48 protein-coding genes (2 of these 48 cut by a window edge) are annotated in these 57,671 nt (G+C 70.1%); 28 read left to right on the top strand and 20 right to left on the bottom strand.

Translation table 11 applies throughout. The annotated features are described in order from the left end of the window. From E1288_RS19425 to E1288_RS19390, 8 genes are all read left to right on the top strand, one after another. Positions 1-5,427, top strand: partial view of an amino acid adenylation domain-containing protein gene (locus E1288_RS19425; RefSeq protein ID WP_132487061.1) — the 3' portion only. Its footprint begins 1,908 nt before the window's first position; the window shows 5,427 of its 7,335 coding nt (coding positions 1,909-7,335); its start codon lies beyond the left edge, outside the window; it ends in the stop codon at positions 5,425-5,427. Positions 5,428-5,562: 135 nt separating this feature from the next. Then, positions 5,563-5,751, top strand: a complete 189-nt coding sequence (locus E1288_RS19420) for an MbtH family protein (RefSeq protein WP_132487059.1) — start codon at positions 5,563-5,565, stop codon at positions 5,749-5,751. Beyond that, positions 5,751-7,142: a DHA2 family efflux MFS transporter permease subunit gene (locus tag E1288_RS19415; protein ID WP_132487057.1), complete on the top strand. Its 1,392-nt coding sequence runs from the start codon at positions 5,751-5,753 to the stop codon at positions 7,140-7,142. Before E1288_RS19420 ends, E1288_RS19415 begins: the two co-directional genes overlap by 1 nt. 97 nt (positions 7,143-7,239) lie before the next feature. Then, positions 7,240-8,067: a siderophore-interacting protein gene (locus E1288_RS19410; RefSeq protein ID WP_132487055.1), complete on the top strand. Its 828-nt coding sequence runs from the start codon at positions 7,240-7,242 to the stop codon at positions 8,065-8,067. Between the two features lie 91 nt (positions 8,068-8,158). Further along, positions 8,159-9,466, top strand: coding sequence for a lysine N(6)-hydroxylase/L-ornithine N(5)-oxygenase family protein (locus E1288_RS19405; RefSeq protein ID WP_132487053.1), 1,308 nt, complete (start codon positions 8,159-8,161; stop codon positions 9,464-9,466). A 279-nt stretch (positions 9,467-9,745) separates the two neighbouring features. Further along, complete coding sequence (locus E1288_RS19400; protein WP_132487051.1) at positions 9,746-10,837, top strand: LLM class flavin-dependent oxidoreductase; 1,092 nt, start codon at positions 9,746-9,748, stop codon at positions 10,835-10,837. 201 nt (positions 10,838-11,038) lie between these two features. After that, positions 11,039-11,428, top strand: a complete 390-nt coding sequence (locus E1288_RS19395) for a DUF3817 domain-containing protein (protein ID WP_132487049.1) — start codon at positions 11,039-11,041, stop codon at positions 11,426-11,428. After that, on the top strand, positions 11,425-12,360 hold the full coding sequence (locus tag E1288_RS19390; protein WP_132487047.1) for a heme o synthase: 936 nt from the start codon (positions 11,425-11,427) through the stop codon (positions 12,358-12,360). Before E1288_RS19395 ends, E1288_RS19390 begins: the two co-directional genes overlap by 4 nt. Before the next feature lie 137 nt (positions 12,361-12,497). Here E1288_RS19390 and E1288_RS19385 read toward each other — a convergent pair whose 3' ends face one another. From E1288_RS19385 to E1288_RS19375, 3 genes are all read right to left on the bottom strand, one after another. Next, on the bottom strand, positions 12,498-12,845 hold the full coding sequence (locus E1288_RS19385) for a type II toxin-antitoxin system PemK/MazF family toxin (protein WP_132487045.1): 348 nt from the start codon (positions 12,843-12,845) through the stop codon (positions 12,498-12,500). Continuing rightward, positions 12,832-13,062, bottom strand: coding sequence for a ribbon-helix-helix domain-containing protein (locus E1288_RS19380; RefSeq protein WP_132487043.1), 231 nt, complete (start codon positions 13,060-13,062; stop codon positions 12,832-12,834). The genes E1288_RS19385 and E1288_RS19380 overlap by 14 nt, the downstream gene beginning before the upstream one ends. A gap of 160 nt (positions 13,063-13,222) precedes the next feature. After that, positions 13,223-13,957, bottom strand: a complete 735-nt coding sequence (locus tag E1288_RS19375; RefSeq protein ID WP_132487041.1) for a PIG-L deacetylase family protein — start codon at positions 13,955-13,957, stop codon at positions 13,223-13,225. 218 nt (positions 13,958-14,175) lie between these two features. On the opposite strand from E1288_RS19375, the gene E1288_RS19370 reads away from it, so the two are divergent. The 12 genes from E1288_RS19370 (at position 14,176) to E1288_RS19320 (ending at position 29,745) form a co-directional block, all read left to right on the top strand. Further along, positions 14,176-14,727, top strand: coding sequence for a snapalysin family zinc-dependent metalloprotease (locus tag E1288_RS19370; RefSeq protein WP_132487039.1), 552 nt, complete (start codon positions 14,176-14,178; stop codon positions 14,725-14,727). A 248-nt stretch (positions 14,728-14,975) separates the two neighbouring features. After that, entirely contained in the window at positions 14,976-15,701 is a 726-nt protein-coding gene (gene grpE, locus E1288_RS19365) for a nucleotide exchange factor GrpE (protein ID WP_235883664.1), read from the top strand. Further along, a complete protein-coding gene (locus E1288_RS19360; protein ID WP_132487037.1) occupies positions 15,694-17,349 on the top strand; it encodes an Hsp70 family protein in 1,656 nt (551 codons plus the stop codon). Before grpE ends, E1288_RS19360 begins: the two co-directional genes overlap by 8 nt. A gap of 156 nt (positions 17,350-17,505) precedes the next feature. Next, positions 17,506-19,866, top strand: a complete 2,361-nt coding sequence (locus E1288_RS19355) for a hypothetical protein (protein ID WP_132487035.1) — start codon at positions 17,506-17,508, stop codon at positions 19,864-19,866. A 202-nt stretch (positions 19,867-20,068) separates the two neighbouring features. Further along, positions 20,069-21,259 (top strand): zinc ribbon domain-containing protein, encoded by a 1,191-nt coding sequence (locus tag E1288_RS19350; RefSeq protein WP_132487033.1) that lies wholly within the window; start codon positions 20,069-20,071, stop codon positions 21,257-21,259. Continuing rightward, positions 21,256-23,658: a GTPase-associated protein 1-related protein gene (locus tag E1288_RS19345; RefSeq protein WP_132487031.1), complete on the top strand. Its 2,403-nt coding sequence runs from the start codon at positions 21,256-21,258 to the stop codon at positions 23,656-23,658. Before E1288_RS19350 ends, E1288_RS19345 begins: the two co-directional genes overlap by 4 nt. Beyond that, positions 23,658-25,241, top strand: a complete 1,584-nt coding sequence (locus E1288_RS19340) for a TRAFAC clade GTPase domain-containing protein (protein ID WP_132487029.1) — start codon at positions 23,658-23,660, stop codon at positions 25,239-25,241. Before E1288_RS19345 ends, E1288_RS19340 begins: the two co-directional genes overlap by 1 nt. Beyond that, entirely contained in the window at positions 25,238-25,378 is a 141-nt protein-coding gene (locus tag E1288_RS47035; protein ID WP_165968182.1) for a hypothetical protein, read from the top strand. The genes E1288_RS19340 and E1288_RS47035 overlap by 4 nt, the downstream gene beginning before the upstream one ends. Continuing rightward, on the top strand, positions 25,371-26,873 hold the full coding sequence (locus E1288_RS19335) for an Hsp70 family protein (protein ID WP_132487027.1): 1,503 nt from the start codon (positions 25,371-25,373) through the stop codon (positions 26,871-26,873). Before E1288_RS47035 ends, E1288_RS19335 begins: the two co-directional genes overlap by 8 nt. A 13-nt stretch (positions 26,874-26,886) precedes the next feature. Then, positions 26,887-27,507, top strand: a complete 621-nt coding sequence (locus tag E1288_RS19330) for a vWA domain-containing protein (RefSeq protein WP_132487025.1) — start codon at positions 26,887-26,889, stop codon at positions 27,505-27,507. Positions 27,508-27,676: 169 nt separating this feature from the next. Continuing rightward, complete coding sequence (locus tag E1288_RS19325) at positions 27,677-28,831, top strand: epoxide hydrolase family protein (RefSeq protein ID WP_132487023.1); 1,155 nt, start codon at positions 27,677-27,679, stop codon at positions 28,829-28,831. A 302-nt stretch (positions 28,832-29,133) separates the two neighbouring features. Continuing rightward, positions 29,134-29,745, top strand: a complete 612-nt coding sequence (locus E1288_RS19320) for an Rv1733c family protein (protein WP_132487021.1) — start codon at positions 29,134-29,136, stop codon at positions 29,743-29,745. A gap of 137 nt (positions 29,746-29,882) precedes the next feature. Here E1288_RS19320 and E1288_RS19315 read toward each other — a convergent pair whose 3' ends face one another. The 6 genes from E1288_RS19315 to E1288_RS19290 all read right to left on the bottom strand — a co-directional run bounded on the left by E1288_RS19315 (position 29,883) and on the right by E1288_RS19290 (position 34,491). Continuing rightward, positions 29,883-30,536 (bottom strand): RES family NAD+ phosphorylase, encoded by a 654-nt coding sequence (locus tag E1288_RS19315; protein ID WP_235883663.1) that lies wholly within the window; start codon positions 30,534-30,536, stop codon positions 29,883-29,885. Positions 30,537-30,544: 8 nt separating this feature from the next. After that, entirely contained in the window at positions 30,545-31,180 is a 636-nt protein-coding gene (locus E1288_RS19310) for a hypothetical protein (RefSeq protein WP_132487017.1), read from the bottom strand. Then, positions 31,177-31,728 carry a GNAT family N-acetyltransferase gene (locus E1288_RS19305; RefSeq protein WP_132487015.1) on the bottom strand — a complete coding sequence of 184 codons (552 nt, stop codon included), beginning with the start codon at positions 31,726-31,728 and terminating at the stop codon, positions 31,177-31,179. Before E1288_RS19305 ends, E1288_RS19310 begins: the two co-directional genes overlap by 4 nt. Positions 31,729-31,934: 206 nt before the next feature. Then, positions 31,935-32,420 (bottom strand): hypothetical protein, encoded by a 486-nt coding sequence (locus E1288_RS19300; RefSeq protein ID WP_132487013.1) that lies wholly within the window; start codon positions 32,418-32,420, stop codon positions 31,935-31,937. Continuing rightward, a complete protein-coding gene (locus E1288_RS19295; RefSeq protein ID WP_132487011.1) occupies positions 32,417-33,787 on the bottom strand; it encodes an ATP-binding protein in 1,371 nt (456 codons plus the stop codon). The genes E1288_RS19300 and E1288_RS19295 overlap by 4 nt, the downstream gene beginning before the upstream one ends. A 41-nt stretch (positions 33,788-33,828) precedes the next feature. Continuing rightward, positions 33,829-34,491, bottom strand: a complete 663-nt coding sequence (locus tag E1288_RS19290) for a response regulator (protein WP_408013600.1) — start codon at positions 34,489-34,491, stop codon at positions 33,829-33,831. A 110-nt stretch (positions 34,492-34,601) separates the two neighbouring features. Between E1288_RS19290 and E1288_RS19285 the strand changes: the two genes are divergently transcribed. After that, complete coding sequence (locus tag E1288_RS19285) at positions 34,602-35,390, top strand: serine hydrolase (RefSeq protein WP_132487007.1); 789 nt, start codon at positions 34,602-34,604, stop codon at positions 35,388-35,390. A 79-nt stretch (positions 35,391-35,469) separates the two neighbouring features. Here the strand turns inward: E1288_RS19285 and E1288_RS19280 are convergent, their stop codons facing one another. Then, positions 35,470-37,074, bottom strand: coding sequence for an Hsp70 family protein (locus E1288_RS19280; RefSeq protein ID WP_132487005.1), 1,605 nt, complete (start codon positions 37,072-37,074; stop codon positions 35,470-35,472). Between the two features lie 228 nt (positions 37,075-37,302). Then, positions 37,303-41,064, bottom strand: coding sequence for a CHAT domain-containing protein (locus E1288_RS19275; protein WP_235883662.1), 3,762 nt, complete (start codon positions 41,062-41,064; stop codon positions 37,303-37,305). A 256-nt stretch (positions 41,065-41,320) separates the two neighbouring features. Here E1288_RS19275 and E1288_RS19270 point away from each other — a divergent pair, with 256 nt between their 5' ends. Beyond that, positions 41,321-42,604, top strand: coding sequence for a hypothetical protein (locus E1288_RS19270; RefSeq protein ID WP_132487003.1), 1,284 nt, complete (start codon positions 41,321-41,323; stop codon positions 42,602-42,604). A 993-nt stretch (positions 42,605-43,597) separates the two neighbouring features. Here the strand turns inward: E1288_RS19270 and E1288_RS49840 are convergent. After that, on the bottom strand, positions 43,598-43,723 hold the full coding sequence (locus tag E1288_RS49840) for a hypothetical protein (protein WP_268951847.1): 126 nt from the start codon (positions 43,721-43,723) through the stop codon (positions 43,598-43,600). Positions 43,724-44,285: 562 nt separating this feature from the next. Here E1288_RS49840 and E1288_RS19260 point away from each other — a divergent pair. Together E1288_RS19260 and E1288_RS19255 are read left to right on the top strand one after the other, a co-directional pair. Next, complete coding sequence (locus E1288_RS19260) at positions 44,286-45,149, top strand: helix-turn-helix domain-containing protein (protein ID WP_132486999.1); 864 nt, start codon at positions 44,286-44,288, stop codon at positions 45,147-45,149. A 40-nt stretch (positions 45,150-45,189) separates the two neighbouring features. Further along, positions 45,190-45,381 carry a DUF397 domain-containing protein gene (locus tag E1288_RS19255; protein WP_132486997.1) on the top strand — a complete coding sequence of 64 codons (192 nt, stop codon included), beginning with the start codon at positions 45,190-45,192 and terminating at the stop codon, positions 45,379-45,381. 857 nt (positions 45,382-46,238) lie between these two features. Here E1288_RS19255 and E1288_RS19250 read toward each other — a convergent pair. Genes E1288_RS19250 through E1288_RS19225 form a run of 6 tightly spaced genes read right to left on the bottom strand, consistent with a single transcriptional unit; the run spans position 46,239 to position 52,929 of the window. Beyond that, a complete protein-coding gene (locus tag E1288_RS19250; protein WP_132486995.1) occupies positions 46,239-46,676 on the bottom strand; it encodes a hypothetical protein in 438 nt (145 codons plus the stop codon). Beyond that, positions 46,673-47,938 (bottom strand): RAMP superfamily CRISPR-associated protein, encoded by a 1,266-nt coding sequence (locus E1288_RS19245; RefSeq protein ID WP_132486993.1) that lies wholly within the window; start codon positions 47,936-47,938, stop codon positions 46,673-46,675. The genes E1288_RS19250 and E1288_RS19245 overlap by 4 nt, the downstream gene beginning before the upstream one ends. Further along, positions 47,935-49,143 carry a type III-B CRISPR module-associated Cmr3 family protein gene (locus E1288_RS19240; protein WP_132486991.1) on the bottom strand — a complete coding sequence of 403 codons (1,209 nt, stop codon included), beginning with the start codon at positions 49,141-49,143 and terminating at the stop codon, positions 47,935-47,937. The genes E1288_RS19245 and E1288_RS19240 overlap by 4 nt, the downstream gene beginning before the upstream one ends. After that, entirely contained in the window at positions 49,140-49,712 is a 573-nt protein-coding gene (locus E1288_RS19235) for an RAMP superfamily CRISPR-associated protein (protein ID WP_235883661.1), read from the bottom strand. The genes E1288_RS19240 and E1288_RS19235 overlap by 4 nt, the downstream gene beginning before the upstream one ends. Continuing rightward, a complete protein-coding gene (locus E1288_RS19230) occupies positions 49,703-51,046 on the bottom strand; it encodes a Cas10/Cmr2 second palm domain-containing protein (RefSeq protein WP_132486989.1) in 1,344 nt (447 codons plus the stop codon). Before E1288_RS19230 ends, E1288_RS19235 begins: the two co-directional genes overlap by 10 nt. Next, positions 51,043-52,929, bottom strand: a complete 1,887-nt coding sequence (locus E1288_RS19225) for an RAMP superfamily CRISPR-associated protein (RefSeq protein ID WP_165968180.1) — start codon at positions 52,927-52,929, stop codon at positions 51,043-51,045. The genes E1288_RS19230 and E1288_RS19225 overlap by 4 nt, the downstream gene beginning before the upstream one ends. 176 nt (positions 52,930-53,105) lie before the next feature. On the opposite strand from E1288_RS19225, the gene E1288_RS47030 reads away from it, so the two are divergent. Together E1288_RS47030 and csb2 are read left to right on the top strand one after the other, a co-directional pair. Continuing rightward, positions 53,106-54,143 carry a hypothetical protein gene (locus tag E1288_RS47030; protein WP_165968179.1) on the top strand — a complete coding sequence of 346 codons (1,038 nt, stop codon included), beginning with the start codon at positions 53,106-53,108 and terminating at the stop codon, positions 54,141-54,143. Next, positions 54,143-54,814 carry a type I-G CRISPR-associated protein Csb2 gene (csb2, locus tag E1288_RS19220; RefSeq protein ID WP_165968178.1) on the top strand — a complete coding sequence of 224 codons (672 nt, stop codon included), beginning with the start codon at positions 54,143-54,145 and terminating at the stop codon, positions 54,812-54,814. The genes E1288_RS47030 and csb2 overlap by 1 nt, the downstream gene beginning before the upstream one ends. Before the next feature lie 277 nt (positions 54,815-55,091). Here csb2 and E1288_RS47025 read toward each other — a convergent pair whose 3' ends face one another. Together E1288_RS47025 and E1288_RS19215 are read right to left on the bottom strand one after the other, a co-directional pair. Beyond that, complete coding sequence (locus tag E1288_RS47025; RefSeq protein WP_165968177.1) at positions 55,092-55,259, bottom strand: hypothetical protein; 168 nt, start codon at positions 55,257-55,259, stop codon at positions 55,092-55,094. Between the two features lie 186 nt (positions 55,260-55,445). Then, complete coding sequence (locus tag E1288_RS19215; protein WP_132486983.1) at positions 55,446-56,207, bottom strand: sulfite exporter TauE/SafE family protein; 762 nt, start codon at positions 56,205-56,207, stop codon at positions 55,446-55,448. Between the two features lie 83 nt (positions 56,208-56,290). Between E1288_RS19215 and E1288_RS19210 the strand changes: the two genes are divergently transcribed. Both E1288_RS19210 and E1288_RS19205 read left to right on the top strand, forming a co-directional pair. Further along, complete coding sequence (locus tag E1288_RS19210; protein WP_132486981.1) at positions 56,291-57,223, top strand: LysR family transcriptional regulator; 933 nt, start codon at positions 56,291-56,293, stop codon at positions 57,221-57,223. Between the two features lie 178 nt (positions 57,224-57,401). Next, positions 57,402-57,671, top strand: partial view of an SAM-dependent methyltransferase gene (locus tag E1288_RS19205; protein WP_132486979.1) — the start only. It continues 546 nt past the right edge of the window; the window shows 270 of its 816 coding nt (coding positions 1-270); it begins with the start codon at positions 57,402-57,404; the stop codon falls past the right edge of the window.

Raw genomic sequence — 57,671 nt, 5'->3', positions numbered from 1 at the left:
CTCTTCGGCGCCACCGACCCGTGGTTCTCCTTCGGCGCCGACGACGTCTGGACGCTGTTCCACTCCTACGCCTTCGACTTCTCCGTCTGGGAGCTGTGGGGCGCGCTGCTGCACGGCGGCCGGCTCGTGGTGGTCCCGCACGAGGTCAGCCGGTCGCCGCAGGAGTTCCTGCGGCTGCTGGCCCGCGAACGCGTGACCGTGCTCAACCAGACGCCTTCGGCGTTCTACCAGCTCAGCCAGGCCGACCGGGAGAACCCGGGCACCGAGCTGGCGCTGCGGTACGTGATCTTCGGCGGCGAGGCGCTGGAACTGTCCAGGTTGGACGACTGGTACGCCCGGCGGCCGGAATCGCCGAAGCTGATCAACATGTACGGGATCACCGAGACCACCGTGCACGTGTCCTACGTGGAGCTCGACCGCGAGGCGGTGGCCCGCCGCGACGGCAGCCTGATCGGCCGTGGCATTCCGGACCTGCGGGTGTACCTGCTCGACGGGCTGCTGCAGCCGGTGCCGCCGGGCGTGGTCGGCGAGCTGTACGTGGCCGGCGAAGGCCTGGCCCGCGGCTACCTCGGGCGGCGCGGGCTGACCGCGCAGCGGTTCGTCGCGGACCCGCACGGCGCGCCGGGCACCCGCATGTACCGCTCCGGCGACCTGGGCAGGTGGCGGCCGGACGGCGGCATCGAGTTCGTCGGCCGCGCCGACCAGCAGGTCAAGGTGCGCGGGTTCCGCATCGAGCTCGGCGAGATCGAGGCGCAGCTGCTCGCGCACCCGGCGGTGCGGCAGGCCGCCGTCGTGGTGCGCGAGGACCAGCCGGGCGACCAGCGGCTGGTCGGCTACGTGGTCGGCGCGGCCGCGGCGAGCGAACTGCGCGGGCACCTGGCGGAGCGGCTGCCGGGCTACATGGTGCCGTCGGCCTTCGTGCCGGTGGACGAGATCCCGTTGACGGCCAACGGGAAGCTGGACATCCGGGCGTTGCCCGCGCCGGACTTCGGCGGGGATGCCGGTGGCCGGGAACCGCGCGACGCCGTCGAGGAGGCGCTGTGCCGGTTGTTCGCCGAGGTGCTCGGCGTCCGCGGGGTCGGCATCGACGACGGGTTTTTCGAGCTGGGCGGGCATTCCCTGCTGGCCGCGCGGTTGCTGGCGCGGGTGCGCACCGAGCTCGGTGCGGAGCTGACCATCCGCAGCCTCTTCGACCATCCGACCGTCGCGGGTCTCGCCGCGCAGCTCGGAACGGGTGCGCGACGGCCCGCGCTGCGGCCGGTGCAACGGCCGGAGCAGATCCCGCTTTCGTTCGCGCAGCAGCGCTTGTGGTTCCTGAACCGGTTGGAAGGCAGCAGCGCCACCTACAACATGCCGCTGGTGCTGAGGATGTCCGGCGAGCTGGACGTGGCGGCGCTGCGCGCGGCCATCGGCGACGTCGTGCGCCGGCACGAGAGCCTGCGCACGATCTTCCCGGACGAGCTCGGCGAGCCGCGCCAGCAGGTGCTCGACACCGTGCCCGAGCTGACGGTGGTCCGGGTCCCGGCCTCTGGTGATCCGCAATTTCCATTGAAATCGAACCCTCGATTTCCATTGAAATTGCGGGACTCCGCGGGGGTGGAGCGGGTTGCCGGCATTGATGACGAGCTCGAAGCCGCGGTTCGGCGGGGGTTCGACCTGGCCGAGGAGCCGCCGATCCGGACAGTGCTGTTCACGGCATCCGAACCGGCCCGGGAGCGCGGCGAGCACCTGCTGCTCGTGCTGCTGCACCACGTGGCCGGTGACGAGTGGTCCACTCGACCGCTGGTGCGCGACCTGTCGACCGCCTATGCCGCGCGGGTGGCGGGCACGGCCCCGGAGTGGCCGGATCTTCCCGTGCAGTACGTGGATTACACGCTCTGGCAGCGGGAACTGCTCGGGGACGAGGCCGACCCGGACGGGCTCGCGGGGCGGCAGCTGGCGTTCTGGCGGCAGGCCCTCGCAGATCTGCCCGACCAGCTGGAGCTGCCCACCGACTTCCCGCGCCCGGCGGTGTCCAGCCACCGGGGCGGGACGGTGCGGTTCGAGCTCGATCCCGCCCTGCACCAGCGGCTCCGGCGGCTGGCGGGCGAGCACCGGGCCAGCGTGTTCATGGTGCTGCAGGCCGGGCTGGCGGCGCTGCTGACCAGGCACGGCGCGGGAACCGACATCCCGATCGGGTCGCCGGTGGCCGGTCGCGGCGACGACTCGCTCGACGATCTGGTCGGCTTCTTCGTCAACAGCCTCGTGCTGCGCACCGACACCTCAGGGGAGCCGAGCTTCGCCGAGCTGGTCGACCGGGTGCGGCAGGTCGACCTGGCCGCGTTCGACAACGCGGAGCTGCCGTTCGAGCGGCTCGCCGAGGTGCTCAACCCGGCTCGTTCGCTGTCCCGGCACCCGCTGTTCCAGGTGATGCTCGCGTACTGGGGCGCGGCCGAGGCAGTCGCGGCGGACCTGCCCGGGATCGAGACCACAGTGGACACCGTGCCCGCCGGGGCGGCCAAGTTCGACCTGGCGTTCAGCCTCAGCGAGCGCGCCGACGGCGGGTCCGACGGACTGGTGCAGTACAGCACCGACCTGTTCACCGAGCGCACCGTCGAAGACCTGGCCGCGCGGTTCGTCCGGCTGCTCGCGGCCGCCGTCGAAGACCCGGCGGCGCCGATCGGACGCCTGGACGTCCTGGGCGATGCGGCCCGGCAGGAGGTGCTGGCCTGGGGCGACGCCGCCGCCGATGTGGCCGCGGCCGGGACCTTCCCGGAGCTGTTCGCCGAGCAGGTCGCGCGGGAGCCGGACAAGCCCGCGCTGATCTTCGACGACGTGGAGCTCAGCTACCGCGAGCTCGACCGGCGGGTGACCGAGCAGGCGCGGCTGCTGGCCGAGCACGGCGTCGGCCCGGGCGACATCGTCGGCGTGCTGCTGCCCCGCTCACCGGAGCTGATCATCGGCCTGCTCGCGGTGATGACCGCCGGCGCGGCGTACCTGGCGCTCGACCCGGAGTACCCGGCGGAGCGGCTGCGGCACATGGTCGAGGACGCGAAGCCGCGCCTGGTGCTCACCGACGATCTCCGCGCCGACCTACCAACAACCTTGCTGAGCTGCGAAGACAGTCCTAAGGGCGGTTTCGAAAGCGGTTTGCGTAGCGGCGCCGGTAGCGGAACCTCAGACGCCGCCTCGACTGCGGGATCCCCGACTCATGTATGTCCAATACACCACGCTGGGGCTGTCCTCGCGAGGACGACGTCTGAGAACCCGCGGCGGTGCGAGCTGAGTCCCACACCGCAAGCGGCTGACGCCGCTTATAAAGCAGACGCTGCAGGAAAGGAACTTCTGCCGAGGCCGGGGCTGGACGACGCGGCGTACGTCATCTACACCTCCGGTTCCACCGGCACCCCGAAGGGCGTCGTCGTGCCGCACCGCGGCATCGCCAAGCTGCTCGCCACCCAGCGCCACCGGGTCGGCATCACCGCCGACAGCCGGGTGCTGCAGTTCGCCTCGCCGAGCTTCGACGTTGCGTTCTGGGAGATCTGCATGGGATTGCTCGGCGGCGGCACCCTCGTCGTGGTGCCCTCCGACCTGCGGGTGCCGGGCGAACCGCTCGCGGCGTACGCGCGGCGGCACCGCGTCACGCACCTGGCGATCGGGCCGTCGATGATGGGCATGTTCCCGGCCGACACCGAGCTGCCGCCGAACGCAACCTTGTTGTGCGGGGCCGAGAAGGTGCCGTCCGAGCTGGTGCTGAGGTGGGCGCGGGACCGGCGGATGCTCAACTGCTACGGGCCGACCGAGGCCACCGTCAACTCGACGCTGTGGGACTGCGATCCCGATGGCGTCGGCAGCACGGTGCCGATCGGCGTGCCCGACCCGGGAGCCCGGCTCTACGTGCTGGACGAGGCGCTCCAGCCCACGCCGCCCGGCGTGGTCGGCGAGCTCTACGTCGCCGGGCACGGTTTGGCGCGCGGCTACCTCGACCGGCCGGGCCTGACCGCCGGGCGGTTCGTCGCCGACCCGTTCGGGCCGCCCGGTGCCCGCATGTACCGCACCGGTGACCTGGTGCGCTGGCGGGCCGACGGCGTGCTGGACTTCGCCGGGCGCGCGGACGACCAGGTGAAGATCCGCGGGTTCCGCATCGAGCTCGGCGAGGTCGAGGGGGTGCTGGCCAGGCATCCCGATGTCGTGCAGGTCGCGGCCGTGGTCCGTCAGGACGTCCCGGGCGACAAGCGGCTCGTAGCCTACGTCGTCGGCGGCGGTGACCCGGCCGAGCTGCGGCGGCACGTGGGGGAGTCGCTGCCGGACTACATGGTGCCCGCGGCGGTGGTGTTCGTCGACGCGTTGCCGTTGCTGCCCAACGGGAAGCTCGACCGCCGGGCGCTGCCCGCGCCGGACCTCGGCGAATCCGTCGGCAACGAGATGCCGCGCAACCCGACCGAGGAAATCCTCTGCGGGTTGTTCGCCGAGGTGCTCGGGCTGCCGCGGGTCGGCGTCGAGGACAGCTTCTTCGACCTCGGCGGGCATTCGCTGCTGGCCGCCAAGCTGATCGGCCGCATCCGCGACGCGCTGGGCCTGCGCGTCAACGTCGGCAGCCTCTTCGCCGCGCCGACCGTGGCCGGTCTCGCGGAGCGGCTGCACAGCGGGGGATCGCGCGACGCGCTGGAGATCCTGCTGCCGCTGCGCACCGAGGGCGGCAAGGAACCGCTGTTCTGCGTGCACCCGGCGGCCGGGCTGGCCTGGCCGTTCTCCGGGCTGCTCAAGCACATCGACGCCGAGCGGCCGATCTACGGCGTCCAGTCGCGCGGGCTCGCCGAACCGAAGCCCGTCGCGGCGAGCCTGCGGGAGATGGCCGCCGAGTACCTGGAGCACATCCGGGAGGTGCAGCCGCACGGGCCGTACCACTTCCTCGGCTGGTCCTTCGGCGGCGTCGTCGCGCACGAGATGAGCACCCAGCTGCAGGAACAGGGCGAAGAGGTGCGGTTCCTGTGCATGCTCGACTCGTACCCGAAGGACGTGTGGGACGAGCTGCCCACCGAGGAAGAAGCGCTGATGGCGCTGCTCTACATGGCCGGCTACGACCTCTCCGAACTGGGTGACGGGCCGCTGACCAGGGCGGCCGTGATGGAGATCCTGTCGGCCGAGGGCAGCGCGCTGGCCAACCTCGAAGAGCACAGCATCACGGCGATCATCGACAACTTCGCCAACTGCGCGGTGCTGGAGAACCGCGCCGACCACGACAAGTTCCGCGGCAACGTGCTGTTCTTCACCGCCACGGTCAACCCGGCCAAGGCCGAGCTGACCGCGCAGATGTGGCAGCCGTACGTCGATGGCGCGGTGCACAACCACGACATCGCCTGCGAGCACAAGGACATGACGCAACGCGAACCGCTCGCGGAGATCGCGGCGATCGTCGACCGAGCCTTGACCGAGGTCACCACGTGACGGCCACCGGGAGCGTCAAGGGCCCGCTGTTTTCGCTGGTCACCCTTCGTGCGCGTGGTGGAGCGCCATAGCGATCCAAAACGCTCACGAGACCACCGCGGCCGGTGGGAGTTCAACACTGCAAGGAGCACGACCATGACCAACCCGTTCGACGCCCCCGACGCGGAGTACTACGCGCTGATCAACGATCAGGACCAGTACTCGCTGTGGCCCGCCGCGATGGACGTGCCCGCCGGGTGGAGCGTCGCGCACGGCCCCGCCGACCGGGAGTCCTGCGTCGACCACATCGAGGTGAACTGGACCGACATGCGGCCCGCGCGCTGATGGCGACGGTGTTGCGCGGCGTACGCCCGCAGGTCGCGGTGTGCGTCTGCTACGTGGCGGCGATGTTCATGAACGGCATGGACGCCACGATCGTCAACGTGGCGCTGCCCGCGATCGGCGCCGAGTTCGCCGTTCCGCCCTCCGCGACCTCGGCGATCAACGTCGGCTACCTGGTCAGCCTCGCGGCGTGCATCCCGGTCTCCGGCTGGCTCGGCGACCGCTTCGGCACGAAACGGGTCTTCCTCGGTGCTTTCGCGGCGTTCGTCGTCGCGTCGGCGCTCTGCGGGCTGGCCACCGACCTGACGCAGCTGACCCTCGCGCGGGTGCTGCAGGGCGCCGGTGGTGGGGTGCTGAGCCCGGTGGCGCTGACCATGCTGTTCCGGGCCTATCCGCCGCACGAGCGGATCCGGCTGTCCCGCGTGCTGCTGCTGCCGACGGCGGTGGCCCCCGCGCTCGGCCCGGTGCTGGGCGGCTTCTTCGTCGAGCACCTCACCTGGCGCTGGGGCTTCTACGTGAACCTGCCGGTCGGGCTGCTGGCCCTGCTGTTCGGCGCGTGGTTCCTGGCCGAGCACGTGGAGGCGCCCGAGAAGCGCTTCGACGGGCTCGGATTCGCCCTGGCCGCACCGGGGCTTGGGCTGGTCATGTTCGCGCTGGAGGCGGTGTCGCAGACCGGCCCCGCCTCGCCGCACTTCTGGGCCTGCGGACTGGCCGGGATCGGCTGCCTCGCGGTGCTGGTCCGGACGCAGTTGCGGGCCGCGCAGCCGATGCTCGACCTGAAGCTGTTCGCCGACGCGTCGTTCCGGCGCGGCAGCCTGATCCTGTTCACCTGCGTCGCCGGATTCCTCGGCACGCTCTACGGATTCACGCTGATGTACCAGTCGGGGCTGGGCGCTTCGGCGTGGGAGACCGGGCTGGTGACGCTGCCGAAGGCGATCGGGCTGATGATCGCCTCGCAGCTGGTCGGCTGGGCGCACCGCAGGTTCGGGCCGCGGTGGCTGATCGCGACCGCGATGCTCGGTGCCGCGGCGTCGTTCGCGCTGATGAACGCGATCGGCCCCGGCGACGCCTGGCTCGCCGCGGCCGTCCAGCTGGCCTCGGGCTTCTTCGTCGGCGCGGCCTCCGCCGAGCTGCAGGTCGTCGCCTTCGCGACGATCGACAAGTCCGCGACCGGCGGGGCCTCGACGCTGTTCAACGTCCAGCGCCAGATCGGGTCCGCGCTGGGCGTGGCGATCACCGCTTCCGTGCTGGCCGCCGTCGGCACCGACGGGCTCGGCGGCTACCACCTGGCGATGCTGGTGTCGGCCGGATTCGCGCTGGTGGGCGTGATCCTCGCGGCGCGCATCGAGGATTCCGCACCGCTGGGCCGAAAACTCGTCGCCGCGCGGCGGTAGAGATCTGAGCCACCGCGGGGAAGACAACGACCGACGTCTATGGTTAGGTTAGCCTTAACTGACATGATCACGGGTGGCAGGAAGGAATGCATGACCGATGGGTACCGCGGATCGACTCCGGCGCAAGCGGCCACCGGCACGCGACCTGCAAGTGCTGCGCACGGCTGAACTCAGCCCGTCGATGCGGCGGATCACCCTGGGCGGGGCCGAGCTCTCGGGATTCCTGGACGAGCACACCGGCCCGAACATCAAGGTCTTCGTTCCGCAGCAGGGGCAGCAGAGCCCGGTGCTGCCCGTGATCGACGAGGACACCGGCCGCTACCGGTGGCCGGAGCAGCACGAGCGGCCGACCATGCGCACCTACACCGTGCGCCGCTACGACGAGGCCAGCGGCGAGCTCGACGTCGACTTCGTGCTGCACGGCGAGCACGGCGTGGCCTCCAACTGGGCTCGGCGGGCCCGGCCGGGCGACCGGATCGGCGTGATGGGGCCGGGCGGCAAGACCTGTCGGCCCGCCGACTGGTACCTGCTGGCCGGCGACGAGACCGCGCTGCCCGCGATCTCCGCGATCGTCGAGAACCTGCCTCCCACCGCGCGCGGCCAGGTGTTCGTCGAAGTCGGCGACTCCGCCGACCAGCAGCACGTCGAGACGCCGCTGGACATGCAGTGGACCTGGCTGCCCAGGGAAGGCGCGGTGGCCGGTCGTTCGCGGCGGCTGATCGACGCCGTGCAAGAGCTGGAAATGCCGTCGGACGTGGACGTTTCGGCGTGGGTCGCGGGAGAATCCGGAATCGTCCGCGGCATCCGGCAACACCTGCGCGCGGACCGCGGCATGGACGCGCACTCCGTCCTCGCCATCGGTTACTGGAAGTACGGCATGGCCGAAACGGAATACCACGACAAGCACAACCACGACCGGGACTGACGACCCGGTCCGGGCCCCGGCGCGATCCAGCGGATTTCGCCGGTAGATCCGGGTGCCCGCGAAACGGTGCCGGCGAAGCTGAGGGGAAGACGTGTCTGCGGTCGACGACAAAATCCACGACGTGCTGGGAATCGGGTTCGGACCGTCCAACCTGGCGCTGGCCATCGCCATCGAGGAGCACAACCGCACCGCGCCGGGGTCAGACCGGCTCGACGGCGTGTTCTTCGAACGGAAGGCCGCGTTCGGGTGGCACCAGGGAATGCTGATCGAGGGCACCACCATGCAGGTGTCGTTCCTCAAGGACCTGGTCACGATGCGCAATCCGGCCAGCGACTTCTCGTTCCTCTCGTACTTGCACGACAAGCAGCGGCTGGTCGACTTCATCAACCACAAGACGATGTTCCCGACCCGCGTCGAGTACCACGACTACCTGGAATGGGCCGCGGCCCGGCTCGACGACGTCGTGCGCTACGACTCCGAGGTCGTCGAGATCCGGCCCGGGGGAGAGCACTTCGAGGTGGTCGTCCGGCACGGCGGCCGGACGGCGGTGCACCGGGCGCGCAACGTCGTGCTCGCGGTGGGGCTCGAAGCGAACCTGCCTGCGGGCGCGGAGCTCGGCGACCGGGTGTGGCACAACCTGGATCTGCTGCACCGCGTCGGCGAGCTCGCCGACGAGCCGCGGCGCTGCGTCGTCGTCGGTGCCGGGCAGAGCGCCGCCGAGGCCACCGAGTACCTGCACCGGACGTTCCCCGCCGCCGAGGTGTGCTCGGTGTTCAGCCGGTACGGGTTCAGCCCCGCCGACGACAGCCCGTTCGCCAACCGGATCTTCGACCCGCAGGCGGTGGACGACTTCTACGCGGCGTCCCCGGAGGTCCGCGGCGACCTGATGAACTACCACCGCAACACCAACTACTCGGTGGTCGACCTCGACCTCATCGAGGAGCTGTACTCGCGGGCGTACCAGGAGAAGGTGCGCGGCGAGCAGCGGCTGCGGATCCTCAACGCCTCCCGCGTCACCGACGTATCGACGCGTTCGGACGGCGTGGCGGTCACCGTCGAGTTCCTGCCCTCGGGCGAGCGGACGGTGCTGGAGTCCGACCTGCTCGTGTACGCGACCGGGTGCCGCCCGCGCGATCCGTTCGGGATCCTCGGCGAGGCCGCCCGGTACTGCGCCCGCGACGACCAGGGCCGGTTGCAGGTGGAACGCGACTACCGGATCCGCACCACCGCCGATCTCGAGGGCGGCATCTACCTCCAGGGCGGCACCGAGCACACGCACGGCCTCACGTCGTCGTTGCTGTCGAACGGTGCGGTCCGGGCGGGCGAGATCCGCGATTCGATCATCACGCGCCGCCCGGCGCCGGAAACCACCCGCGACTACGTCCTGACCCCAGGCTGAAAGCGCGGCCGCGGGTTTCCGATTTTGCCTAAAATTGGGAACCCGAGAGCCGCGCCAGTGCGGAATGCCGGTCTCGTGCGTTCCCGATTTTGCCTAAAATTGGGAACTTCCGAACGCCGCCGTGCGGATTTCCGGGTCGGGTCGGATTCCGATTTTGCCTAAAATTGGGCGTCTTGGACCCCGCATCGGTCGGAAGCGTGTCGCCGCGGGGGTTGTAATCGCGGGCACAGCGGGCGTGGCCGGGGAACAAGGGTGCCGGCCCGGTGGTTGGGCTTGGCGATGGAGACCGATGTGACGCCGGAGCGCGCCGAGGGCAGCGCGACCTCCCCGCAGGACGATCCGATCAGGGGCGTCGCCCGCGGCGATTCGCCCGTGCCCTTGTCCGTGCTCGACCTGTCCACGGTAGGCGTCGCGCACAGCCCGGCCGATGCCTTGAATACCACCACCGAGCTGGCCCGCGGCGTCGAGCAGTGGGGATTCCACCGGCTGTGGGTCGCCGAGCACCACGGCATGCCCGGCATCGCCAGCTCCGCGCCCGCCGTGGTGATCGCGCACCTCGCCGCGCACACCAGCAGCCTGCGCCTGGGCTCCGGCGGCGTCATGCTGCCCAACCACGCGCCGCTGGTCGTCGCCGAGCAGTTCGGCACCCTGCAGGCGCTGCACCCCGGCCGCATCGACCTCGGCATCGGCCGCGCGCCCGGCACCGACCAGGCCACCGCCCGCGCCCTGCGGCGCACCACCGGGCCGCTGTCCGTCGATGACTTCCCGCAGCAGCTCGGCGAGCTGATCGCCTTCCTCGGCGACGACTTCCCGGTCGACCACCCCTACGCCGCGATCCAGTCCGTGCCGCACGGCCCCACGCCGCCGATCTGGCTGCTCGGTTCCAGCGGGTTCAGCGCACAGCTGGCCGGCGAGCTCGGCCTGCCGTTCGCCTTCGCGCACCACTTCAGCGCGCAGAACACGGTGCCCGCGCTGGAGCTCTACCGGCGGTCGTTCAGGCCCTCGGAGGTGCTGGACGAGCCGTATGCGCTGATCGGAGTGCAGACCGTCGCCGCCGACAGCGACGAGGAGGCGCTGGACATCATCCGCCCGGTCGCGCTGAGCATGCTGCGGCTGCGGCGCGGCATGCCCGGCAAGCAGCCGTCCCGCCGGGAAGCCCGCGAGTACCCGTACTCCGAGCTGGAGCGGAGCTTCCTCGACAGCTGGCTGGCCGACGCCGTGCACGGCGCGCCGGACACCGTCCGGGCCGGGCTTGATGAGCTGCGCGAACGCACCGGCGCCGACGAGCTGATGCTGACCGCCAACGTCCCGGACCGGGACACCAAGCTGCACTCCTTCGAGCTGATCGCCAAGGCGTACCGGATGATCTGACGCCTCGCCGGTTCTCGCTTCAAGCGGCGCAGCCGCGTCGGAGGTTCCGCTACGGGACCACGTACGCAAAATGACCACGAGAACAGGTCAAAGGTGGGCGCCGCCACTCTGCACGAGGTCCGGCGCAGGTCCTCCGAGCGTGTGGCGTACGGTCTATTGACACCGGTCTTTCCAAGCACGAGGCGGGATTGAGGGATTGGCGTGAAGCCTGGTGTGCTGGCGTTCTACCGGATCATGGTGTACGTCACCGCGGTGCTGTTGATCCTGCTTTGCGCGTCGATGGTGCTGAAGTACGGCCATTTCGCCGGTCTGTGGGCGGAGGGTTCCGCTACCCAGCAGCTCGGCGAGACGTGGACCTTCCGGATCGGCGTGGCGCACGGCTGGCTGTACATGGTCTACCTGCTCGTCGCCGTGGTCGCCACCACCCAGCTCCGCGCGCCGATCGGCCGGATGCTGCTGGTGCTGCTGGCCGGCACGATCCCGTTCGGCGCGTTCGTCGCCGAGCGCAAGGTGACGCACTGGCACGAGCTGCGGATGGCGGGCAAACCGATCGTCAAGCCCGCGAAGTCGGAGGAATCGCGCGCCTCATGACAGCCATCCCCTCTTCTGCCGCCCCCGAATCCGCCCCGCCCGCCGGTCGCCGGCGCGGCGTGCTGGCGGCCTACGTGGCGTTGACCAAGCCGCGCGTCATCGAGCTGCTTCTGGTCACCACGATCCCCGCGATGTTCCTCGCGCAGCGCGGCATCCCGTCGCTGTGGCTGGTGGCCGTGACGCTGCTCGGCGGCGCCATGTCGGCCGGGGCCGCGAACGCCCTCAACTGCGTGGCGGACTCCGACATCGACGCGGTGATGAACCGGACCAAGAAGCGCCCGCTGGTGCGCTACGAGGTGCCGCGCCGCAACGCCCTGATCTTCGGCATCGTGCTGGGCCTGGTGTCCTTCGCCGTGCTGTGGCTGGGCGCGAACCTGCTGTCGGCGATCCTGGCCACGGCCGCGCTGCTGTTCTACGTCTTCGTCTACACGCTGGTGCTCAAGCGCCGGACCTCGCAGAACATCGTGTGGGGCGGCGCGGCCGGCTGCATGCCCGTGGTGGTCGGCTGGGCCGCCGTCACCGGCAAGGTGGAGTGGCCGGCGCTGGTGATGTTCGGCGTGGTGTTCCTGTGGACGCCGCCGCACTTCTGGTCGCTGGCGATGAAGTACAAGGACGACTACGCGCGAGCCGGGGTGCCGATGCTGCCGGTGGTCGCGACCACGCGGCAGGTGTCCGCGCGGATCCTGGCCTACAGCTGGGCGACGGTGGGCTGCACGCTGCTGCTGGTGCCGGTGACGAGCTGGGTGTACGTGGCGTTCGCGGTGCTCGCCGGGGCGGCGTTCCTGATCGTCGCGCAGCGGATGCACGCGGCGGTGCGCAACGGCCGGGCCTACAACCCGATGAAGCTGTTCCACCTGTCGAACTCGTACCTGGCGCTGCTGTTCGTGGCGATCGCCGTGGACGCCGCGGTCGGCCTTCCGGCGCTGGTCTGAGCCGCCGTCACAGACGTTGTTTTGAAGCGGCGCAGCCGCTTAGCCCGCCTATGCAACTTGCACCGCCGCGGGTTCACGGTGCCCACCCCTCTGGGGTTCTCCCAGCGAGGACAGCCCCGACGCGTCGTATTGGTGCTCTAGAGCCGCAGGTGCAGGCGGAGGGCGTTGTCGAGGTTCTCGAGGGTCTTGCGCGGTAGCGTTCCGATCCGGTTGCCGAGGCGGTTCACCGCCACCGCCCGGATCTGCTCGGCCTGGGCCTTCGAGTCCTTGGGCAGGCCGCATTCGTCGGCCCGCAGGAGCACCTGGAACGGGTGGACCCGGTCCACGTTGGACGTCACCGGTACGACGGTGATCACCCCGCGGCCCGCGCGCTGGGCGCTGCGGTTCGCGGCGTCGTTGCTGATCACGACCGCAGGCCGGGTCTTGTTGGCCTCCGAGTCGCGGATCGGTTCGAAGTCGACCCAGTAGAGGTCACCGCGACGCATCGGCGATCCCGTCGGCGGCCGTCGCGTCCCACAGCAGCGCGTCGTCGCCGGCGTCCCACTCCTCCCAGGCGCTGGCGTAGGCATCTTCCAGATCGGCGCTGCGCAGCAGGTTGATCGCTTGGTGGATCACCGCCGAGCGGGAGGGCGCGCCGATCTGCTGGGCGTACTCGTCGACGAAGCTGACGTCTTCGTCGGTCAGACTCACACTCACCTTCATACCGCGATGCTACCCGTGTTCCCACTCCTCGTCATACCGATCGAGGGGGCTGTTCCGGAGGCGCGTTCCGGCAGGCTCCGGGCCGTGAGTGCTTTGGGCGCGATAGCACCCCAAAACGCGCACGGCCGGAGTGACCAGCGGAAACCCCCGGTGCGGGGCATCAGTCCTCGCCGATCAGCTCGAACGCGGCGCACGTGCGGCCGCCGAAGCGGTCGGCGTGCTCGCGGGCCGCTCCCTCCAGGAAGCTCCGGGCGTGCTGCTCGGCGGGCTCGTCGCTGAGCGCCTCCAGGTAGGTGCGGTGCGCCGCCAGCGACGCCACCGCCCGGTCCATGGTGTCGGTGATGTCCACGGCGTGCGTCGGGTGCGGCGAGCCGGCCACCGCGACCCAGCGCACCCCCGACCACGGTTCGTAGCCGTGGTCGACGAGCTCCGGGAAGATCCAGCGGTTCCCGGCGTCCGCCACCGCGTCCAGCGCCGCCCGGCCCACCGCCCGGTGGTCGGCGCTGTTCCAGCTGCCCGGCCCCCAGCTGTCGTGGTGGTTGAGCGTGATCACCAGGCCCGGCCGGTGCTCGCGGATGGCGCGCGCCAGGTCCCGGCGAAGCGCCAGACCGTACTCGATCACGCCGTCGCGGTGGTCGAGGAACTCCACCGAACGCACGCCCACCTCGGCGGCGCCGACGAGCTGCTCGGCTTCGCGCAGCGGCGCCGCCTGCCCAGGAGGGACCCCGTCGATGCCCGCCTCGCCGCGCGTCACCAGCAGGTAGGAGACCTCCCGGCCGGTCGCGGTCCAGGCGGCCACCGCGCCCGAGCAGCCGTACTCGAGGTCGTCGGGGTGCGCGACGATGGCCAGCGCGCGCTGCCAGTCCTGGGGCATGGGCTTGAGTTCGCCGGTCATCTCGATGTCCTCCCAAAGTTCCGGTGGCCCTAGTTCATTCTGCTGTTGCGCCGATCCGGCGGCCACGCAATTTCCGGTATTTCGCGGGAAATGCGACCGCCCGCCACTATTCCGGGAAATTCGCGTTGTGGCACATCTACGCCAGGAGACCGTGCGGCGCTGGTGGGGGCAATACGTTCGAGGGCACCGTGATCCGGTTCGTTTCAGGAGGTCCGCAGATGAACCTGCCCCGAACGATAAGACCCGTCGTCGGTTTGCTCATCGCATTCCTGGTCGCACTCGTCGTCCCGGCCTCGGCCGGCGCGGCGGTCCCGGAGAACGTCCGGGTCGTCACCTACGACGCCAGCCAGGCGGCCGAATTCCGCGATGCGGTGGACGCCGGCGCGAAGGTCTGGAACGAGAACGTGCAGAACGTCCGGCTGGAGCCGGCCTCCGGCGGCGCCGCCGACGTGATGGTGCTCGCCGACAACGGCTGGCCGCGTGCCGAGGTGATCGGGCTCGGGCAGGGCCGGATCTGGATGGGGCGCCAGGCCGTGAACGAGGGCCACGACACCATCCGCATCGCGGCGCACGAGCTCGGGCACATCCTCGGCCTGCCGGACAACCGGACCGGGCTGTGCGAGGACCTGATGTCGGGCGCCAGCGCCGGGCCGGACTGCGACAACCCCAAGCCGAACCCGGACGAGATCGCCGAGGTCGAGCGGAACTTCGCCGGTGGCGTGCTGATCGCGCCGCAGGTGTTCCGCGAGGACGTGCTCGCCACCCGGTGAGTGCGCGGGTGGCGGCGGTCCGCGCCCCGATGCGCCGCCACCCTCTTCATTTCCGCTGGTCACCAGCCGTGAGTACTTTGTGCTGCTACAGCGGCACAAAGTGCTCACGGGTCGTGGCTCACCGGTTCGGAGCAACCGCCGCCGGGAACCGCTTCCGCCGTGCTGCCGTCAAAGTCCGAGAATCCCGCTTGAACGGTGCGGGAGAATACTAGGCTTGGTGATCATCTACTGGTCACTCCGCGGCAGCGGTGAGCAGCGAGGCGGGCGAGTTCATGCGCGACGAGCCAGGGCACGGCGACCGGCGGGCGGACACCGGGGAGCCGGTCGACGCGGTCGTCGGCGTACCCGAACCGGCGGTACCGGAGGCGGACCAGGCGCCGGAACCGGTTGAGCCGCTTGCGGAATCCGCCGAGCCGTTACCCGAGCCGGACCCGCTCGCGCAGCTGACCGAGGCGGTCGCGGCGCTCACCGAGCAGGTTCGTGAGCACCACGAGCGCGCCGCCGCCCGCGAGCGCGTCATCGACAAGCTGCACGCCGAGGTGGAGCGGCTGCGCGCCGGGGAGCAGAACCTCGTGCTGCGCCCGATCACCACGGACCTGCAGAACCTCCGCAAGGACCTGCTGCACCAGGCCCGCACGCTGCCCGCGGAGCTCGGCCGGCAGCAGGTCGCGGACCTCCTCGAATCCTTCGCGCTGAGCGCGGAACAGGCGCTGGAGCGCTGCGGCAGCGCGCCGATCCGACCCGAGGTCGGCGCCGCGTTCTCGGCGCGCGAGCACCGCGCCATCAAGGTCCTCCCGGCCGACGACCCCGGCCGGCACGAGCAGATCGCCTTCGTCGTCTCCGACGGATACCTGGACACCACGACCGATCGCGTGACCGTCCCCGCGCGGGTGCACGTGTACCGCTGGAGCGCCGAAACCGCGCCCGCCACCGAGAACGACCCGCGAGCAGAGGGGATGAGCGCAGATGTCTGACAGCGACCTGAAGGTGTTCGGCATCGACCTGGGCACCACCTACTCGGCCATCTCGTACGTCGACGAGACCGGCCGCCCAACCGTCTGCCGCAACACCGACAGCAGCGAGACCACGCCCTCGGTGGTGTTCTTCGAGAACGAGTCCAACGTGGTCGTCGGGTCGGTGGCCAAGAACTCCGCGATCATCGACCCGGACCGGGTGGTGTCGCTGATCAAGCGGCAGATGGGCAGCGATGCCGAGTTCGGGTTCCACGGCACCACCTACACGCCGGAATCGATCTCGGCGCTGATCCTCAAGCAGCTCGCCCAGGATGCGGCCGCGCACACCGGCGGCGAGGCGAGCCGCGCCGTGATCACCGTGCCCGCCTACTTCGGCATGCTGGAGCGCAGCGCGACCAAGAACGCCGGCCAGATCGCCGGGCTGGACGTGATCGGCATCGTTCCTGAGCCGGTGGCCGCGGCGCTGCACTACGAGGCGACCACCGACGCCGAGGACAAGACGATCCTGGTCTACGACCTCGGCGGCGGCACCTTCGACACCACGGTGATCCGGGTGTCGAAGGACGAGATCGTGGTGGTCTGCACCGACGGCGACGACCACCTCGGCGGCGCGGACTGGGACCTGCGGCTGCGCAACCATCTGCTGGCGAAGTTCCTGGAGCATGCGCCGGAAGGCACCGAGGTCGAGGATGACGAGGAGTTCCTGCAGTCGCTGGCGACCACCGCCGAGGACACCAAGAAGCAGCTCTCCAAGGCCGAATCCCGGGCGGTGGCGCTGCGCGGCGCCGGCGTCAGCGCGCGCGTCGAGGTGACCCGCGCGCAGTTCGAGGCCGAAACCCAGGACCTGCTGGACAAGACCGTCGACATCCTCAAGCGCACCCTGGCGACGCTGCAGGAGAAGCAGCCCGGCGCGCAGATCGACGACGTGCTGCTGGTCGGCGGGTCGACGAAGATGCCGGCGGTCGCCGAGCGGCTGCGCGCCGACTTCGGCTGGGAGCCGAAGCTGCACGACCCGGACCTGGCGGTGGCCAAGGGTGCCGCGCTGTACGCGCTGGGCCGCGTGGTGCACCGGGAGATGACCGACGCCGCCGAGCAGGGCGCCACCGGTGTCGCCGAAGCCGTGCAGAACGTGGCGCAGCAGACCGGGATTTCGGTCAAGGCGCTGGAGGACCTCGCCGCCAAGAAGACCCGCAACGTGCTGCCCAAGGCCTTCGGCGTGAAGCTGGTGGACACCAGCGACCCGGACTGGCAGCAGAAGCCGACGCAGCACTTCGTCAAGCACCTCGTGCACGCCAACGACTCGCTGCCCACCGCGGAGCGGGTCCTGGAGGCGGCCACCGTCGAAGCGGGCCAGACCGGGGTGATGATCGAGTTGTTCGAGCAGTCCGGCGTGGTCGCCGGGCCGGAACTCGCCGAGAACAAGCCGATCAACGAGGGCAAGGGCCTCATCGACGGGCTGCCGCCGCTGCCGGTCGGATCGCCGGTGAACATCCGGATGACCGTCGACGACGAGGGCCTGCTGGAGCTGACCGCCACCGAACCGTCCACCGGGAAGTCGCTGGACATCAAGGTCCGGGTGAGCGTCCGCAGCGACGAGGAGGTCGCCGAGGCCAAGCGGGTGGTCGCCGGGATCACGGTCTCCGGCTGAAGCGGCTCCCCCCGAACCTGCCCGCGTCTCGGCGCCGGTGGGGTCGTGAGTGGCAGTGGTCGCTCCAGCGACCATCGCCACTCACGACAGGAAGCGGCTCGATGCGAATCAGCGCGTTGATTTCCACTGGAATCACGAGGTCAGAGACGGGCTCCGATGCAACCCTTCGATCCCAAGGTCTACGAGCGCGAGGTGGTCCGGCCGCTGCGGGGGCGCAGCGGCCGATTACCCGACGACCTGCTGACCAGGTATGCGGTCGAGCGGGGCTTCTCGGACGCCGAGCTGGCCCAGCGGCTCGCCGAGGTCCGCTCGCACTGGAACAAGAGCGCCCAGTCCACCGCGAAATCCAGCTTCACCACCAGCGTCTACAAGGCCTTCCTGCGCGAGGACGAGGAGCTGCGGCGCGCCCCCGGCAACGAGATGTCCAGCATGTCCTGGTGGCGCAACCGCAACGACGCCCGGGCCGGGGCCAGCCAGGAGCAGATCGACGAACTCGTCGCGATGCTGAAGGCGAACTTCGGCGAACTCGGCCTGATCACGCCCGGCCAGCTGGAGGCGATGCGCGAGACGTTCGGCCAGCTGGCGCCCGCCGAGGTCGACCGGGCCCTGGCCAAGGCCGGGGTGCGGACCGCACCGCCGACGGAACTGCCGAAGACCAGCGGCCTGCCCGACACCCTCTTCCGCCGACTCAAGGCGCTGCTGGGCGACGCCGAGATCACCGGGATTCCCGAGCTCCTGCACGGAAAGCTCGACAGCTACAAGCTCCTGGCGGACTTCGAGAGCAGCCCGCCCAAACCCGCCGGACTCACCGCCAAAGCCGTCCAGCAGGCGATCGACCGGGAGAACCGGCGCTCCGGCAACCAGCCCGCCCGCGAAGCACTCGGTCTGCTCAACACCGCCGCGGGCAAGGAAGGCGCAGACCTCCGGCTGCTCGCGCTCTACCACCTGCTCGACGACGTGCGGCGGCTCCGCGAGAACGGCGCACCGGCCAGCGCGCTGCTGCGGGTGCTCGGCCGCAGCAGCCTGGACGCGGACGAAGCGCGGCTGGCGGTGGTCAGCGTGCTCAGCGAAACAGGCTCCGCCGCGCCGCCGGTCACCGGCCTGCAGAAGGTCACCGAACTCCTCGCCGCCGGAAACCTCATCGCCGCACAGCAAACCCTGGCCGCGATCACCGACACCGATGAGGCCACGGCCGCGAAAGCGGCCGTCGACCGGCACGCGCAGCAGGTGCGGGAACTCCGCGAAGCGGCGGACCGCGCGCTGCGCAGCGGAGCCGAAGCCGAAGCCAGGCGCCAGCTCGGCGAAGCCGTGCGGCTCGCCGCCGACGACGACGCGATAGCGGCGGAGCTGCGGCGCATCCCGCTGAGCCCGGTCGACGCCGTGACGGCGCAGCCGGAAGGCGTCGGGGTGCGGGTGTCGTGGCGGGCGAAGCCCGACCACGACGACGCCACCCGGTACCGGGTGGTGCGGCGAGCCGGGCGGACGCCCGGCGACGCCGACGACGGCGACGTGGTCGCCGAAGGCGCGGAGACGGTGGTGGTGGACGCCGCCGTGGCGGCGGGCGGGAGCGTCGGGTACGCGGTCTTCGCCGCCGGGGAAGGCGGCGCGTGGTCGCGGCCCGCCGGGGTGGTGGTCGACGTGCTGCCTCCCGTGCACAGGGTCCGGCTGGCCGTTCGCACCGGGGCGGTCGAGGGGAGTTGGGTCGTCCACCGGGACGTCGTCGGCGTCGACGTGCGGCGGCGCCGGGACGGGGAGGCCGACGACATCGTCGTCCCCACCAACGGCAGCACCGCTTTTCGCGACTCCACTGTGGACGTCGACGGTGACTACACCTACCTGCTGACCGCTCGCTACCGCCGCCCGGACGGCACCGAGGTCGTCGCCGAGACCGTGCCGGTGCGGCACACCGCCCGGGTCGCCGCGACGCTGCCGCCGGTCACCTCGCTCGACGCGCGGCGCTTCGGCCGCGAGCTGGTGCTGTCCTGGGTGTGGCCGGGCGGCGTCCGGATGGCCGAGGTGACCTGGGCGAACCCGGCGGCCGACGCGGAGGCCGGGCGGGTGCGGCTGACCCGGCAGCAGTACCAGGCCGGCGGCGGCTGCCGGATCGACGCCGGGCCCGGCGACGTGCGCGTGCAGGTGTCCGCGATCGCGTCCGCCGACAACGGCGAAAGCCGGTCCGACCCCGTCGCGCTGGTGCTGCCAGGTGCTCCGCCGCAGGTCAGCTACCGGATCGAACGGCAGAACCGGCTCTTCGGCGCGAGCACCGCGCGCATCGTGGTGACCGCCGACCAGCCCGTCCCGGACTGCACGGTGCTGGTGGTCCTCGCGCCCGGCCGCGTGATGCCGCTCAAACCCGACGACGGCCAGGTCGTGCACCGCGACGTCCACGACCTCGGCGAGCCGCTGGAGCTGACCGTCGAGCTGCCGCGCCGGAAGCCCTACTGGCTGCGGTGCTTCGTCAACGCCCCCGGCGTCCAGCTGATCGACCCGCCGATCTCCCAGCTGAAGGTGTCCTGATGTCCATCCCCGACGCGGCGCAACCGCCCCCCGGCCCCGCCGTCGCCCCCGGGCGAGGAGTTCCGCGATTTCAATGGAAATTGCGGAAGTTGTCCACAACCTCCGGCATGTCGGCCGGCCGACACACCGGAGGACCGCGATTTCAATGGAAATCGGATCTTCGATTTCCATTGAAATCGCGGCGGAACGCGGAAGGCTGCTGATGGCCAAGGTCGCTTGTCCCTACTGCTACCACCGGTTCCCCGCGGGCAACCTGCGGTTCCAGTGCACCGGCCGGCCCGCGCCCGGCCGCGAGAAGTGCCGCAAGGCCGTCGACGCCGAGCGGCAGCGGCTCACCGGCTACGCGCCCGCGTCCTGGCCGACCTTCGCGCCCCCGTCGTCGCGGTTCGGGCGCACGCCGCGCAAGGCGCCGTGCCCGGACTGCGGCACGGTCAGCGGCATCCGCGCCTGCCCGGTGTGCCACACGCCGCTGCCCGCCAACTTCGCCGAGGGCCGCAGCCCGCTGATCGGGGTGGTGGGCGGCAAGGACGCCGGGAAGACCGTCTACACCACGGTGCTGGTGCACGAGCTGCGGAACAACATCCGCCGCCGCTTCGGCGCCGACATCTCCTTCGCCGGCGAGCAGGCCGGGGTCGGCACCGCGCAGTGGCTGGCGGACTACGAGCACGCCCTGTTCGACGACCGGTCGCTGTTCGAGTCGACCGCCGGCTCAGCGGATGGCATCCGCGTCCCGCTGGTCATGCAGTGGCGGCAGCCGCGCGTCCAGTTCGGCCGCGAGGTGCACAACACCACGACGCTGTCGTTCTACGACGCCGCCGGCGAGGACATGACGACCCAGGAGTTCGTCAACAGCCAGGCGTACCTGACCGCCGCGGACGGGCTGATCGTGCTGCTCGACCCGTTCCAGCTGCCGGGCGCGGCGGACCGGATCGCGGTGCCCGACGCCAGCCGCCAGGGGACCGAGCCGCCGATCAACGTGCTCACCCGGGTCACCGAGATGCTGCGCACCAGCGTCGGGCTCAGCGACCGCAAGAAGGTCGAGACCCCGATCGCCGTGGTGTTCTCCAAGATCGACGCGTTCTTCGGGATGCTCGGCGCGAACCACCCGCTGCTCCGCCCGCCGGCCACCGGACCGCAGTACGACGAGGCGGGCGGGCAGGACACCGACGAGCACCTGCGGGCGCTGCTGGCCGACCTCGGTGCCGACGACATCGACGGGCACCTGCGCGCGCATTACCAGACGTTCCGCTATTTCGCGGTTTCCTCGCTCGGCGCGGAACCGGACTATGGCCGCAAGCAGATCGACCCGGCCGGGGTGCGGCCGTTCCGCGTGGACGAACCACTGCTGTGGCTGCTCAGCCACTTCCGGATCATCGAACGGAGTCGAGGATGAGCGGGCGCGAGTTCCAGTCGCTGTACTACACCGACTGCCGGCCGGGACAGGGCCTGCGCGGCGGCGCGGGATTCCAGTTCCAGGCCGTCTCGCCGGGCACCACGGACGAGATGATGACCGCGGTGCAGCGCTCGGCGCTCTACGAGGCCCCGGTGGGCTGGATGCGCGAGAAGCGCGAGGTCTCGCAGTACCCGCCGTCGCTGGTGCACGTGCACGACAGCGTCTATGCGACGGCCCGCGGGATCTACCTGGGCGCCGAGACCGGCGGGGTGCGGGAGGGCAACCAGTTCACCCACGCGCTGGCCACCACCGATTCGCAGCTGTACGGGCCGATCCGGCCCGCGCAGCTGTGGGCCGCGCCGTGGTGGGTCGAGCAGCCCGCGGAGAGCACCGAATGCGCGGCGGTGTCGGCCGAACCCGAGGCGGGGCCGCTGGGCGTCGAGGCGTTGCGGGACTGGGTGCTGAGCCGGCAGGACGGCGAATCCTGGCTGCTCGCAGTGCATTCCGCGATGGACCGGCTGCACGGCGAGGACGCGTCGCGGGTGGTGTTCGTCAGCGAGGACGCCGAGACCGCGGTGCGCTGGATCGCGGCCGGAACGCTCCTGCTGCCCCAGGAACGGGCGCTGCGGGTGGGTTTCCGGGTGTTCGCCACCAACCCGCAGTACAGCCGCCACGAGGTGCTGGCGGTGCACCCGGACTGGGCCGGGTCGCTGGCCGATCCGGACCGCAACTCCGACTACGTGGTGTTCAACCTGGTCACCGGGGAACGCCGGAAGGACGAGCCGACCGCCGCCGCCCGCCACTGGGTGCCGCGCTTCCTCGGCGCCGACCCCTACGACGTGGTCGACGCCATCGAGCTGTCGCACCAGTTCGCCCGCAACTGCGACGACCGGCGGCCGGGCACGGCGGACCGGCTGGCCGCCGGGGTGCTGATGCTCGAGGAGGCCGTGTCCGGGCAGGATTCCGCGATGGCGCTGGCGGATTGGCTGGTGTCCCCGCCACCGGTGTCCACATCGGACGTCGTCGAACCGGTGCTGGACGCGGTGCTGGCCTCGTCGCCCGCGCTGCCGGTGCTGGCGAAGCTGGCCGAGGCGAACGCGGCGCAGGCCGGCCGGGTGCGGATCGCGTTGCTGCGCGGCGAGATCGACGAGATCGTGCGCGGCACCCCGGCCGATTCCCGGGCTCCGCTGTCGCCGCGGCCGTGGAGCCCGGACGAGGTGGAGGAGGCCTGCATCCTGGTCGAGGCGGCCGCCGGCGCCGTCGCCCCGGAGCGGATGGACCTGCTGCTGCGGACCGCGACCAGGTTCGGCGTGCGGCCTCGGGTGGGCCGGTTCGCCGAGGCGGCCGGGCGGTTCGTCGAGTGGTGGGCGGAACACCCGCACGCCGGCGTCGACCCGGCGCGCTGGACGTGCGGTCCGGAGATGATCGACCTGCTGCGCGACGTGCTGGCCCGCCGCCTAGCGGGCCCCGGCGCCGCCGAGGTCGCCGAGGCGATCGACGCCCGCTGGTGGCGGCTGCTGGCGCCGACGATCAGCGATCCGTTCATGCCGCTGGACGCGGCGGTCGCCGCCGCCGCGGTGGCCTCCGGCGGCTCGGTGCGGCAGGAGACCACCGCCCGGTTCCGCGAGCAGCTGCGCGCGCCGGACCGGCCGGGCACCGGCGAAGCGGTGTGGGAGGCGCTGTACCGGAACTCCGCGCCCACCATGGCCGAGCTCAAGGACTTCCTCACCGCACTGCCGTCGACGGCAGTCTCGGATTCCCTGGCGCAGCGGGCGTTCACGGTGCTGGAGAAGCCCAAGGTGTCCGGTCGTTACCTGGACGTCCTGCGGATGCTGGGACATCACCTCGGCGACCGGGAAGACCTGCGCAAGCTGTGGGAGGACGACGGCCGGCTGCGGTCCTGGCTGAGCAATTTCGCCCGCAAGGGCGCCGAAGCCGATGCCGCGACGCTGAAGGACATCTCGGAGTCGGTGTTCACCGCCCGCGCGGACCAGATCATCGCGGTGCTGCTCGACATGGACCTGCCGGCCGCGCTCGACCTGACCGTGCGGGGCGGCGACCAGCTCCAGCAGATGCTGGTGCACGCGCTGCCCGCGGTGTGGAACGACGAGCAGGCCGCGCAGTCGCGGCGCGACCACGCGGTCGTGCTCGCGTTCCTGACCGGCTGGGAGGACGCCGCCTCGGAGCAGGTGCGGACGGCGTTCGACAAGGCCCTGGAGCGCTGGGCGGGCCAGCACAAGCCGACCGACTACCGGCGGGTCAGCAAGGTGCTGCGCGGCGTGGCGGCCGAGTCCGCCGCGGGCTGGCACGAGTGGCTGAAGGAGTTCTCGCAGCAGAAGCCCAAACCGGCCCGCACCCGCGAGTTCGCGCGCCGGTTGTTCGGCAGACGGGAGAAGTAATGCCCTACGTGATCGGGGCCCTCCTGGTGCTGTGCCTGGGCTTGTGGCTGGCCACGGTGGTCATCGGGATCGTGGCCTGGCTGTTCCCGCTGTTCGTGCTGTTCGGCAGCTCGTGGGCGTTCGTCTCGACGTGCCTGGTGCTGGCGGGGCGCGGCGCGGCGCAGCCGCAGCTGGTGACGCCGAACGACGTGGTCAACGGCACCGCCGGGCTGCGCAAGCCCAAGGGGCCGTTCCCGCACGACTGGGCCTGGCCGGGCTACCTCGCCGCGCAGTGGCGCCGCGACCTGGTCGCGGCCTGGCAGAACGGCCTCGCCTTCATCGTGCGCGGCTGGCAGTGGGGCCTCAACTACGGCACCGGCAGCAAGCTCCGGTTCGTGAGCATCGGCCTGACCGCCCTGATCTGGTCGGGTGTCACGCTGGGCGCGCTGCTCGGCGCGGCGGAAGTGCTGGTGATCGGGGCTGTCGTGCTCGGCATCGGATGGCTCGGCCGGGGTGCGCTGGTCGGACTGCTGCGCGGCTACGACCTCGTCGTGCGGCGGCTGCGGAAGGCCAGCGGCAGCTGCCCGGTCTGCTACCACGTGATGGCCGTTCCCGCCTACCGCTGCGACGGCTGCCAGGTGGTGCACCGCGACATCCGGCCCGGCGCGCTGGGCGCGGCGTCGCGCACCTGCGGGTGCGGCGCGAAGCTGCCGACGACCGTGCTGCGGGCGTCCAAGCGGCTGGAGGCGCTGTGCCAGCGCTGCGACCGTCTGCTGCGGGCCGGTTCGGGCGCGGTCACCGACATCCGGGTGCCGGTCTTCGGCCCGGTATCGGCGGGCAAGACGCGGCTCGTGCACGCGGGCCTGGTCACCCTGCGGGACCGCGCCGCTGCCGAAGGCGCCGTGCTCGACTTCGTCGACGGCGCCAGCAAGCAGGCCTTCGAACACGGCGAACAGCTGATCACCACCGGCGGCGACACCGCGAAGACGCCGGCCGGGCAGCTGCCCGCGGCGATCACGGTGCGGTTCACCCGCGGCGGCTCGGCGAAGGCCCGTGACCAGGCGCTGGTGCACCTCTTCGACGCGGCAGGCGAGTTCTACCTCGACCGGGACGACAACAGCGAGCTGGAGTTCCTCGACCACGCCGGAGGACTGGTGCTGGTGGTCGACCCGTTCGCCATCGGCTGGGTGCGCGACCAGCTCGGCGGCGCGCTGGAATCCCGCCTGGCGCAAGCACATCCGGCCAGCGGCGACCCCGAGCAGGTCTACCAGGTGACGGCCCGGCGGTTGCGCGACTACGGGGTGCAGACCGAGCGCCGGGCCCTGGCGGTCACGGTGGTCAAGGCGGACCTGCTGACCGACCTGCCGTGGGCCGCGGACCTGTGCGCCGGGGCGGTGCGGGAGTGGCTGAACACCGCGGGCCTGGACAACCTGGTGCTGGCCGCGGAGCGGGACTTCGCCGAGGTGCGCTACTTCGTGGTGTCCTCGGTGACCGGGATCAGGCCGGGGCACCGGCTCACCCCGGCGGCGCCGTTCCGCTGGCTGATGGGCCGCGGCGGCTTCGCCCTCGGACGCGACGAGAAGCCGACCACGGAGGCCGTATGACCATCCGACCCCCGGCGAACTACCGGGTGTACCGCTGGCTGCTGATCGCGGTCTTCGCGATCGCGATGCTGCTCACGATCCTCGGCTCTGCGGTCAGCTGCACCGACTTCACGACGGCGGTGTTCGGCGGTGCCTGACGAGTTGGTGCTCGGCATCGACCTGGGCACCACCTACTCCGCCGTCGCGTCCATCGTGGACGGTGAGGTCGAGGTGGTGCGCAACCGGCTCGGCGAGCTCACCACGCCGTCGGTGGTGCACTTCGCGTCCGCCGACACGGCCGTGGTCGGGGCGGCGGCGCGGGAGAGCCTCGACCCGGAGAACACCGTCGAGCTGATCAAGCGCCGGATGGGCACCGAGTTCGAGCTGCTGTTCCACGGCGCGCGGCACACGCCGGAATCGGTGTCGGCGCTGATCCTGCGCAGCCTCGTCGACGACGCCGTCGCGCGCTTCGGTCCACATGGGACGGTCCGCGCGGTGATCACGGTTCCGGCCTACTTCGGTATCCGGGAGCGCGAAGCCACCTTGCAGGCGGCGCGGCTGGCCGGCATCGAGGTGCTGGAGGTGCTGAGCGAACCGGTCGCGGCCGCGCTGCACTACTCCGCCCAGGCGGAGCCCGGCGCCGCGCTCGTCTACGACCTCGGCGGCGGCACCTTCGACACGACCGTGCTGCGGGTCGCCGACGACGGTGTGCACGTGGTGGCCACCGACGGCGACAGCAGGCTCGGCGGTGCCGACTGGAACGAGCGCATCGCCGAGCACCTGGCGGCGGCGTTCGCCCGCGAACACCCGGACGCGGACCCGGACGACGAGGAGTTCCGGCAACAGCTCCAGGACGTCACCGAGCACCTCAAACGCCAGCTCAGCACGGTCACCAGCCGCCAGGTGAAGCTGCGCTGCGGCGACGACTCGGGGAGCTTCGAGATCGACCGGGCGACGTTGGAGGACCTCGGCGCGGACCTGGTGGAGCGCACCCTGCGGATCGTCGACCGGGTGCTCGCCGATGCGGCGGCGAAGGGCGTGTCGAGGATCGACGAGGTGTTGCTGGTCGGCGGCGCCACGAAGGCACCGATGATTCGTGCCGCGCTGCAAGCACATCTCGGCCGGGCGCCGAAGATCGTCGATCCCGACCTGGCCGTCGTGTCGGGGGCCGCGGTGCGCGCGCACCGGCTCGCCACGGCGCAGGCCGGCACGTCGGCGGCAGTGGTGCCGCGCAGCTTCGGCGTGCTGGTCGAGGACAGCCACGACGAAGGCCTGCGGAGCTTCGTCGACCACCTCGTGCAGCGCAACGATCCGCTGCCCGCCACCGCGACGGCCCGGTTCGCCACCATCGTGAACCGGCAGCGGTCGGTCCGCATCCAGGTGTTCGAGCAGGCAGGCGACGTACCGTCGGCGGAGGTCGAGCACAACCGCCGGGTGCTGGACGGCGAGTTCGCCGGGCTGCCGCCGCTGCCCGCCGGATCGGTGATCGAGCTGACGTTGCGCGTCAGCGCGGACGGCCTGCTCGCGGTGACCGCTCGGGAGCCGCTCAGCGGCGCGGCGCTGGAGCTGGAGGCCTATGTGGACGGTGTCGTGGACGGCGCGGCGACCGAGCGGCTGGCCGAGACCATCGCCGGGCTGACCGTGCGGTGCTGAGTTCGGGGGAGCGATGAGTTCGTGGATTCGCCGGGACTTCGGCGGGATCGGGTTGACGCAGGCGCCGCCCGGCGAGTTCCTGCCCAGGCTGCAGGAGCGGTACGGCGGGCACGTCCTGCTGTGCATCGACGTGAGTGCGTCGATGCATGGGCAACGGCTGGAGCAGGCCATCGCCGGCGGCGAGCGGTTCCTCGCCGAAGCCGACGGCGCGCACTACAAGAGCGGGCTGGTGCTCTGGTCCGATGTCGTGCAGCAGTACGTGCCGCCGGAAGCCCGGCTGGACGACGTGGTTTCCGCGCTCCGGAAGGCGAAGACGTGGGGCGGCACCGTGCTTTCGTCCGCGCTGCAGCTCGGCATCGAGGTGCTGCCGGAGTACCCGGGCGACCGCGTGCTCTGCATCTTCAGCGACGGGGCGCTCGGGGACCACGCGAAGGCCCGTGAGCTGGCGCGGAAGGCCTGCGCGATGGGCATCCGCATCGTCGTGCGCGGCCTCGGGCCGGCCGCCGCGGATTCGCTCGCGGACCTGGCCTGCCCCGGTGTTCCGGACGCCGACCAGCAGATCGACGACGCCGCGGGCGTCGCGGCGGGTATCGCCTCGATGGCCACCGGCCTGTCGGCTCGTCGCGGCCGTTGAGCGTGTGCAAGGCGATCGCTGCGGTAAAGTCGTGTCAGCCGCGACAAAAGCGAGGAGGTGAGCCCGATGACGACGACCCGTTCCATCCGGGCGCTCCTGGCTGCGGCGGCGGTCTGACCGACATCCAGGAGAGCTCGTTCCACGAAACGTGCACTGGATGAAGGAAGAGATGACTGTTCAGCCCTTTCGCATTTCCGTTCCCGACGACGTCCTCGACGACCTGCGCATCCGCCTGTCGCGCACCCGCTTCACGACCGCGTCGGACAGCGCTAGGTGGGCCGGCGGGACGGATCCCGACTACCTCCGCGAGCTCGTCGCCTACTGGGCGGGCGGGTTCGACTGGCGCGCCGCCGAAGCGGCGCTCAACGCCTACCCGCACTACCTCGCCGAGGTCGCGGGCCGGAAGGTGCACTTCGTGCACCTGCGCGGCAAGCGAGCGGACGGCGCGCCCGCACCGCTGCCGCTGGTCCTGACCCACGGCTGGCCCAGCAGCTTCGTGGAGATGCTGCGGGTCGCCGGGCCGCTGACCGATCCCGCCGCGCACGGCGGCGATCCGGCCGATGCCTTCGACGTGATCATCCCCTCGCTGCCGGGTTTCCTGTTCTCCGAGCTGCCGGCGGGGCCGTTCACCCGCCGCGGCGTCGCCGAGATCTGGCACGAGCTGATGACCGGCACCCTGGGTTACCAGCGGTTCGGCGCCTTCGGCGGCGACATCGGCGGCGGAGTCACCCAGTGGCTCGGCGCGCTCTACCCGGGTGAGGTGGCGGGAGTCCACGTGACCACTGCGGTGATCGCCACCGACTTCGGCGAGCGGCCGCCGACGGCCGAGGAGCAGGCCTACCTCGACGAGGTGGCCGTCTACGACGAGTCGGACGGCGGGTACAGCGAGATCATGCTGACCCGGCCGGACACGGTCGCGGCGGCGCTGGTGGACTCGCCGGCCGGTCTCGTCGCGTGGATCGCCGACAAGTACCGCGACTGGAGCGACTGCGGCGGTGACCTGGAGCGGCGCTGGGACAAGGATGCGCTGCTGACCGTCGCGACCCTGTACTGGGCCACCGGCACCATCGGCTCGTCGTTCCGGCAGTACTACGACTACCACCGCAACGCGCCGGTCCCGCCGATCGAGGTGCCCGGGGCGGTGACGCTGAGCCGGGAGCCGATCTTCGCGAACTTCCCGAAGAGCCTCGCGGAGCGCATCTACCGCGACCTGCGCCACTGGAGCAGGCCGGGGCGCGGCGGGCACTTCATGCCGCACGAGGAACCGGCGCAGGTGGCGGAGGAGTTGCGCGTCTTCTTCCGTCCACTGAGGACGCAGGGCTGACCCGCGGTGGTCCCGCGGCCGCCGGTCGCGGGACCACCGGATGCCTGCCGGCCATGGTTCGAATTGCCGGAATTGAATTCCCGTGCACCAAAGGCCCGACTCACCCATCCCGGCCGGTGGGATCGCAGATTGTGAATAACGTGATCTGCTACACCGTTGGTGTATGTCTGGTCACGTTGTGATAACGATGGGGCAGGTGGGGAGGATACTCGTGTTGGCGGATGCTGCGCACAACCATCGAGGCGAAACAAGACGACGGTCGTTCGCGGCTCTTTGGTGCACCGGATGTCTGGAGGTCGGCGATGGTCGCGGCGCTGAAAGCGCACGCAGCGTGGTTGGTCAACGCACTGGGGGTGAACCGGAACCCGTTGCGAAGGCCCATCGATCGGCTCGCGGCGGGCATCTCGGTGCTGCTGCTCATGGTCGCCCTGATCGCGATCCCCGCGTCGGGCCTGTTCGGCGCGTCCCTGCACGCCGACCTCACGCAGCGTGCGACGACGGCGGCGGAGACCACGCGGCCGGTGGACGCGGTGCTGACCACCCGCCCCGCGCTCAGCGTCCCGGTATCCGAGGCCTACAGCCAGGACGCCCTGAACTCGACCGCGGTCGTCGAGTGGCGCGCCGGGCTGGCCCGGACGCAGAGCGCGACGGTCCAGGTCCCGGCCGACAGCTCGCCGGGCGACACCGTGACCGTGTGGGTCGACCAGGCGGGCAACCGGGTACCGGCCCCGGCCGGCGGAGGAGCGATCACGGCGTCGGCGATCTTCGCGGCACTGCTGATGCTGCTGGTGACCGAGCTGGCCTGCATCGCCCTGATCACGGGGACCCAGCACCTGGCCCGCCGCATGTGCATGCGCGCCTGGGAACGCGAATGGGCGTTCCTCCAGCACGGCGGAACCTGGTCCCAGCGCTGAGGGTTTGACCTGTTTCCAGGCTCGTTCTGCGCGTCGGATGTTCTGAGTGAACGGCCTGTTCGCCTCGGTAGACGAGGTGAACAGGCCGTTCACTCGTTCCGCTCGGCGGCACCCACGGGCTCGTGGCTGCCGGGGTGTCAGTTCGGTCTGGGGGCTACCGCTGCGCGGTAGGGGGCGAGCATCCTGGCCAGCCAGGCCTCGCCGATCGGGGTGTCCAGGTCGATCTGCAGTTCCGGTTCTTCGCCGTCCAGGCCGTCCGCTCCGCAGCGGTCGCCGAACAGCACCAGGGCCGGATTCCCGGTGTCCCGCTTGGACGGCCAGATCAGCCCGTCCGCCCACTCCGCCTGCGCCCGGATCCACGCCGCCCAGTCGCGGGTCCGCTCGTAGGAGTCCTTGCCCTCGGCGTCGACCAGCCAGGAATCCTGCGCGACCGCGGCCAGATCGGGTCCGGTCAGCAGGCTGACCAGGGTCAGCTCGCGGGCGGTGCGGACGGCGCTGAGCCGTCGCTCGGCGATCTGCGCCCGGCGGATCAGCCGCTGCCCGTTGCCGCCGAAGCCCAGGTTGCGCAGCAGCACTTCCGCCAGCGCCGTCGTCACCTGCAATCCGGCGTAGTAGCTGGGGAACGGGTCCGACGGTGTGCCGTCGAACCGGCCGCCCGGCGCGTTGCCGGCCTGGGCGGGCTTGAACTCGGCCGCGTGCCGCCTGCGGTCGTGCAGCCGGAACAGCGTGGTGTCGGCGGGCAGCACGTACCGGGTCGGGGCGGCCTCGAACTCCAGCGGTGGGGTGGCCATCGGCACGGTCACACCTCCGCCGAGTCTTCGCGGGCGGCGTCGATCAACGCCTGGTCGGTGACCTGGCCGATCAGCTCGGCAGGCACCCCGCCCAACCAGTCGTTGATCCCGAGCCACCAGTCCGCGGCTCCCCATGGATCGTCGGCGGCGCGCAGGTACCGGTTCACGGTGCGCACCAGCTCGCGCGGCGCCCCCGCGGCGTCGAACTGGAACGCGGGCCACCGGGCGGGGCCGTCGGCGCCCGGCAGCCGGATCAGGTCCGGGTCGGCCGGGTCGCCGCCGCCCGCCGAAACCTGGTGCGCGTCCAGCGAATCCGCCGCACGCAGCCGGTTCAGGTCGGCGCGCGGCGCGGAATCAGCCAGCCGGTCGCTCAGGTCCGTGCTCAGCCGCTGCCAGTCCACCTCCGGCCGGCGGAACCGCGACACGGGTTCGGCCAGCGCCCGGCGCACCGGGTGCGTCACCGGCAGCACGTCCCCGAGCAGCGAGGCGATGTCCTCGGCGATCAGCGCGGAATTCTCCGAATCCGCCGCGTCCTGCAGCTCGGCGACCAGCGCGACCAGCCTGGTGAACGTCTCGGGGTCGAGCCGGTCGGCGACGTCGTCCCACTCGGTCGCCAGCGCGTCCAACATCCGCTGCTGACTCAACGTCGACCTCCTCTCCGGTGCGAGTCCGGTGTCCGCGGTTCAGTCAACACCAAGATCCGACGAGACGGGCCGGGATCGGGGAAGCCCGATCGATCGCCGGGCGCTTGCGATACCGGGGCGCGCACCATGAAGACGTCCACGGCGTCCTCGGTCTCGACCGAAAACCCGTGCCGCTCGTACAGTTTCCGGGCCGGGCTGCCCTGCAGCACGTTCAACCGCACCAAGACGTCCTCCCGGTCGCACCGCTCCAACAGGCTGCCCAGCACGGCAGATCCGATGCCCCTGCCCTGCAGGCCCGGGGCCAGGTAGAAGTGCTCCAGCCAGTAGGCGCTTTCGGCCGGGCGCAGCGCCACGCAGCCGGCGAAGGCGCCACCCACCTCGATCACCCAGGTGTGCGCCGGCTCGAACCCATCCCGCAGCCGCTGCCGCACGCGCTGCTCGTCGTACCGGCCGAGCCGCTGGAGATCCGCTCGGAGCACCACGGCCCGAAGCTCTGCCACCGCCTCGACGTCCGCCGCCGAAGAGTCCCGAAGCTCCCAGTCCGCCATGACCGCGAGGCTATAGAGGCTGTTCCGGACGCCGGGTAGGGATGGGGTCGGGCGGCCTGCTGTCTCCGACGTGCCGTGGGTGGCGATTTCGCGCGAAATCGCCACCCACTGGTAGGCGCGGGGGCGCCGGTTTCGCGCGAAAAGGGCGCGTGGGCCAGGTTCCCCGACACCCTGGCTCCGGGATTGGGAGTTCCACCGGGCGCGGTCTAGCCGTTGGCCGGGCAGAGCACCGGTTTCCCGACCTCGCCCGAACCGCTGAGCTGCACCATGAGCTTCTGGGCGTTCGCCCCGGCCATCGCGCTGACCCCGACGGCCGTGCAGACCAGCTGCGTCGATGCGAGAGCGGACAACATGCTCGGCGGCACGGGGACCTGCACGGTCACGATCCCGTCGTCCGGGGCGCCGGCCGACACCTGCTCGGTCGTGAGGAACGGCAGTTCCGTGCGGAATCCGGCCGCGCCTTCGGCGGGGGTGGGCCCGGCGGCGAGCAGGCGGAGCGCGTCGGTCACGGTGCCGAGCCGGCCGGTCTCCCGGATCGTCGGCCTGACCTGGCCGGGCTCGCCGGTCACGAAGTACAGCACCGGCCCTCGCGCGATGCCGTCCGGCCCTTTCCCGGCGAGCACCACGTCCGTCGGCCGCACGCCGCAACCGGCGAGCACCAGCAGCACGGCCGCCAAGGCGATGCGTTTCACGAGTCCTCCAGGGGCAACCGCAGCGTGAACTTCGCGCCACCGCCGGGCTGGTTGCCCGCCTCGATGGTGCCGCCGTGCAACGCCGCGTTCTTCATCGCGATCGACAGCCCGAGCCCGCTGCCCTCCGACCGGGTGCGCGCCGCGTCGGCCTTGTAGAACCGCGCGAACACGTGCGGCAGCACGGATTCTGGCAGTCCAGGGCCGTTGTCGGTGACCTCGACGACGACCTGCCCGTCGGCGCTGCGCAGGCGCACCCGCACGGGCGGCTCGCCGTGCCGGAGCGCGTTGCCCACCAGGTTCGCCACGATCACGTCCACTCGCCGGCCGTCGACCTCGGCGACGATCCCCGGCGGCAGATCCGCCTCCACCCGGTCGCCCCACTGGCGGGTGCGCAGCGTCCCGCTGATCAGCTCCCCGAGGTCGGTTTCCTGCCGGTCGAGCCGCGCGGCGCCGGAATCGAACCGGGAGATCTCGATCAGGTCGTCCACCAGTCGCGCGAGCTTTTTCGTCTCCGAGCTGATCAACCGGGCGGCGGTGCCGGCGTCGCCGGGAAGCCGCGAGCCTTCCTCGTCGAGCACCTCGTTGACCGCCGTCATCGCGGCCAGCGGGGTGCGCAGCTCGTGCGACACGTCGGCGACGAACCTCCGGGAGTCGGCCTCCATCCGCCGCAGCTCGCCGACCGAAGCCTCCAGGCTGGCCGCGCTGTCGTTGAAAGTCCGCGCCAGCTCGGCGAGTTCGTCCGAGCCGCGAGCGGGCAGCCGCGTCGTCAGGTCGCCGCGGGCGAGGCTGCGGGCGCCATCGCGCAGCCGGCGCACCGGCCGGAGCACCGCGCTGGCGGCGAGCCAGGCGACGATCACCGCGAGCGGCACCGCGACGGCGCCGGTCAGCCAGCCGTTCGTCGCGAACTCCTGGATCTGCCGCTGCTGTTCGTAGAGCGGGAGCCAGCCGTACACCTCCAGCCCGGACGGGTGGCGCTGGAAGTGCTCGTCGGTGGTCAGCACCGGCATGCCGACGACGAGCATGACGGTGCTCTGGTTCTCAACCCGCTGGAACACGACCTGCGTGCCGTTGCGCACCGTCGCGCGCAGGCCTTCCGAGATCTCAGCTGCGGGATAGGTGGCGTCCTTCGCGGTCAGGCCGCCGAAGACGACGACGGTGTGCCTACCGAGCCGGCCGTGGAGCTCGTCGAGGGCGGCCTGGTCGAGGGGCAGCCGGAGGTCCGGGGCCAGCCGGTCGACGTCGTCGCGCAGCTGCTGCATGAAGTGGTCCTGCGTCGTGGCGAGCACGGTGCGGCGGGCCGAGACGTAGTTCGCCCCGGTCGCCGCGACCGTCGCCAGCAGCGCGACGAACGTGACGATCAGGACCATCCGCGGTCGGATTCCCCGCGCCCTGCCGAGCAATCGCCCGATCACAGGGGGCCGAACCGGTAGCCGAAACCGCGCACGGTCCGGATGTAAACGGGCGAGCCCGGCACGTCCTCGATCTTCATGCGCACCCGCTGCACGCAGGCGTCGACCAGCCGCGAATCGCCCAGGAACTCGTGCTCCCACACCAGGTTCAGCAGCTGCTGGCGGCTGAGCACGTGGCCGGGCACCTTCGACAGCTCCAGCAGCAGCCGCAGCTCGGTCGGCGTCAACGGGACCGGCTCGCCCGCCTTCGACACCTCCAGCGCGGCCCGGTCGATCACGAGGTCGCCGTGCCGTTCCCGATCCTGGTCCGCGCCACCGCCGTTGCGGCGCAGCACCGCCTTGATCCGCGCGTCCAGCACCCGAGCCTGCACCGGTTTCACCACGTAGTCGTCGGCGCCCGCCTCCAGGCCGCTGACCACGTCGATGTCATCGCCGCGAGCGGTGAGCATGATGATCGGCAGGTTGCCAGCGGCCCGGATCCGGCGGCACACCTCGAAACCGTCGATCCCGGGCAGCATCACGTCCAGCACCACGATGTCCGCGGCACCCAGCAACCGCAGGCCACCTTCCCCGTCCGGCGCCGGCTCCACCACGTGTCCGTGCCGGCGAAGGCCCAGGCACAGCCCCGCCCGGACGGCCGGGTCGTCCTCTATCAGCAGCACATTCGGCACCGGCCGATTATGGATCTCCACCGCGGCACCCGTGTGGTTCTGTAGCGAAACCATGACATCACCAAGGTCTGACGCCGACATCGCGTCGCGACGCTGGAGTCATGTTGGAAGCGAAGACCAGGCCGCTGCGGGCACAGCGCCCCCGGCGGCGGAACAACTGGCCGGTCGTCGCAGCGCTGGTCGTGGTGGCGGCCCTGGCCATCGCGTTCGGCATCGGCCAGGCCTCCGGGGATACCGACTCCAGCACGGTGGTCTTCGACCGCGTCGAGCAGGAAATGCTGCACTCCGACCACGCCGACCGGCAGTTCCGGTCGGCGTCGCTGGTGAAGCTGCTCATCGGGCTCGACCTGGTCGAGCGCGGGATCGTCACGCCGAAGCGACCGAGCCCGCGGGTGACCCGGATGCTCTCGCACAGCGACGACGGCATCGCCAGCGAACTGTGGTCCTCCGGTGGCGGGCCGCAGATCGTCACCCGCGTCGCGGCCGACCTCGGCCTGTCGGACACCGAACCTCCGGACACGCCGGGCCGCTGGGGCGACACGCTGATCACCGCGAACGACATGGTCAAGGTGTACCAGCACGTTCTGGAGCTACCGGAGGAGAAGCGCGCCCTGCTGCTCGATCCGCTGCGCGATGCCGCGCGCACCGCCGCCGACGGCACCGACCAGCACTTCGGCATCCCCAGCGCGCTGCCCGGCGAGGAGTGGGGCGTCAAGCAGGCGTGGGCGGCCGGGCGCGGCGGCGTGGACGTGCACACCAGCGGGCTGGTCGGCAGCGGTGACCGGTACATCGTCGTGGTGCTCACGCACCATCCGGAGGGCTATTCGCTGGCGAAGGCGGAAAGCCGCGTGACGGCCGAGGTCGCGGAACTGTCCGCGCTGCTGGGCTAGGTCGTGTTCTAAGCGGCGGTAGCCGCTTGTGGTGGGACTCAACTCGCACCGCTAACGCAAACCAATTTCGAAGCACTCTTTAACCGCTCACCTGGTGGCCCGCGATGTCGGTGCGGGCCTTGGCCACCGCCTTCTGGTCCATGCCGCCGATCTCGAGTTCGAAGCGCACGTCGTTGCCGCTCTCCAACTCCTTCGCGTGCACCGTCAGCGCGCCGGTTTCGGACATGTGGAAGGTGATCTCGATCCGGCACCCGGCGGGCCGGGCCGGGATGCCGGTGAGCATGCCGTGCCCCACCTTGCTGTTGTCGGCCAGCTCCTCCGACGGCGTCGACCCGGCCTGCTCCCACACCTCGATCTCGGCCATCCGCTGGTTGTCGATGGCCGTCTGGAACGGGTACGGGCCGGTGTCGGCGGGCAGTTCGGTGTTGGCGTGCAGCAGGTGCGCCACCATCTGCCGCGCCCGCATCGGGTCCGTCAGCGCCAGCGGGTCCCGCGGATCCAGCGCCTTGACGCCGAACGCCCGCGGCACCACCGTCGCGACCCGCTTCCTGGCCATCGCATCGACGTCGGCGGCGCTGATGCCCAGTTGCCGTTCGGCCGGCGCGCCCTGGACCTTCTTGGCCTGCCTGATCAGCGCGAACAGCGCCGCGCCCTTGGCGACGGCGAGGTCGGGTTCGGAGAGCCGGGCGTCGAGCCCGAACCGCCGCTTGAGCTCCGCCGCCACGGCGGGCATCCGGGTCATGCCGCCCGCCAGCAGGACCTCGTCGAACCGCTCGACGCCCTTGCCGCGCGCGGTTTCGATGATCCGCTCGGTGATCGTCATCGTCCGGTCGAGCAGATCGGCGGTGAGCTCCTCCAGCTGCTCCCGGGTGAAGGGCACCGTCACCGCGGCACCCGCGGCCCGCAGCGCGACGTTGCGGGACATGGTGGCGCTCAACGCCTTCTTGGCCTCTTCGGCGCGGTCGGCGAACTCCTGCATGGCCAGCTCGTCCGCGCTCGGATCCAGGTTCGGGTGCGCGTTCCGGAACGCGGCGAGCAGGTGGTCGGTGATCCGCTCGTCCCAGTCCGCGCCGCCGAGCCGGCCGTCGCCGTCGGTGCACACCACCTTGATGTCGTCGCCGGAAACGCGGATGACGGTGGTGTCGAAGGTGCCGCCGCCGAGGTCGTAGACCAGCACGTGCCGGGTCTGCGGCGCGTTGTCCAGCGCGTGGTGGTGCAGCGCGGCGGCGACCGGCTCGTCCAGCACGTCGAGCACGTTCAGCCCGGCGATCTCGCCGGCCTTGCGGGTCGCATCGCGCTCGGCGATGCCGAAGTAGGCGGGCACCGTGATGACCACGTCGCGCACGGTGTGCCCGGTGTTCTCCTCGGCCGCGCGGGCGAGTTCGCGCAGGATCAGCGCGGAGATCTTCTCCGGCGTGTAGCGGTTCCCGTGGTAGGTGAACTCGGTGTTCTTGCGCCCCATGTCGCGCTTGACCAGCTGCGCCACCAGATGCGGGGCGAGCAGCGCGGAGTTCTTCGCCGCCGTGCCCACCAGCGCCGTGCCGGGCCGCTCGAAGTACACCACCGAGGGCGTGGTGTCCTCGCCGACCGCGCTCTTGGCGATCACCGGACGAGCGGCCTCGTCGATGTGCGCGATGCACGAGTGCGTGGTGCCGAGGTCGATGCCGAACGTCGCCGAAGCCATGGGACTCCTCTCGATCAGAGAGCTTTCAGGGTATTGCTTGCGTGGCGGTGCGGGTGGCGGAACCTCAGAGGCCTTCTCGCTGTGGGATCCCCGACTCATGAATGACCAATTCACCACGTCGGGGCTGTCCTCGCTGGGAGAACTCCAGAGGAGTGGGCACCGTGAACCCGCGGCGGTGCAAGCTGTGTCCCACACCGCAAGCGGCTTCGCCGCTTATAAAAGCAGAAGTTACCGGCCTTGGTAGGTGAATCCTGCCCAGTGCGCGAGCTCGGCGGGGTCGATGTCGGCGAAGAAGAGCGAGAGTTCTTCGGGCAGGCCGGGCAGCGGGCGGCGGCGCGGGTCGAGCATCCACAGCTGCGCGGCCCGCAGCGCGCTCGCCGGATCGGCGTAGCCGGCGTTGAGGTAGTGGTGGAACACGATCATGAACATGGCCGTGGGCAGGTCCTCGACCTCCCAGCGCGTGCCCACGACGCCGGCGGCACCGGCGGCGAGGAACGCGGTGGACAGCGTCAGCACCTCGTCGTGCTGCCGGTCGGTGAGGTCGCTGGCGCAGGCCGCGAGCACGACGAGCGCCCCGGCGGCATCCCGCGGCCGGTCCCGCGCCTGGCGCAGGATGTCCTGCACCGGCAGCACTTCTCCGGAACCGAGCAGCAGCGCGGACTCGATCGGCAGCTCGGCCGGGGTGGCGTGGCAGGCCAGGTGCAGCAGCGAGGCGGTGGGCAGCAGCGCGAGCACCTCGGCGGGCTTCGGCGGCTCGCGGCGTTGTCTGCGGCGCCGCGGGTCGGGCGGCTTGCCCAGGTAGGTGCCGTGCCCGTAGTGCGCCTCGTGGATGTGGCCGAGCTCGTGCCGGCTGAAGTGCAGGTCCGGCGTCCGCACCAGCGCCGGTTCGCTTGCCCAGGAACGGGTTTCGCGCCGACCGGCCTCGACGAACTGCCGCGCCGACGCGGCGTAGCAGATGACGGCGTCCTGGCAGACGTGCCGGACCTTGCCGCCGGGCACCCGCCGCCGCGCCGCGTGCCACGGCACGGTGCCGAGCTTTCCGGTCGGTACCAGCACGATTCGCAGCGGTCGCTCGCGAGGACCGGCGGCGACCAGGTCCAGCACCGGGTTCAGCACCGCGGTCCACGCCCAGTCGCAGACGCTCGCCAACGCCGCGCGCCACTGCTCCTCGATGTCGTCGCCCCGGGCGCGCTCCCGCTGCAGCCGGTCGAACCGGGCGACCGGGCCGTCCTCGGTGAGCTGCGGCGACTCCACCCGCTCGACCCGCCCATCGGCGGTGACCAGCACCGCGGCCCCGGGCAGCAGGTAGACGAGGGCCTGGGTGCGCGCGGCGCGCAACCCGGCAGCGATCTCCGCGACCGGCGGCGGAGCGAGCAGGTGCGCTTCGGCGGCGGTGCCGTCGAAGGCCCGCAGCACCCGGTACCGCAGGTCGCTGGGCAGCGCGGCATCGGCGACGCTGGCCGTGCCGGCAGCACCGACATCCCACGGTTGTTGTTGCCCCACCTCGGATTCCCACCGCTCGGCCAGGTCCGCGTGGCCGTTCTCCCGCAGCAGGGCCGGCATGTTCGCGTCGACCGTCGCGGCGTGCAGCACCATGCCGCGCCCCAGCTCCAGCGCCTGCACCGCGGCCTCCGGCTGGCCCGACGCCAGGCACCACCGGCTCACCTGCACCGCTTCGCCGGACGCGGTGTTCGCGGTGTCCAACGCGCGGCGGGGGCTGGATTGCAGCAGCACGTTGCGCGCCCGCTCGCGCAACGCCTCAAGCCCGTTCTGCACCGCGCGCTGCGGATCGCGGCGCACCGCGTCGCCGCGGGTCGCGTAGCAGTCGGCCAGCGAGTTCAACAGGTTCGCGGTCTCGAACGCGCCCGGCTCCAGCTCGAACTCGCGGAGCACCTGCTCGAACCGGTCGATGGCGTTGCTGAGATCGCGCGGATCGCGGGTGAACTCGTAGCGGACCCGCAACGCGGTCCCCAGCATGTCCAACGCGTGCCGACGCTCGCGCGGGAACAGGTCGGCCTTCCCGCAGACCTCGACCATCAAGCCGACGCCGCGGTTGAGCAGCGCGAGATCCCGGGTGGCAAGGCCCTGCACGACCAACGCGTTCGCGGCGCCGAGGGTCTCGTTCGGTTGGTCGACGTGGTGCTCCGGCACCCGGGCCACGGCGTCGAGGACGGCGTTCATCGCGTCGCGCGCCTCGCCGGTGTTGGCACCGTCGAGGCTCAACTCGTCGCCGTGGAGGAGGTTCCGAAGCATTCGCGCCGTTCCCAGCGCGCTCGCGATCCTGGGCTGGAGGAAGTCCCCCGGCGACATCTCCGATGCCAGCGCTTCGAGCTCCGCGGCCACTCCGTCCAGCGTGGCGGCGTCGAGCCGGTGCGGCGAAAGCCGGCTCACGGCGGCGGCGAAGCGCGTGACCTGGTCGTTCCCGCCGCCGGCCGCCGCGTAGTAGCGGGCGGCGTCGAGGTCCTCCTGGCCGCCGAAGGCCATGAACCGCTGGGTGAGCAGCCAGCTCAGCCACGGCATCATCAGCGGCCGCAACTTGTGGTCGGCGGGCAGCAGCTCGTCGGCGCGCCGCATGTTCGCCACGGCGGCCCCGAGCTTCTCCTCGGCGCGGTCGTTGATCACCTGGAAGCTCTCGGCGGCGCCCAGCAGGAAGTGGTTGATCCCGGCGTTGACCCGGTCGGCGCCGCCGCGGCGGATCGCCTGTTCGCTCAGCTCCCGGACCCGGGAAAGGGACGCCGGCGACTGCGCGCGGTCGGTCGCGACGGACCTGAACAGCGTCGACGTCAGCTGGGTGAGCACCGTCGCCCGGTCCGGGTCGTCGTCCGAGAACTGCTCCAGCGCCTGCTCCAGCCGCCGGATCACCGCGGCGTTCTCGGCCGGGTCGAGGTCCGGAGCGGCCTTGCCGGGCGGGTTGGAGGCGAAGCGCAGCCCGGTGAGCAGCAGCGAACGCATGGGGTGGTCGGCGGGCAAGGCCGCGGCGGCTGCGGCGATCTGGGCGGTCGCGGCGTCGGCGTCCTCGGCACTGCCGCTGACCTCGGCGAGCTTCGTGGCCAAACCCGCTTGCAGCGCGGCGATTTCCCGCTTGCCGGGTTCTTCGTCGGGCCACGACCTCTTCGCGTCGTCGAGTTCGCCGATCGCGGTCGTCCAGTCCTCGGTGGTCGAGCCGTCCAGGTTCCCCACCGCGTTGACGATGACCTTCAAGGTGGTCACGGAGCCGTCGCCGGCTCCGTCGGGGGAGATCGCGTCCAGGTGGCGGCGCACCTCGGCGAGGTCCTCGGCCGGGGCCGTCAGCGTGATCCGGTCGGCGACATCGGCGGCGATGGGGCCCTGCCGCAGCTCGGCGGGCATTTCCGCGGTCAGCAGCAGGAAGGCGAGGCCGATGTGGCAGGCGTCCGAGGTGCGCACGTCGGACGGCACGTCGAGCGTCGCGGTGAGGTCCTCGGTGGCGGTCCGGTGATCGGTTTCGCCGCCGCCCATCGACAGGTACCGGGTGAGGTGCACCGCCCCGCGCCGGAAGCGGACCTGGTTCCGCAGCAACGAGTCCGGCAGCTGCCCGAATGCAGTGTCGAGGTCGGCCAGTGCGTCGTCGACGTGCTCGAAGGCTTCCAGGACGAGCGCCGCCTGCGCGGTGATCAGGCCGATCCGGGCCACGATCTCGGCCGAATCGTCGGGCAGCAGCGGCCGCAGCTGCCGCAGGTAGCCGACGGCGGTGCGGAACTCCTCCTGGGCGCCGCGCTCGGCGCGCATCGTGTGCGCCAGGCCCAGTTGGTAGAGCGGCGCGGCGCGGGCGGGGGAGTCGTCGGCGAGGGCGTCGAGCAGGTTCCCGGCGACCTCGATGACGTCGTCGATGTCGGCGCTCTCGGCACGGTGCAGCAGCAAGTCCGCCAGCTCCACCAGGACCTGGTAGGCGGTTTCGTCGTCGAGTTCCTCGGTGAGCTGCGCGTACCGCTGCGCGATGGCCTCGTCGAGCTCCGCCGGATCGACGTCCACCGCACCTCCCGAACCGATCGAGAACCCCACCCTAGGCCCTGCCGATGCTCACCCACCCCGAGGTCGGTCCGCAATTTCCATTGAAATCGAAGGTTCAATTTCAATGGAAATTGCGGCATGGGGACCAGCCCGGCACCCACCTGGCGCCCGCCACGCGGCCGAACGGTGGCAGGCGAACAGGTGAATTCCGTTCTGCCGCAGCGTTTGTCCGCGTAGCCTCCCGATGTTCGCCGCTCTCGACCAGAAGGAGACACCGGTGAGCAGACGAAACCTGTTGGCCGCGGCACTATCGGCGGCCGTGGTGACGACGACGCTGGCCGCCTTGCCCGCCGCGGCGGCCCCGGCGGATGCGCCCAACCTCAACGATTTCGTGCTCAACAACACCAGCGGTGACCTGCAGTCGAGGGTCGACAAGCTGGACGCCCAACTACCGAAGCTCGGCGTGCAGAACATCCTGGACCAGGCCAACCGCCAGGGCAGCACCGGAAGTGCCTGCACCTCCCCGGCGCTGGACACGATGAAGGAACCGACGCTCCGCAAGTTCTGCTTCAACGCGGGCGACACCGACACGACGGAGTGGATGCCGCAGGGCGTCACGACCGTCGCGGACGCGCAGGAAGACCAGCAGTGGGGGACGAAGCAGGCCCTGCTGGTCAGCTGGTACAACAAGGACACCAGCCCGGCGAAGGGCGTGCGGGTCTCCTTCCTCGACCCGGCGACCAGCAAGTACCAGCACGTGCTGCTCGTCTACCCGTACATCAACAGCAACGGGAACCCGTCCTACGAGGCGGTCACCACGCCGCAGGCGGGCAACGGCGGCAGCGTTCACGCGGGCGGGATCGTCTGGTACGGCAACTACCTCTACCTCGTCGACACGGCCCGTGGCATCCGGGTGTTCGACATGCGGTCGATCTTCGACCTGAAGTCGGCGACGAACGGCGACACGGCCGACCAGAACCAGGTGGGCCGCCAGAACAACGTGTACTACGGCTTCGGCTACCGCTACGTGATGCCGCAGGTGGCGGGCTGGTCGAACCCGGAGGGCGTGGTCGACCACCCGGCCGACTACAAGTGCCTGGCGGGAGGCAGGCAGCGCTACTCGTACGTGTCGCTGGACCGCAGCACCAACCCGGACACGCTGCTGACCGGCGAGTACTGCGGAGACCAGGGCGACCCGAACCTGAACGGCCGGGTGGCGCGCTGGAACCTGGACGGAGCAACGGGCCTGCCGAGCCCGGACGGCGACGGCATCTGGCGAGCCAAGTCGGCGCTCCGCCTGCCGAAACCGCGCGTGCAAGGCGCAACGGCGACGGACGGCCGCTGGTACCTCAGCAGCACGGGAGGCGGCGAAACAGGCCCGGGGCATTTCCAGGCGGCGCTGCCGGACAAGCAGACCGGAGCGGGAGTGCTCACAGTGGACGGTCCGGACCGCGAGGTGGCGATCGGCGTGGAGGACCTGTCGTACTGGCCGGGCAAGAACGAGGTCTGGACGGTGACGGAGTACCCGGGCAAGCGAGTCCTCTACAGCGTCCCCCGCTGACCGGGAAGCGCAGGCACCCGGGACACAAGCTCGGCGAGAGCGTGCTGCTCCTGAAGGTCGCGGCGCAGCCGCGCCCGTGGAGCAAGCGACGAAGCGCCGAAAACTGATCGAGCCAGCAAAAGAAGCGGGGCGGAACACCAACCAAAGGTGTCCCGCCCCGCTTACGCATGCCAGCAGCGAGCCGCCATAAACGACGACCGGCTTGGGAGCCGGTGACGGTGGCCACACCGAACACCATCACCGTTGATCGGTACATCGCGCCTCAAAGGGGACCGGCTTGGGGAGCCGGTGACGGCGGGGGGATGACCGCGGTGCAGCTGCATGCCCTGGCCGCCTGCCTCAAAGGGGACTGGCTTGGGGAGCCGGTGACGGCGGCGGACTTCCTCACGAATTTCATGCTTGAGCACACGCCCTAGCCTCAAAGGGGACTGGCTTGGGGAGCCGGTGACGGTCGAGAGGAACCCATGATCTGGGCGGAACTTCTGCACGAGCCTCAAAGGGGACCGGCTTGGGGGCAGGTGACGGCGGCGGATCGTACCGTCCACCAGGTCCAGCCGGGCATGCCTCAAAGGGGACCGGCTTGGGGAGCCGGTGACGGGGGGCTTGGTTTTTGGGTGCTTTGATTTGGGGTTTCAAGGATCGTTGCGAAGGGTCTCTGGTTGAGATCGTTCACTTGGGGTTCTTTGACCTTACACCGCTGTGATATGTCGTTTGGCCTGCGGTTTTGGGTCGCGAAGGGTCCGTGGCCGAGGGCGTGACGCCGGAGCCTTCGCGTGATTCCGGTGGTGCTGTCGATGCCGCCGTTGCTGATGGGCTGGTTGTGGCGTTGTCGATGAAGGTGACAATGTTTTGCGTGTGCTGGTTTGTGGCGGGGCCGGGAGGTGCCACGTTGCTCCCGGCCCCGCTCGTCCGGATCGCAGGTGCGGTCAGGTCCGCGATCCGGGTGTCGCCGCGCGCCGCGGGGGAGGGGGCGCGTCGCGTCGGGCGACGGCCTCAGCCCGCTGTTCCTGGAGTGTCCATGATGGACAGATCGGTGGGCAGCAGGTTGCAGCAGAATTCGCCGAACTGGACCGGCACCAGCGGCAGCCGGCCGACGGTGGAGGTGTCGTGCGGTAGCACGTGACCCTCCATCAGCTCGCCGAAGACGCGGGCCTGAACCCGGGTGCCGGGCGGAATCCGGTGCGGTGCGGGGAGGTGGGGAGAGGGGCGGCCGCCTGCTGGGGTCGGGGCATTAGCGGCCGCCTCCTCTCCCGCCCGAGGCTGCGGCACGGCCGGGGGAGAAGCGGCCTCAGGTCCTCGGGAGACCGGTGCAGTGGTGGTCTTCATCGAAAAGTCCGTTCTGCTCGGGAAGTTCAAGGAGCGGTGCCTGGCAGGCGCGCGAGGTCGGGGGAAACACGCCCACCAGGCACCGCAGCACCGACGCGGATACCGGCTCGCCTGGGGGTGCTTGCCGGCGTCGCCGAGGCCTGCAAAATGCAAATTGCAAGATCTTCAGATTCTTCACTGCCAGCGCAAATTTAGCTGGTAGCAGACGAAATCTGACTCCTGCGGTTGCCTTCTGCGTCTCGATGCAATTCCGTTCGGCACGTCATCAAGGTAGCAACGCAATTGCGTTTTGGGCAGTAACATGATCGGGTGAGATCGCGCCGCTGATCGCCCGGACCGTGGAAGGCTGACGAACATGCCGACACCAACAGTGCGTCGACTCCAGCTCGGACACGAGCTTCGGCACCTCCGCGAAGACGCCGGCTGCGACCTGGCCGAAGCCGGTCGCGCGATCGGCAAAGCGGAAAGCACGATCAGCCGCCTGGAGTCGGGCCAAACCGGTCTGAAACGCCAAGTCCTGGAACAGCTCGTCGACTTCTACGCCGGCAAGGTCCGCGTCCGAGTCGACCGGAGCTTCTACCTCGACCTGGCCAAGGGCAGCGAACAACGCGGCCGCTGGACGGGCTACCGGGCGATCTACCACAAGTACGCCCGCATGATGGTCGACCTCGAAGCCGACGCCTCGACGATCCGGAAGTATCAGGTCGAGATCATCCCAGGGCTGCTTCAGACACCTGCTTATCTGCAGGCGATCCACGCCGAAGCCGTCCCGCAAGTGGTGCCGAACCTGGATGATGTGCTGTCCGCGCGGGCTGAACGACAGCAGATCTTCACCAAGCCCGAAGCGCCTGAGCTCGGGTTCGTGCTCTCGGAGTCAGCACTACTGACGATGGTCGGCACGAGCGAGATCATGCGTGAACAGCTGGAGCACCTGGTGGAGATCGCCGATCTTCCCAACGTCCACCTGCAAGTCCTTCCGTTTCGGGCTCGCACTCACCCAGATGTCCGGCCGCAGGCGTTCACCATGTTCAGGATCGATGCCCCGGGTAACTCGGGGCCGCTGGAGTTCGTCTACCTCGAAGAGATGCACGACGGGAAGTACCTGGACGATCGCGAGGATGTGGATCTTTACAACCGGTTGTGGAGCCGTTTGGTAGGCGCAGCTCTGGACCCGGTCAAGTCCAGGGATAAGGTGCTGGAAGTAGCGAAGAGCTACTGAGTCCAGGCACATCTCCAACTGAACACGGGGGATCATCGCCATGAAGTTCACGAACTGGCGCAAGTCCTCACGCAGCATCCAGAACGACAACTGCGTCGAAGTCGGCTTCGCCCCGGGCCGCATCGGCATCCGGGACACGAAGCTCGGCGAGAGCAGTCCGATCCTGGACGTCGACGGAGCGGCGTTCGCCGCGTTCGTGCGTCGAGTGCAGGATGGCGCGTTCGACATCTGATCGGACCGACAGAAAGAGCGGGGCGGGCCACCAGCCACAGGTGGCCCGCCCCGCTCTTTCTGCGACCGGCGGATAGCTGGCCTCAATGCGGACCGGCATTAGACGCCGGTGACAGCGGCGCTCTCAATGTCGGGAACACCACGATGACGGAAGCCTCAAGGGGGACCGGCGTTAGGTGCCGGTGACAGGCCGAGCTGGACAAGCGCCTGGCCACGATCACCCCCGCCTCAAGAGGGACCGGCGTTAGACGCCGGTGACAGAAGGTCCTATTCACCGTCTATGCCGACCGGAACTACGTGCCTCAAGGGGGACCGGGCCGACGTTAGGTGCCGGTGACAGCCTGGGACTGCAACGCCGGAGGTGGAGATGGGCAGGAAGGGCCTCAAGGGGGACCGGCGTTAGACGCCGGTGACAGGTCGACACGATCATCAACTCGATCGACATCTTCTGCCCGCCTCAAGGGGACCGGCGTTAGACGCCGGTGACAGCGGCGCTGCTGTCTTGCTGGTTGTGGGCATGCGTTCGTTGCCTCAAGGGGGACCGGCGTTAGGTGCCGGTGACAGCTGTCCGGGGCGGCGAACCACGCCGAGGCCAAGGCACGGCCTCAAGGGGGACCGGCGTTAGGTGCCGGTGACAGGGCTTAGCGATTTTATGGGCTTTGGCCTGGGGTTTCAAAGATCGACGCGAGCGGTTACCGGTGGAGATCGCTCGCTTGGCTCTCGTTGATCTTACACTCCTGCTATTCGTCCTGTGACCTGCGGTTTTGGTTTGCGAGTGGTTCGTGCCTGGAGGTGTTCGCATTGGACTGCTCGCAGTTGGGTGACCATCACCAGCGGTGCTGGTGGTGCGCAGGTGGTTCAGCGGTGAGTCGAGGTGTGGCCGATGAAGGCGGTCGTGGTGGGGCGTAGTGGGGTCAGTTGGATGAAGTCGTCTCGGTTCAGGATCTCTTCGTTTCCCTTGAACTGGTGGACTTGGCCTTCGTCATGGTGCCAGTGCCGAAGCTTGGTGATCTTTGGCTCCGGCAGCTCTTCGTGCTCGGTCCACAGGTCGCCGACCGCCGCTTCGCCGCTGGTCAGCAGGGCTGCCCACCAGTTCGTGCCGTCGATACGCACGCGCAGCCAGCGTCGTGCGGCCCATGCCCACAGGTGGGTCGTGATCGGTGGCCGGGCGGGCATGGGTTCGAGGTGGAAGCCGTTCACGTCCGCCCAGCTCGCGTCCCAGCCCGCAGCGATCGAGCGGAGCTCGCGCCAGTCGTCGGCCAGTCGGTGGCCGGTGCCGTGCAGGTGCCAGGTCATGCAGCGTCCTTCCGGAGCGTCGAGGCGAGCGACGAGAGGTCGGGCTCCCGCCAGTCGGAGTCGGCGACGCGTACCGTTCCGTAGCCACGCATGGTGCTTTGACCGATGCCGATCAATCCGTCGTTCAAGTCGGCGATCACGGCGTTCAGCAGCGGCAGGTCGCCGTCTTCCAGCTTCCCGATCTGATCGATGCGCAGCCGGAACTGCCCGGCCACCACGAGTTCGTCCTTGTACAGCGCGCCATCTTTGTAGCCGCCGGAGAACCGGTCGATCGCCACGTGCGGACGCTCCTTCTCCACCACCGGGTTCTCGATGACGGCGGTGCGCACGACGATCGCCCCGCGCCGCGCGGACTCGTGGCCACCCGACCCGAAGATCCGGCACGGCCGGCACTCGTCGTCCTCCTGGCCGTTGCAGGCCGGAACTCCGACCACGCGGCAGATGTACTCCGCGCGCGACCGCATGATGCCCTTGAGCGTCGAGCCGGGAATCGCTGGAGCATCGTCCAGCCGGAAGATCTCGCGCGGCGCCTGCTCGGGTTTGTCCTCGTCACCAGTGCCGCAGTGCAGACCGTCCACAATGGTCATCCGCACGTTCAGCAGCGGCTCGGCAGCGGGCGCGGGCACTGGCTGACTGGTTGGTTCGGGGTAGGAGTCCAGGCCCGTGCGGCGGACCCAATGGAGCAGGCCTTCGGGCGTGGTCAGGTCGTAGTCGGCGGCACCCCAGCCGATGAGTCGGCACTTCCCGGCCCCGGTGGTGACACCTCGCCCCAGCCTCGGGTGCCAGGACTTCAGCTTGGTCAGGAACGCCTCGCGCCGCTGATCCGGGTTATTCCAGCGCAGCATGATGTCGAACTCGGTCCCGCGCGGCAGCTGCTCGACCCTGTGCAAGGCGTTGTTCCTGGCCGCGCCGCGCGATCGGTCGATCGCAGTTCGGGCGTGGTGACCGGTCTCGTCCCGCCCAGGATCGTCGACTGCCGGACGATAGCGGGTGCCGAGGACCTGGATCGCGGACGGCGTCAGGGCGAAGTCTTCGGAATCCGGGTCTTTCCGCTCCTCCGGCTTGCTGCCGAACAGGTCGTCCAGTTCCTCGCCGCAGTGTTCACGGAGGCTGCCCGCCACGGTCGTGCCGGGCAGGTGGATGCCGCCGGCCGGGTCGCGGCGTAGCCGCAGGTCGCTGCCCCGTTCGGTCGGCACCTCGGTGCCGACCACGCCACCTTCGGTCTCCAGGCGAATCCGGGCCGTCAGCAGAAGTACCTTCACTTTCCGCTCTCCAACCTCGTCACCAGGCGGCCGTAAAGCACCGGATCCGTGACATCCAGCAGCTTCCGCAGCGCGATGGAGTACTGGTCGTCGCGTGCCAGCTGATCCTGGAACGGCGCGTCGTTCTCGATCCCGCTACGCAGCTCCCTGGTGCGTTCATGCAGCTGAGGCAGCGTCCTTTCGACAGTGGCCATGTCGGCCCGCAGCCTCGCGAGCACGCCTCCCCACTCGTAGAAGGAAAGCGGCGCAACCGGCCGGCACAGCGCGCCGAAACCCTCCCGCCTCCGCAGCCCCACTCCACGAACCATGAGCGCACGCAGGGCTGCCTCGCTTGGCCGCTCGGCACAGCGGACGCGGTAGGTCGAGCCCGCCTGAACCGCTCGCTCGGTCGGCTTCGGCAAGCCGCTGGCCAGGTGCCAGCCGCCGACCTCGGTCCAGCGCGGCCAGGACTTCACCACCGATGAGACCTTTACGCCCAGAACCTTCGACAGCTCGCACAGGTCCGGCTCGGCGGCGGGCAAGCCCAGCTTGTCTACGAAGATTCCCGGCGCGGCTAGCCGCAGGACTACGTCCTTGCCGACCAGTTCCACCGGCTCCGGCTCGGCGCCGAAATCGATCGCGACCTCGGCATTGCCCTGAATCGTGCGCTTTCCGCCCAGGGAGAGCGTTCGCACCGGTTCACCATCGATTCGCAGCGAGCGCAACGCGGGCCCGGACAGCCAGCCCTCGAACACGTTGCCCGCGGCGATGCTGCTCTGGTTGAACAGATTTCCGCTACGTGCGTTGCCTTCCGCGTCGAGCGCGTTGCGGGTGCGCGGCGTCCGCCGGACCTTGCCGATCGGGCCGCCCTTGCTGAATTCGAGCGTCTGCTTGCAGTACTGGCACACGTCCACCTCCTCGCGGATCGCGTCCCACCAGAGGACTCGGCAGTCGTCGTCCGCCCGGTACTTGTGCACCTTGACGCTGAGCGGCACCGGCAGACTCGCGGCGGAGTGCAACGGGCCGAAAACGCCATCTCCTTCGAAGATTTCGAGGAAATCGTCATCGGGATCGCCGTGCGCGAGCAGCCACTGCGCGGCCAGTGCTCCTCGCACGGCTGTGCCGGGGATGTGGTCGTAGGACTCCTGGCGGAAGTCGTTGCGCAGGTGGCGGACCACCGCGACGGGCTCGGTGAGGGTGACGGTCAGCTTTGCGAATTCGGTCATGGCTGCTTCAACTGGAGGAATCGGCGGACGGTGTCTTCGTCGGGTTCGTGGCTCGTGCAGGCGATGCCCACCCAGCCCAGGCCGCGCCGCCGCAGCGAGCCCAGCGACCGGGTCGCTTGCGCGGCGACGACCAGCACGTCCTGATGCTTGGCCAGATCGTCGATGCGGGCGGTCTGCGTCACCGTGAAGGTTGCGCTCTCCGCCCCGGTTTGTTCGGCGATGACGAGCATGTCCTCGACCGCGGTGTGGGTCTCGCGATCGATACGCACCCGCGCGCTCGGCATCGCCGGATACCAGGCTGGCTGCTCATCCGGTTCGTGCGCCCGGGGAACCGGCGAACTCCAATGCCACGGGCACGGCTGCCGACTGGAGCCGAATACCTCGGCCACCACCGGGTTGTCCGTACCGAGCAGTAGTCCGGCGGTGGCGCGCACGACGCCTTTGAGGCTGGAGCCAGGTAGTGCGTGCCGCTGGCTGATGGTGTTGTGCACGCCGGGCCCACCCTGCCCGAGTGCGACCCGGAACGGGCCGTGGAAGGTGATCTTGAATTCGAACCGGGTTACCGCCACCAGTGCACCATCCCCAGCGCGTCCGCCAACAGAATCGGATCCTCCCGGAAGGAAGCGACCTTGCCCGCCAGACCAAGCCGCCGGAGGTGCTCTTCCACCGGCTTGGTGCCGAGGTCGTGGGAGCGCAGCAGCTCGGCGAGCCGCTGCCGCGCGGCGTTGGGGAGTGCGGCGAGCGCAGCGAGCTTGGGCGTCTCGGCCTCCAGTTTGGCGTGCCGGAACGGCGTCCGGTCGATCGGTTCCTCGCCGTCGCGCGTCGCGTCCTGCCAGGCGATTGCGGCCTCGGCACCGAGGTACAGCGCTTTCGCGCTGCGCAGCAGCGTCGAGACGAGATCGTGCATTACGTGAAGCGGCTTGATGTGGCGGTGGAACACGATCCCGGCCGACAGCGACGGCGGAGTGACGCCAGTTCCTCCCGTCGCATTCCCGATCACCCGCGAGAATTCCGATTGCAGCTTCCGGACGAAATCCCAGGCCCGGTCGGCCGGGACGCTGATCAGCACGTCATCACCGCCGACCAGGTGTGGGATCACGGGCGGTGCCGTGTCGCTGTCCCAGATCTCCCGGACGGCTGCGACAAGGGCTTCCCACGTGGACTCGTCGATCACCTTCGTGACCTTCTGCAAAAGCTCCCGGGCCCGCTTCTCGTGGCGCATTGTGTGGAGGTCGCCGATGAACTTCCCGATCGCGTTGCCGTCCGCGTAGATCAACGCCACGTGCGTGCCACCGCTGCTCAGCTTGGCAAGATCCTTCATCATGTTCGGGACCCGTGTGGTCGTGCCGAGCCTGCTCAGCAGTTCTTTCTCTTGGCGCGGCATCCGCTCGCCCTGCTCGGCGTCGATCGCCGCCGCCTTGCGCTGAGCACATTCCCCGCACAGGCGGTTGTTCTCCTCGTCGGCGTTGTTCGGGGTTGCGGGCCAGCTGTAGCACCACCCGCACGGCCTGCCCGGCGGCCAGTCGCTCACCGCCGGAGACCACGTGTCCTCCCGCTTCGCCGGGCTCAGCTTGGCTTCGGCGTAGTTCCCACCGACGAACGTGCCGGCGCGAAGAGTGGCGGTCGGCAGCTTTCCACGAAGATGGCTGATCACGCGCTGCCTGACCCGCCGCTCGATGTCTTGGTCGTCGACCAGCAGCTTCAGCGCGACGACGCCGTCGATGTCGCCGGCCTCGTCATTGCGCACGACCTTGTCCCGCATGCCTTCGAGTACCTTGTCGATGGCCTCGGGAACGGTCGCCTCGGAGATCATGGTCGATCCGCCGCGCCTGCCGCGCAGCTTCGTCGTCCGGGTCAGCCACGACTGGATGTGCACCACGCCGATGTCCAGGTAGACGCTCACGAGCTCCCCTTCTGCTGCGGATTCTCCTCGACGACGAGCGGCAACTCGTGGTCGTGCTCGGCGCGAGGATCCACATGGGGTAGCGAAGTGAGGGGATATTCGCCGTACCCCGAGGTGTGCTTCCAGAACGCGAAGCCGGCATCGAACTTCTCCGAACCGCGCAGCGCCCACGGCTTGCCCGGCGGATACCAGACCTTCTCCGGATCGACGGAGTCCGGGTGCAGGACCTCGGCGAGTTGGGGCCATAGGGTTTTCCGCAGCGGTTCGGGCTGAGCGTCGCGAAACTCGGCCAGCAGTTGCTCGGCGTCGACGGGTTGCTGCGCCGAGCCGCCGCCGTAGCGGGAGCCGTTCGTCCACATTTCGCCCTCGACCAGTGTGATCCGGCTGCTGCCGAAACCGAGCGGCCGCCCGCCGCCGACGTGCTGCAACAAACCGCCCGCCTGCATCGCCCGGCCTGGAAGCAGGGCCGCTAGCAAGCCGCCGAGCTGGGCGCGGTCGATGTCGGTGAAGGTGATCGTGGCGGTGAGCTTCGTCCCGGCCGGGAAGGCCACCGCCGCCGCGGCCATCTTGCTGTTCCGCTGGTGCGTGCGGGCGACCTCGCGTCCGTTGAACGTCGGTGTGTGCCAGTAGTACTTCCGCCCACGCAGCTCCCGGAGTTCCTCCTGGGCGGCCTCGGAACCCCACTCCCGCAGCGGCTGCTGTTGCCCGCTGGCGGTCTTTCCCTCGAATTCGTCGTTGTGCAGGTAGAACTGCCCGGCTCCCGGGCGCGGCACGCCCAGCGGAGGCAGGGTGTACGGCTCCGGCTTCACCGCCACGTCGGCCAGTGCATCGCTGAACCGCACATGACCTCGGTAGGAGCGCTGCATTGCCCGATCGGCCGCCTCGGGATCGTCCGGCTTCCCGGACAGGTCCGCCGAGCCGAACAGCCGACAGCTCGGGCACAACTCGCGATCCGAGGTGCACGGCCCGAACTCCCGGACGCGCTCCCCGGTGGAGTGTTCGCCGGGATGCCGCCAGGCCATCGCCAGGCCCAGGTCCGTGATGCCGTGCTTGGGATCCCAAGTGACCCATACCGGCTGGTGCTTCCGCAGCTCGGCACCCGCGATGTGCCGGTAGCCGACGGTGCAGACCTCTTCGGTACCGTTGTCGTTCTTGCGACGGACGGTCACGAGCTTGATGGGTCCGTCTTGTGCTTCCCGCTCGCTGGGGCGCTGGTCATCGGCGCCTGCGACCAGTTCCCGGAAGCGATCCCACACTTCCCGCCGCACCTCGACCGGTTGGCCGTTGCACTTGCGGAGGTGCCCGAAGTAAGGACCGCTGTCGTCACGGGTATCGCTGAGGAACAGCACCCACTCACCGCTGGGATCCCGCTGGAAAACGCCGTCTTCCTTGGTGAATCTCGTGCCGGACAGGAGCGGGTGTCGTGCGTTGATGTCGTCCAGCTGCTTCGCGGAGAGCCGGTCCTCGCGCATGTCGCCGAGCTCGCAGAGCTCCAGCACCGGTGGCCGGTCGCCTTGCGGCGCGACGGTCACGACCGCCATCCTCCGGCCCTTGCTCCACTCGACGGGATCCCGGTAGCTCGGCACGAACTCGTCGTCGAAGACCCGGAGGCAGCTGCCGGTCATCGCCTCGTGCAGTGACCGGATCGCGCCCTTCCATGACGAGCCGGGAATGAACGCGGTGCCGTCCGGGCGCGTCGGGAGTTCGGGGCTGTCGTCGTCGCCGAATCCGCGTATGAGCAGAGGTGTCACAGCCTCTATCGAGACGGTGAGTTTTCCGGACAGCAGCGCCGGATCTCCCCGGTGCCCGTTGGGTGCCGCGCGCTGCGGCGCCTCCGCCGGCAGTGGGACGAACGTGTACGGGTTGACGAAAACTTCGTCCAAAGCTCTGCCTCCTGGGTGACCCTGCCCTTGAGGTGGAGAAAACCGAGCGTAATCACTCGGCGACACGGTAGGTTACATGCGTCCCCCGAACGACGTGGAGCGGCATGGGAATCCTCTCGAATCTGCGGCGTGGCAACGCATCGAAAGGCGTACGGGCCTTCTCCATCGCGGTAGTCATGCTCGGTGCGGTGGCCACCGCGATGCTGTCGCTGGTCCTTGAAGATCTGCTGCCGAAGGGCGACCCGCAAGCGTTGTTCGATCCGAAACGGCTGGGCATCTTGGTCGCAGTGCTGCTCTTCGCAGGGGGCGCGGTGTGGCTGCGGTACGGGGTGCGCCAGACATCGGGAACGCTGTTCAGCGTGCAGGTGCTCGACGAGGGGATGCGCGACCGCACGCAGGAGCAGGGGCGGAATTCCCGTGCGGTAGCGGCGAAGAAGCACATGTCGATCCGGGTGCTGCACCGCTGGCTCGATTTCGAAACGAGCACGGCCAACGATGTCATCGACCTGGAAGCGGACTGCCGCGAAGCCGGAGCTCAGCTGCAGTTGCTGGTCAACACCACGCCAGACGATGGCAAGCATTCTGTCGCGCCGGTCATGCTGTGGCCGATAGCGATGGCCGTCGGCGGCTACCTCCCGGCGCGCACTCACGACTTCAGGATGGTGGAGCTGCCGACCCAGCCCGGGGAGAAGGAGCAGCATTTCGAACTTCCCCTGCTGTTGGAGAAAGATCTGCCGAAGCTGGCCGCCAGAGCGGAGCGCGTCGAGGACGCAACAGCGGAGCGCATCGGTGTGCACATCGGTCTCGCCAAGTTCTCCGACCAGTTCTACAAGCACCGCTTCCGGCACTTCCGGGCGGCCGGGGTCCGGACCTGCTACACGATCAGCGACTCGGACGACATCCTGATCAGCGAGAACCATAGACCGGTCTTCACCGGCGAGGAGCTGAAGCGGCTCAGCCAGCTGGTCACGGCGGAGTTGTTCCGCATCAAGGAAGAGCATCCCGACGACGAACTCGTGGTATTCGCCAACATGCCGAAAACCGTTGCCTTCGCCGCAGGATGGCAGCTCATGCAGTACCGCCGCTCCTTCTACCGCAACACCTACCTGATGCATTACGACTCGGAGACGGAGACCTACATCCCGATGCGGGTCCGTTCGTCACAGCCGACCACCGGGTTCACCGTGCGGCAGATCCGGGGCGGTGCGGCTTGATGCTCACGTACTCCTTTCCACAGCACATCCGGGTTCGCGGGCGGATGGCCGGTGCGGTTGCCGGATGCTTGCGGAAGACCGTCATGAGCCGGGTGCCCGATCCGATTCCGCCGGAGATCAGCGGTCACGGCGCGGACAACCGGCCACACGTCGCCTACCTGCCGCTGCTCGATGCCGGGCATCCCGATGCGGGCGGCGATGTGCTCGGCGTCGGGCTGTTGGTTCCCGATGGGCGGACGGACCTCGTCGCGGCCGTCGACGCCGCGCTGGCGGAGAGCTTCGAGCTTCGCCTGCCAGGTGCGCACCTGCGCCTTCGGCGCCGCACTCCGGCGGGGACTCCGCTGGAGCCGGAGTGGTGGTTCGGGCGGGCGCGGCGCTGGGCCACGGTTACGCCGATGGTGCTCGACCGGTTCTCCGGAAGGGACAACGAGGAGGCAGAGGTCGGCCGCGCTTGCCAACGTGTCGGGCTTCCCGAACCGACGGTCGTGACCACAGGGCACGACCCGCTGGTGCGCGGTGGCGCGTTCCTCAGGCCCGGCGACCTCGCCCGCAGGGAGAAGGTGCCGCGTCCCTTCATACATGTCCTCCTGGAGTTCCCGACGCCGGTGTCGGGCCCGGTTCTGCTCGGTGCACAGCGGTATCTCGGCATGGGGCTCTGCGTGCCTCGTTAGGGCCGGAACTCGATTTCGCTCGAAACGCCTTGGGAATCGTCTGAACGGGTTTACCTTGTCGTGTTCGGGGACGTGCGCAATCCCGCGGAGATCCTGGGAAACTCGGCGGTGAGCAGCGGATTCGAGATCGCCGGGTCGGTCCGCCGATCTGCTCCAACCTCCGCGCCGGGATCAGCAGCCTGCCGGTGCTCTCGGCCGAGGTGGAGGTACTGGTGCTCTGAGACGCACCGGTACGCCTCGGGCGGCCGCGTTCCGGTCGGGTCGGTAGCCCCGCGGGTCACTGGGCCAATGGCACGAGGAGTCCGAGACCGACGAGCGCGGCGAGAATGGTCAGCAGCATTTCGCCCGTGATGCCGAGGAGGAGCGCGAGGGCCAAAGCGCGCACGGCGAACTGTCGCTGCAGCCGGGCAACATCGGACGGTGTGCCGGACGACGGTGTGGCCATCTCTCTCCTCCGAGCGATCAGGAGTGCTTCCCGGTATGTCGTCAACTTGGGACCGGGCCGGCGAAAATCGGCGCGGTGCCAGGGGGAACAGGTGGTGCCGTCGGGCTTCTGCTCGCGCTCACCGATCGGACCGGCATTACGCGCGGAACGGCCGGCTCTCGGTGCGGTAGCTCGCTCCCCGCATGCTCAGCCGCGCAAGAAGTACATGACAGTCATGATCACAGCGATGGCCAGGATGCTGCCCCGCAGTAGCGAGGCGGGGAGACGGCGGGCGAGGTGGGCGCCGGCCCAGCCGCCGGCCACCGCGCCGACCAGCATGGCTGCGAGGACGAGCGGAGCGCTCAGCACGTCCGAAGCGAAGAGGAACAGCACGGCCGCGCTGAGGAAGACGGCCGCGAGCTGCACGACCCGCATCGGGTTGCTGGTCGCGGCGTCGAGTCCGAGCCCGATGCTCCACAGCGCGAGCATCGTGATGCCTACGGCACCGCCGAAGTATCCGCCGTATATGGCGAGGAAGAACTGACCGATCAGGACGGCTCGGGTACTCATGCCGACCGGGCGGCCCAGCACGGTGCTCAACGCTTGGGGGAGGCGCCGCCCGAAAGCGAGGATCAGCGTGGCGGAGGCGAGCAGCCAGGGCGCCGCGGCGTCGAACGACGATGCCGGCAGTGCCAGCAGCAGGCCGGCACCGACCCCGCCGCCGGCCATGCTGATCGCGGTCAGCGCCTTCGTGGACGTTCCTCCGACCGGGGTGAGCTCGCGTCGGTAGACCCACGCGCTGGCCACGGCCCCAGGCACGAGGGCGACCCGCGATAACGCGTTCGCGGTCACCGGTGGCAGCCCGAACGCGACGAGAGCGGGCAGCGCGACGAACGTACCCCCACCACCGATGGCATTCAGCGCTCCTGCGGCGATACCGATCAGCAGGACGAGCAAAGTCTCGATCACAGCCCGAGCATCGTCCCGTGACCAGCGGGTCCACAATGCGTAATCGACATACCCGGCCTAAGGCTGGGACTTAGGCTGAGGCGGTGCGCTATGACCTGGACGACCTGCGGCTCTTTCTCCACGTCGTGACCGAGGGGTCGATCACGGCGGGTGCTCGCCGGATGCACCTGAGCCTGCCCTCGGCCAGCGCCAGAGTGCGCTCGCTGGAAGGCCAGGCAGGCGTGGCACTGCTGATCCGCGGCCGGCGGGGCGTGCGGCCGACACCGGCCGGGACGACCCTGGCCCGCCACGCACGGGACGTGCTCGCCCAGACCGCGCGACTCGAAAGTGCCGTCGCGAGCTATACCCGGTCTCCCACCGCTCCCCTGACCTTGCTGGGCGGCGGCTCCGCGATGCACCGGCTCGTGCCGAGGGCCCTGGTCTCGTTCCTCCGAGCACACCCGGACGTCGACGTCACGGTGTCCGAGAGCCGCACCCCGCAGACCGTGCGGATGCTCGCCGACGGCGAGGCGGACCTGGGCGTGGTCCTCGACGACGAGGCCCGTGACTGCGGCCTGCACATGGAGCCCCTCGGCGACGACTCCCTCGTCGTGATCGGCCAGGCCGGCGGAATCCTCGCCGAGCGGACCGCGCTGACCTACAGCGAGGTCGCCGAACACCCCCTCATCGGGCTCAACGCCGACTCCTCGCTGCGCCGTTGGATCGAGAAGCACCTCGCGCCACACGCCCCGGTGGTGCGCTACCGCACCACCGTCGCCAATCTCAACGTCCTCGTCGCCCTCGCCGCCGCCGGAGTCGGACTCGCCGTCGTACCGCGTCCCGCCATCGACCCCCACCAGCCACTCGAGGTGTGCGAACTGCAAGACCCCTGGGCTCGCCGCCACCATCTGCTGGCCTGGGGCGTCAAGGACAACGCCGCCTCGACGGCCGTCACCTCACTCGCCGAACACCTGCGCCACGCCGCCCTCTTCGATCCTGCCTCCCGAAGCACACGCGCAGACCCCGTCGGCCCATGACGGCTGGCCGGCCGCCGCGCCGCCTACCCCACCCTTGCCGAGTGGAGGACTGCAAATGGACCGGCTCTTCATCGCCGGGTCGCACCGCGAACAGGATTTCTCCCGAAACGCCTTGGGAATCGTCCGAACGGGTTTAGCCTGTCGTGATCATCGCCACCCGGACCGAGCGGATTCGACCATGGCAGCTGTTGACAGGACGCAGATCGACACCTCCAAGCCGAGCATCGCGCGGGTGTACGACGCTTTCATCGGCGGCAAGGACAACTTCGAGGTGGACCGCGAGGTCCTGCGGCAGATCCTGCAGATCGCCCCGGACGCGGTGCAGGTCGGGAAGCAGTGCCGGGGCTGGTTGATCCGCGTGGTCCGCTACCTCGCGGGGCAGGCCGGTATCGACCAGTTCCTCGACCTGGGCTCGGGCCTGCCGAGCGCGGAGAACACCCACCAGGCG

Source organism: Saccharopolyspora elongata (genome assembly GCF_004348985.1).
Lineage (GTDB): Bacteria > Actinomycetota > Actinomycetes > Mycobacteriales > Pseudonocardiaceae > Saccharopolyspora > Saccharopolyspora elongata.
The sequence above is the reverse complement of the archived record's forward strand: the minus strand, read 5'-3'. Positions and strand labels throughout refer to the sequence as shown.

Coding starts and splice junctions, on each gene's coding strand:
- E1288_RS19420 (WP_132487059.1), top strand. CDS start 5,563: ATGACCAACCCGTTCGACGCCCCCGACGCGGAGTACTACGCGCTGATC.
- E1288_RS19415 (WP_132487057.1), top strand. CDS start 5,751: ATGGCGACGGTGTTGCGCGGCGTACGCCCGCAGGTCGCGGTGTGCGTC.
- E1288_RS19410 (WP_132487055.1), top strand. CDS start 7,240: ATGGGTACCGCGGATCGACTCCGGCGCAAGCGGCCACCGGCACGCGAC.
- E1288_RS19400 (WP_132487051.1), top strand. CDS start 9,746: ATGGAGACCGATGTGACGCCGGAGCGCGCCGAGGGCAGCGCGACCTCC.
- E1288_RS19390 (WP_132487047.1), top strand. CDS start 11,425: ATGACAGCCATCCCCTCTTCTGCCGCCCCCGAATCCGCCCCGCCCGCC.
- E1288_RS19385 (WP_132487045.1), bottom strand. CDS start 12,845: ATGCGTCGCGGTGACCTCTACTGGGTCGACTTCGAACCGATCCGCGAC.
- E1288_RS19380 (WP_132487043.1), bottom strand. CDS start 13,062: ATGAAGGTGAGTGTGAGTCTGACCGACGAAGACGTCAGCTTCGTCGAC.
- E1288_RS19375 (WP_132487041.1), bottom strand. CDS start 13,957: ATGACCGGCGAACTCAAGCCCATGCCCCAGGACTGGCAGCGCGCGCTG.
- E1288_RS19370 (WP_132487039.1), top strand. CDS start 14,176: ATGAACCTGCCCCGAACGATAAGACCCGTCGTCGGTTTGCTCATCGCA.
- E1288_RS19360 (WP_132487037.1), top strand. CDS start 15,694: ATGTCTGACAGCGACCTGAAGGTGTTCGGCATCGACCTGGGCACCACC.
- E1288_RS19355 (WP_132487035.1), top strand. CDS start 17,506: ATGCAACCCTTCGATCCCAAGGTCTACGAGCGCGAGGTGGTCCGGCCG.
- E1288_RS19350 (WP_132487033.1), top strand. CDS start 20,069: ATGGCCAAGGTCGCTTGTCCCTACTGCTACCACCGGTTCCCCGCGGGC.
- E1288_RS19345 (WP_132487031.1), top strand. CDS start 21,256: ATGAGCGGGCGCGAGTTCCAGTCGCTGTACTACACCGACTGCCGGCCG.
- E1288_RS19340 (WP_132487029.1), top strand. CDS start 23,658: ATGCCCTACGTGATCGGGGCCCTCCTGGTGCTGTGCCTGGGCTTGTGG.
- E1288_RS47035 (WP_165968182.1), top strand. CDS start 25,238: ATGACCATCCGACCCCCGGCGAACTACCGGGTGTACCGCTGGCTGCTG.
- E1288_RS19330 (WP_132487025.1), top strand. CDS start 26,887: ATGAGTTCGTGGATTCGCCGGGACTTCGGCGGGATCGGGTTGACGCAG.
- E1288_RS19325 (WP_132487023.1), top strand. CDS start 27,677: ATGACTGTTCAGCCCTTTCGCATTTCCGTTCCCGACGACGTCCTCGAC.
- E1288_RS19320 (WP_132487021.1), top strand. CDS start 29,134: ATGGTCGCGGCGCTGAAAGCGCACGCAGCGTGGTTGGTCAACGCACTG.
- E1288_RS19315 (WP_235883663.1), bottom strand. CDS start 30,536: ATGGCCACCCCACCGCTGGAGTTCGAGGCCGCCCCGACCCGGTACGTG.
- E1288_RS19305 (WP_132487015.1), bottom strand. CDS start 31,728: ATGGCGGACTGGGAGCTTCGGGACTCTTCGGCGGCGGACGTCGAGGCG.
- E1288_RS19295 (WP_132487011.1), bottom strand. CDS start 33,787: ATGGTCCTGATCGTCACGTTCGTCGCGCTGCTGGCGACGGTCGCGGCG.
- E1288_RS19285 (WP_132487007.1), top strand. CDS start 34,602: ATGTTGGAAGCGAAGACCAGGCCGCTGCGGGCACAGCGCCCCCGGCGG.
- E1288_RS19280 (WP_132487005.1), bottom strand. CDS start 37,074: ATGGCTTCGGCGACGTTCGGCATCGACCTCGGCACCACGCACTCGTGC.
- E1288_RS19260 (WP_132486999.1), top strand. CDS start 44,286: ATGCCGACACCAACAGTGCGTCGACTCCAGCTCGGACACGAGCTTCGG.
- E1288_RS19255 (WP_132486997.1), top strand. CDS start 45,190: ATGAAGTTCACGAACTGGCGCAAGTCCTCACGCAGCATCCAGAACGAC.
- E1288_RS19250 (WP_132486995.1), bottom strand. CDS start 46,676: ATGACCTGGCACCTGCACGGCACCGGCCACCGACTGGCCGACGACTGG.
- E1288_RS19240 (WP_132486991.1), bottom strand. CDS start 49,143: ATGACCGAATTCGCAAAGCTGACCGTCACCCTCACCGAGCCCGTCGCG.
- E1288_RS47030 (WP_165968179.1), top strand. CDS start 53,106: ATGCTCGGTGCGGTGGCCACCGCGATGCTGTCGCTGGTCCTTGAAGAT.
- csb2 (WP_165968178.1), top strand. CDS start 54,143: ATGCTCACGTACTCCTTTCCACAGCACATCCGGGTTCGCGGGCGGATG.
- E1288_RS47025 (WP_165968177.1), bottom strand. CDS start 55,259: ATGGCCACACCGTCGTCCGGCACACCGTCCGATGTTGCCCGGCTGCAG.